Raw genomic sequence first — 55,714 nt, 5'->3', positions numbered from 1 at the left:
GGGTGACGACGTCGGGCTCGACGCCCTGCGCCAGATGCTCGAACCAGTGTCCGGTGCGGCCGATACCTGTCTGGATCTCGTCCAGCGCCAGCAGGGCCCCGGCCGCGCGGGTGATCTCCCGGGCGGCGGCCAGATAGCCCGCCGGGGGCACGACGACGCCGTTCTCGCCCTGGACGGGCTCCAGGACGACCATCGCGGTGTCGCCGGTGACGGCCGCGCGGAGCGCCTCCGTGTCCCCGTACGGCACGTGGGTGACGTCGCCCGGCAGCGGAAGGAAGGGTTCCTGCTTGGCGGGCTGGCCGGTGAGGGCGAGGGCGCCCATGGTGCGGCCGTGGAAGCCGCCCCGGGCGGCCACCATGTGCGTCCGGCCCGTCCGCCGCCCGATCTTGAACGCGGCCTCGACGGCCTCCGCGCCGGAGTTCGCGAAGTAGACCCGCCCGGGGCGGCCGGCCAGCGCCAGCAGCCGCTCGGCGAGCTGGACGGTCGGCTCGGCGGTGAAGAGGTTGGAGACGTGGCCGAGGGTGGCGATCTGGTCCGAGACGGCCCGGACGACGGCCGGATGGGCGTGGCCGAGGGCGTTGACGGCGATGCCGCCGACGAAGTCCAGGTAGCGCTTGCCGTCGGCGTCCCAGACGAACGGGCCCTCACCGCGCACCAGCGGGATCGCGGGCGTGCCGTAGTTGTCCATCAGGGCACCCTGCCAGCGCCGGGTGAGCTCCGCGTTGGTCGTCATGACTCCCCCTCCGGGTCCGGCACGACCATGGTGCCGATGCCCTCGTCCGTGAAGATCTCCAGCAGGATCGAGTGCTGGACACGGCCGTCTATCACCCGCGCCGTGGTGACGCCGTTGCGCACGGCGTACAGACAGCCCTCCATCTTGGGCACCATGCCGCTGGCCAGCTCGGGCAGCAGTCGTTCCAGTTCGCTCGCGGTGAGCCGGCTGATGACCTCGTCGCTGTGCGGCCAGTCCTCGTAGAGGCCCTCGACGTCGGTGAGGACCATCAGCGTCTCGGCGCCGAGCGCCACGGCGAGCGCGGCGGCGGCGGTGTCGGCGTTGACGTTGTAGACGTGGCCGTCGTCGGCGCTGCGGGCGATGGAGGAGACGACGGGGATGCGGCCGTCGTCGAGCAGGGCCTGGACGGCGCCCGGGTCGATCGCGGTGATCTCGCCGACCCGCCCGAGGTCCACCCGCTCGCCGTCTATCTCGGCGTAGTGCTTGGTGGCGGTCATCAGGTGGGCGTCCTCGCCGGTGAGGCCGACGGCGAGCGGGCCGTGCTGGTTGAGGAGGCCGACGAGCTCGCGCTGCACCTGCCCGGCGAGGACCATCCGGACGACGTCCATGGCCTCGGGCGTGGTGACCCGCAGCCCGGCCTTGAACTCCGAGGTGATGCCCATCCGGTCGAGCTGACGGCTGATCTGCGGTCCCCCGCCGTGGACGACGACGGGCTTGAGGCCGGCGTGCCGCAGGAAGACGACGTCCTGGGCGAAGGCGGCCTTGAGCTCCTCGTCGACCATGGCGTTGCCGCCGAACTTCACGACGACGGTCTTGCCGTGATGGCGCGTCAGCCAGGGCAGGGCCTCGACGAGGGTGCGGGCCTTGGGCAGGGCGGTGTGCCTGCGGGTGCCGCCGGCGCCCGAGGCGTCCGTCGCGGGCGCGTCGCCGATGGCCGTGGTGGCGGCCGTCGTGGTGGCGGTTGTGTCGCCGCTGTCCGTGGTCATGAGGAGTACGCGCTGTTCTCGTGGACGTAGTCGGCGGTGAGGTCGTTGGCCCAGATGATCGCGGTGTCGGAGCCCGCGGACAGGTCGGCGGTGATGCGGACCTCCCGGTACCGCATGTCGACGAGGTCGCGGTCGTCGCCGACCGAGCCGTTGCGGCACACCCAGACGTCGTTGATGGCCACGTTGAGCCGGTCGGGGTCGAAGGCGGCGGAGGTGGTGCCGATGGCGGAGAGGACGCGGCCCCAGTTGGGGTCCTCGCCGTGGAGAGCGCACTTGAGGAGGTTGTTGCGGGCGATGGAGCGGCCGACCTCCACGGCGTCGTCCTCGGTGGCGGCGTTGATCACCTCGATGCGGATGTCCTTGCTGGCGCCCTCGGCGTCGCCGATGAGCTGGCGGGCGAGGTCGTCGCAGACGGCCCGTACGGCCTCGGTGAAGGCGTCCTGGCCGGGCGTGACGCCGGCGGCGCCCGAGGCGAGCAGCAACACGGTGTCGTTGGTGGACATGCAGCCGTCGGAGTCGACCCGGTCGAAGGTGGTCCGGGTGGCGGCGCGCAGCGCGGTGTCGAGGCCGGTGGCGTCGACGTCGGCGTCGGTGGTGAGGACGACGAGCATGGTGGCGAGGCCGGGGGCGAGCATGCCCGCGCCCTTGGCCATGCCGCCGACGGTCCAGCCGTCGCCCTGGACGACGGACGTCTTGTGCACGGTGTCCGTGGTCTTGATGGCGATGGCGGCCTTCTCGCCGCCGTGCGCGGAGAGTTCGGCGGCGGCCTTCTCGATGCCGGGCAGCAGCTTGTCCATCGGGAGCCGGACGCCGATCAGGCCGGTGGAGGCGATGGCGATCTCGGCGGCGCTGTGCCCCAGCGCCTGGGCGGCCTTCTCGGCGGTGGCGTGGGTGTCCTGGAAGCCCTCCGGCCCGGTGCAGGCGTTGGCGCCCCCGGAGTTGAGGACGACGGCGGAGACCTGACCGCCCTTGAGGACCTGCTGGGACCAGAGGACGGGGGCGGCCTTGACGCGGTTGGCGGTGAAGACGCCCGCCGCGGCAAGGCGGGGGCCCTGGTTGACCACGAGGGCCAGGTCGGGCTGTCCGCTCTCCTTGATCCCGGCGGCGATGCCCGCCGCCGTGAAGCCCTTCGCCGCTGTGACGCTCACTGCTTCTCCTTGCCGACTGCCGTCGTCTTCTTCGGGTCCTGGTTTCCGGCCCGACGGCCGGACGGGGTTCTGTCGCACGGGGCGCACGGGGCGCAACGGATGCTCGGGGCACCCGAGGCGCACGGTGTGAGCCGGGCGAGCGCGGTGGCGACCGCGCGCCGGATGGTCATGGCGCCACCCCGGTGGCGGGCAGTCCCAGCTCCTCGGGCAGCCCGAGGGCGATGTTCATGCTCTGCACGGCGCCGCCGGCCGTGCCCTTGGCGAGGTTGTCGATGGCGCTGATGGCGACGATCCGGCCCGCCGCCTCGTCGAGGGCGACCTGGACGAGGGCGGTGTTGGAGCCGAGGACGGACGCGGTCGAGGGCCACTGCCCCTCGGGCAGGAGCCGGACGAACGGCTCGCCGGCGAAGGCCTTCTCGTACGCGGCGCGCACGGTGTCCGCCGTGACGCCCGGCCGGGCCTTGGCGCTGCACGTGGCGAGGATGCCGCGGGGCATGGGGGCGAGGGTCGGGGTGAAGGACACCGTGACGGGCTCGCCCGCGGCGGCGGAGAGGTTCTGGACCATCTCGGGGGTGTGCCGGTGGCCGCCGCCGACGCCGTACGGGCTCATGGCGCCCATGACCTCGCTGCCCAGCAGATGCGGCTTGGCGGCCTTGCCGGCGCCGGAGGTGCCGGACGCGGCGACGATCACGGCCTCGGGCCCGGCCAGCCCGGCGGCGTACGCGGGGAAGAGCGCGAGCGAGACGGCCGTGGGGTAGCAGCCCGGCACGGCGATCCGCTTGGCACCGCGCAGCGCGTCCCGCGCGCCGGGCAGTTCCGGCAGCCCGTAGGGCCAGGTGCCCGCGTGCGGGGAGCCGTAGAAGCGCTGCCACGCGGCCGCGTCCTTCAGCCGGAAGTCGGCCCCGCAGTCGACGACCAGGACGTCCTCGCCGAGCTCGGCGGCGACGGCGGCGGACTGCCCGTGCGGCAGGGCCAGGAAGACGACGTCGTGCCCGGCGAGGGCCTCGGTCCCCGTCGGCAGCAGCACCCGGTCCGCGAGCTGCGGCAGATGCGGCTGGAGGCCGCCGAGCCGGGCGCCGGCGTTGGAGTTCCCGGTCAGCGCGCCGATACGGACCTCGGGGTGCCCCAGCAGCAGGCGCAGCACTTCCCCGCCCGCGTATCCGCTCGCTCCGGCCACTGCCGCGTGTATCGCCGCCATCGACGCCTCCTTGGTGATGGCATGACTATACGAAAAGCAGCAGTTTTATGCAATGACTCCGGCTGGACGTGGGTCAGCTCGGCTGCGGTCGCTTCAGCCGGCGAGTGAGTGCTTGAGTTGGCGGATGAGCGTTTCGGCCGGCGGGCGGGGTCGCCGTCACCGCGTCCTCGCCGGGGACGGGCCGGAGGGTTGGGCAGGCAGCGGGAGGGGCCGCCCCGGCGGTATGGAGAACTGGAGCGAGGTCGAGAGGTGGCATGGACCATGCAGGTCGGCATGCATCGGCGCATGGCACTGGCCGTGCTGCTGGTCGCCACGTTCATGGGAATCCTGGACGTACTGATCGTGAACGTCGCCGCTCCGTCCATCCAGCGCGATCTGGGGGCGAGCTTCAGCGATATACAGCTGGTGATCAGCGGTTATGTGCTGGCCTATGCCGTCGCCCTGACGTCGGGCGGCCGGTTGGGTGATTCCCTGGGCAAGAAGCAGGTCTTCCTCGCCGGGGTGCTGGCTTTCGTCGTGTGCAGCGCGGGTTGCGCTTTGGCGCCCTCGGTCGGGGTGCTCATCGGGCTGCGGGTGGCGCAAGGTCTCGCAGCGGCGGTGATGCTGCCTCAGGTGCTCTCGATCATCCAGGACGTCTTCCCGCCCGAGCGTCGGCCGCGTGCTCTGGCGCTGTACGGCGGGACGATCGGGATGGGCGCGGTGGTCGGGCAGATCGTCGGCGGGGCGCTGATCCATGCCGACGTGCTCGGGCTCGGCTGGCGGTCGGTGTTCTGGGTCAACGTGCCGATCGGCCTGGTGACGGCCGCCTGCGTGCCCTTCGTCCTGCCGCGGACCGGGGCGGTGCGGAGGCCGGCGGACGTTCCGGGGCTGATCCTCACCGCGGTGGCGATGACGCTGCTGGTGTATCCGCTGGTACGGGGCAGTGGCGGTGGCTGGTCGTGGTGGGTGTGGCCGGCGTTCGCCGGATCGGTCCTGTCCCTGGTGGGGCTGTGGTGCGTCGAACGGAACCGCGAGAAGGCGGGGCAAGCGCCGCTCATCGCCCCCTCGCTCTTCCGGGATCGTGGATTCACTACCGGGCTGGGCGCGGCGCTGGTGTTCTACTGCGGCAACTACGGCCTGTTTCTGCTGCTGGCCTACGTCTTCCAGGAAGGGCTCCATCTGTCACCATTCGCTTCCGGCGTGGGGTTCCTGCCGCTCGGGCTGGGCTTCGCGGCGGCCTCGCTCGCCGGGCGGCGGTTCGCCGTCCGCCGTGGGAACGCGGTCCTGAAGCTGGGCGCGGTCACGATGGGGACCGGCTACCTGGCCTTGATCGCCACACTGACCCCCCGGCCTTCCGCCTCGCCCGGCACGGAGGCCCTCGTCATGGCACCCGCCCTCCTGATCGCGGGGGTGGGGCAGGGGCTCGTGGCAGCGCCGCTGATCGGCGTCATCCTCCGCACCGTACCTCCGCAGGAGGCGGGAGCGGCCTCCGGAATCGTCCTGACGGTCAACCAACTCGCCGGCTCTCTGGGGGTGGCCGTGCTCGGTGCCCTGTTCGTCGCCCTCCTCGGCGCCGACCCGCAGCAAGGGAGCGCGCACCTGACGGGCCACGACTTCACGGCGGCCCTGAGAGGGTGTGCGTGGGCCCTGTTCGCCCTGGCCGGGGTCACAGGTCTGCTGGCCTGGCGCCTTCCGAGCCGACCGCAGCCTGCCGTCGGCACCTCGCGCTGAGACGGCTGCCACCCGGGCGGCGGCACATGGTGTCCCGGCATGGCGGGAAGACAGGGATGAGTCACCACCCCGATCCTCAACGGTGAGGTGCGACCGTGCCGGCCCAGTCCGCCGAACCAGGGACCGAGATCGCCGACAGACGGCAACGCCGTTGGGTCCTCGTCGCGATGAGCGGCGCGCTTGCCATGACCTTCATCGACGAGACCGGTGTCGGCGTCGCCCTGGCGACGATCCACCGGGAGCTCCACGCCTCCCGCACCGGGACGCACTGGGTGATGAACGCCTACATGCTCACCCTGGCCGCCTTCGTCGCCGTCGGCGGGCGCCTCTCCGACATCCGCGGCCGCCGCCGGACCTTCGCCGTGGGTCTGAGCGTCTTCGGCCTCGGCTCACTGCTGTGCGCCACCGCGCCCGGCCTGCTCTGGCTGATCACCTGGCGGGCGGTTCAGGGAGTCGGTGCGGCCCTGCTGATCCCCACCGCGCTTGCCATCGTCTCCCAGACCTTCCCGCCCGCCGAACGCGGCCGCGCCGTCGGCGCCTACATCGGCGCCGCCAGCGTCTTCTACGTCATCGGCCCACTTCTGACAGGCGCCCTGATCGACCAGATCAGCTGGCGAGCGGTCTTCTGGATCAACGTGCCCATCGCCTGCGCCGTCGCCCTCATCGTCACCGCCGGCGTCCCTTGCGACGTCCGGGCCGGGCGGCGCGAGCGGCTGGACCTGCCCGGCCTGATCACCAACGCCGCCGGACTCGCCGCCCTGGTCGTCGCCCTGATGCAGGCCCCCGCCTGGGGCTGGTACTCACTTGCGGCCGTGCTGCTGTACGCGGTCGCGGTGCTGCTGTTCGCCGCCTTCGCCCTCATCGAGCTCCGCCGCCGGGCACCGCTGTTCGACCTGGGCATCCTGCGCGACCGCGTCTTCTCCAGCGCCGTCGCCATCGTCTTCCTGGTCTACGTGGTCTACCTGGGGCTGATCGTCTTCGCGCCCCTGTTCCTGCAGCACGAAGCCGGGCTGCGGCCACTCGTGGCCGGCCTGGCCCTGGCCGTGGCCCTTGGCCCGATCATCGCGGTCGCCCCGGTCACCGGACGCGTCGTCGACCAGGCGGGACCCCGCCGCCCGGCGCTCGTCACCGCCCTCACCGGGACCGTCGCGTTCACCTGGCTCGCCCTGGCCGCCTCGGCGCACTCCCTGCCGTGGATCATCCCCGCTCTGCTGCTGTACGGAATCTCCATCCCCGCCGTCTACAACTGCGCCGTCACCGCAGCCCAGAACACCGCGGCCGACGAACACCGAGGACAAGCCTCCGGCATCATCACCAGCGCCGCCCAGATGGGCGCGACCATCGGCATCGCCGTCATCGGCGCGGTCATCGCCGCCGTCTCCGGCTCCGCCGACTACACGACCGCCGGCTTCCAAGCAGGCTTCGCCGCCTGCGCCGTCTTCTCCGCCCTCATCGCCCTCCTTGCCCTCGCGCTCCCGCACACACCATCACCATGACCTCAAAATTTTCAGCGGCCTCCCGAGCGCTCTCGGTGCCTGCCCAGCGGACGATGCCCCCGGTGCCCGGTCATCGCCCCCATCACAGTGGCTGAACGCTTCAGTTGGCCAGTTGAAAAAAAGGGGGGCGCGCCCACACCATCCGCCCAGCCGGCCTCACTGTCAGCGCTCTGTGTCACTATTCGCACGCGTCCCAGGAGGGAAAGGGCCGCGGACTACTGATTACCGGGGGTTGGGGATGGGAGCGGGTACGGGGCCGGACGGTTCGTCCAGGTCCGACGAGGAGTGGGAGCGGTTTCTGCGAGAGTCGGTGGCGGGTGCCGCCGACGCGCCCAAGGAGCCGTCGGCGCGGGCCCGCGACGTGGCGAAGCGGCTGCGCGCGGAGCCCGGCCCCGGCCTGGAGGGCTGGCGCGGCTACACGCCCGCGCGGCCCAAGCGGCGCACGGGCTGGTACGTGGTCGGGCTGCCGGCCTCGCTGGTGCTGCTGGCGGTGGCGCTCGCGCCGGGGCGGGTAGTGGACCTGTTCGCCGGTACCGACTCCCCACCCCCGGCGGAGGCGGCCCAGCGCCCCACCATGGACGAGCCGTTCCGCGGCTCGCCGGCGGCGAGCTGGGCGAGCGGAGCGGCGGGGATCACCGTGCCGAAGGCCACGGCGGTGGGGTGGATGAGCACGGCCGAGGTCGAGCGGGCCCTCGACCGCAGCCGGGACTTCCTCGTCGCGTCCGGCCTGGACCGCGGGGTACTGGGCGGCGAGCACCCCGAGAAAGCGATCGCACTGATCAACCCGCGCCAGAAGGACGTCCAAGACCTCCTGAAAACCGCTTTCCGAACGCCGAGCGAGAAGAACGACCCCCTCCTCCTCTTCAGCCGCTTCCAGCCTTCCCGCACCCGCCTGGTCGGCGACGTCGTGAAGACCCGGGGCCGGCTCACCTACCGTGAGGGCGAGCGCGGCGCGCTCCAGGTGACCGCCGACGTCACCTTCGTCTACCCGGTCACCCGCGCGGACGCGGGCGGCAACGACGAGATCGTGCGCACGATCGTCCGGCGCGAGCTGGTCCTGAGCTGGGACGACCCCGACAAGGTGATCACCGAGCCGGGCACGTTCTCGATCGTCTCCTACAAGTACGACATGACCAACGGCGGCTGCGGCGCCCTTACGGGCTACTTCACCCCGCCCTTCGGCACGGACCGCCGGGCAGAGGAGGCCGGCACGGAGGTCGACCCGTACGACCGCAGCGCGCCGGTCGGGCGGGGCGAGTCCTCCGGGGACGGGTGCGGGAGGGCGACACGGTCCTAGCGGGCGTTACTCGGCGGAGGCCACCTCAACCCCGAGGGCGATGACTTCCAGCCGCCGGTCCACTCCCCGCGCCGGCACCGGGCCGGTCGGCCGAGCACCGCGCGCAGCCGGGCGGCGACGTGCATGAGCGGCCGGCCCGGTAGACGACGCCGATCGTGACATCGAGGGCGCCGGGCCGGCCACGTCCCGTACGCAGCACCGGTTGTGCCGGACAGTTCCGCGCTCAACGGCCGGGTGCGATGCTCACTGGCCGACTGGAGCGCCCAGTCACCATTGCCCGCCGGCCGAAACGCTCAGTCACATCAGCGCCGCCAGGTAGTCGTCGAGAAGCTCGGCCTGACGCTGAGGCGGGAACGCCGTGGGGCTGAACAGGGCCTGCACCACCAGGCCGAGTACGAAGGACTGGGCGCCGGCCGCGATGCGCTCCGGGTCCCCGGGGGGCAGTTCGCCGAGCCGCTGGGCCGCGGCGACCAGGTCGCGCAGCTTGTCACGGCTTTGGGCGTACTTCCGTCCGTAGTCGTCGCTCAGGGCGGGGTCGGCGAGCGCGGTGTCCCAGGAGGAGACCCAGATGCGGTTGCTCGCGGTGGCCTCGGCGGTCAGCGGAAGGATGTCGAGCAGGGCGGCCCTCACCGCGGACAGCCCCTCTCCGGCTTCGCGCCGGGGGCGGGAGGCGGTTCGCTCGGCGAGCAGGTCGAGGGCGTACGCGACCAGGTCGCGCTTGGCGGGGAAGTAGTGGGTGAGCAGACCGGTGGTCGCGCCGAGCTCGGCCGCGACGGCGCGCAGGGTCAGCCCGCCGAAGCCGTGCGCGGCCAGCACCCGCCAGACCGCCTCCGAGACTTCGCGGCGCCGGGCTTCATGATCTCCCTTGGTACGTGGCATGCTGCCACCGTACATATCCGTAACGCTTGTTGTGTGAATGGGGTCACCATGTTCTCCCTGCCGCTGCGGGACGACGCCCGCCTCCGCCCGCTGGAGATATGGCACGCCGAGGAGTTCGCGGCCCATCTGGACCGGGCCCGCGAGCACATCCGGCCGTGGGTCGGGCCGGCGTTCGTCACCGACGACCTCGACGGGGCGCGGGGCACGCTGCGCCGGTACGCCGAGCGCCAGGCCGGGGACGGCGCCCGCCTCTACGGCATCTGGCTCGACGGCACGCTCGTCGGCGGCGTGATGTTCACGGACTTCGACGCCGCCATGGGCTCCTGCGAGATCGGCTGCTGGCTGGAGCCGGCCGCCGAGGGGCTGGGCCTGATCACCAAGGCGTGCCACGCCCTGCTGGACTGGGCCTTCACCGACCGGGGAGCGCACCGCGCCGAGTGGCACTGCCGGGCCGACAACGATCGCAGCTCCGCGGTGGCCAGGCGGCTCGGCATGACGCTCGAAGGCGTGCGGCGCCAGTCCTGGCCCTACGCGGGCACCCGCCACGACAAGCAGATCTGGGCGGTCCTCGCCCCCGAGTGGCAAGCCCTTCACCCGGAGGGGCACGACCTCGCGACCATGGAGTAAATCACCGGACCCTACAAATCCCCGGAACCCCACTCCGTGGATCACGGCATCCTCCCCTCCGGAAAACCCCTGGAAGAGTGGCCAGTGAGTTGATCATTCCCCGCTCGCTTCCAGCGCGGGGAGTTGTGTCTCCACTACAAAGGGGGTTGTCCATGAACAGCGATGTCAAGGATGTGGCGGTCACGGGTCTGGGGGCCACGACGCCGCTCGGCGGGGACGTGGCCTCGACCTGGGCCGCGATGCTGGCCGGGGAGTCGGGGATCGGCCCGATCGAGGAGGAGTGGGCTGCGGAGCTGCCCGTGCGGATCGCCGGGCGGCTCAGGTCCGAGCCCACCGAGGTCCTGGACCGGGTGCAGGCCCGCCGGATGGACCGTTGTGAGCAGATCGCGCTCGTCGCCGCCCGGGAGGCGTGGGCCGACGCGGGCCGGCCCGAGGTCGAGCCGGAGCGGCTGGCCGTAGTGATCGGTACGGGCACGGGCGGCGCGCTGACGCTGCTCGGGCAGGACGACGTCCTGGAGGCGTCCGGGGTGCGGCGGGTCTCCCCCCACACCGTCCCCATGCTGATGGCCAACGGGCCCGCCGCCTGGGTCAGCATCGAGCTGGGCGCCCGGGGCGGGGCCCACACCCCGGTCAGCGCCTGCGCGTCCGGCGCCGAGGCCATCGCCATGGGCCTGGACCTGATCCGGCTCGGCAGGGCCGACGTGGTGGTCGCCGGTGGCACGGAGGCCTGCGTCGCCCCGCTGCCCATCGCCGGTTTCGCCCAGGCCAAGGCCCACTCGACCCGCAATGACGCGCCCGCCCTGGCGTCCCGTCCCTTCGACGCCGACCGTGACGGCTTCGTCATCGGCGAGGGCGCCGCCGTGGTCGTCCTGGAGCGCGCGGAGTTCGCCGCCGCCCGCGCGGCCCGCGCCCACGCGCGGCTCGCCGGGGCCGGGGTCACCTCGGACGCGTTCCACATCACCGCCGCGCACCCCGAGGGCCAGATCCGCGCGATGCGCCTGGCGCTGGCCTCGGCGGGACTCTCCCCGCGGGACATCGAGCACGTCCACGCCCACGCGACCTCCACGCCCATGGGCGACCTGGTCGAGGCGCGGTCGGTCACCGAGGCCATCGGGCTCCACCCGTCCGTCACGGCGACCAAGTCGATGACGGGGCACCTCTTCGGCGCGGCCGGGGCGGTCGGGGCGCTCGCCGCGATCCTCTCGGTCCGCGACGGCGTCGTCCCCGCCACCGCGAACCTCGACACCCTCGACCCCGAGGTGAAGCTCGACGTCGTCGCGGGCGGCCCCCGCCGGGGCGCGCTGTCGGCCGCGCTCACGAACTCCTTCGGCTTCGGCGGCCACAACGCCTCGCTCGTCTTCACCGCGGCGTCCTGATCAACCTGTGACTCCGGAGTCCGTATGCACGCACGACCTTTGATCGTCGTGCAAGCATGAGGCCATGCAGCTGCCCGACATGAATCTGCTCCCCGCCCTCGACGCCCTGCTCAGGGAGGGGAGCGTGACGGGCGCCGCCACCCGGATGAACGTCTCGGCCTCGGCGATGAGCCGCACCCTGGGCCGGCTGCGGCGGGTGCTGGACGATCCGCTGCTGGTCCCGGCCGGGCGCGGCCTGACCCTCACCCCCCGGGCGCGGGAGCTGGGGCCGCGGGTCGAGGCGGCCCTCGCCGGGGCGCTGGCCGCGCTGCGGCCCGCGCCGGAGGTCGACATCGCGACCGTGGAGCGGCGGTTCACCCTGCGCACCAACGACGGGGCGGCCGTCGTCCTCGGCCCGCCGCTCACCGCCCGCGTCGCCCGGGAGGCGCCCGGCGTCCAGCTGCGGATCCTGCCCGAGGGCGACGAGGACCCCGCCGATCTGCGCGACCTCGTCGACCTGGACATCGGGCAGCTGCCCGAACTCCCCCACGACGTGCGCAGCCGTCCGCTGCCGCCGCAGGACCACGTCGCGGTCTGCCGCGCCGACGCGCCGCACGCGGCCGGGCCGCTGACCGTCGAGCGGTTCGCCGCGCTCCCCCACATCACGGTCACCCGGCGGGGCAGCTTCCACAGCGTCGTCGACGACCGGCTCGCCGAGCTCGGGCTGGCCCGCCGGATCCTCGCCACGGTGCCGTCGCCCGTGACGGCCTGCTTCCTGGCGCTGCGCTCCGACGCGCTGGCGCTGGTGGGCGAGTCGGTCGCCGCCCATGTCGCCGAGGTCGTGCCGCTGGTGGTCCGGGAGATCCCGCTGTCCCTGCCCCGGGTCGCCCTGGGCATGGCCTGGCACGTCCGTGTGGACACCGATCCGGCCCACCGGTGGCTGCGGGAGGCCGTGGCCGACGCGGCCCGGGCCCTGAGCGCGGAGGCGGGTGGCACCGGCCATTCCTGAGCGCGCCCTATACCGCCGGTCACCTTAGGCTGGGACTATCCGAGAGGCACTTGTCCATCCCGGCGAAAGGGTCACGTCGATGGAAGCGCACAAGGGCGACCGGCTGGTGGTACACGGCCGGGTGGTCGGCAAGCAGGACCACGTGGTGGAGATCGTAGAGGTCCTGGGGCCCAACGGCAGCCCGCCGTACCGGGTCCGGTCCGAGGACGGGCACGAGACGATCATGTCGCCGGGGCCCGACTCCGTCGTGGACCACCGCAAGGCCGGCGAGCAGTTCTAGGCGAGCAGTTCTAGCGCGGTGGGCGCGCGCGGTGGGGGTAGTGGTCCCTCACCACGCGCGCCATCGCCCCGATGCGGTCGGCCACGACGTTCCGCGCCGAGAAGTAGACGTTGCCGCGCACCTCCGGATGACGGCGGCCGAGGGCGATGTGCCGGGAGAGCTCGGCCGGGTCCTGCCAGGGCGCGGGCTGTGTGGGGTCGCCCGCCCGGTAGAGGGCCTCGCCGATGTAGAGCTGGACGTTCGTGCCGCGGACGGCCTCCGCCCACCAGGGCACCAGCGTGGCGTAGTCGGCGGACGCGAAGCCGATGTGCCAGTAGCACTGCGGGACGATGTAGTCGATCCACTGCCGGCGGACCCAGGCGAAGGTGTCGGCGTGGAGGTCGTCGTAGGTCTGCACCCCGGCCTTGGTGTCGGAGCCCCGGGGGTCCGTGGCGCGGTTGCGCCAGACGGCGAACGGGCTGATCCCGAAGCGCACGTGCGGCTTGCGGCGCTTGACGCGCTCGCCCGTCTCCCGCACCAGCCGGTCGATGTTGTCGCGCCGCCAGGCCGCCCGGTCGGGGAAGCCGGCGCCGTACCGCTCGTAGGCGGCCGTGTCGTCGAAGGCCTGCCCGGCCACGGGGTACGGGTAGAAGTAGTCGTCGAAGTGGACGCCGTCGAGGTCGTAGCGCCAGACGGCGTCGAGCAGGGCGTCCTGGACGAACCGGCGGACCTCGGGCAGCCCGGGGTTGTAGTAGAGCTTCCCGCCGTAGGGCACCACCCAATCGGGGTGGATCCGCGCGGGATGGGTGGGGACGAGCCGTCCGGGGTCGGTGTGGTTGGCAACGCGATAGGGATTGAACCAACCGTGCAGCTCCAGACGGCGCTTGTGGGCCTCGCGCACGGCGAAGGCCAGCGGATCCCAGCCGGGCGACCGGCCCTGAATACCGGTCAGATATTCCGACCACGGCTCGAAGCGGGAGGGCCAGAAGGCGTCGGCCGTCGGCCGGATCTGAAGGATCACGGTGTTCAGCCGCCGGGCCACCGCCGTGTCGAACAGGTCCAGCAGCTCGGCCCGTTGCCGCTCCGGGGGCAGCCCGGGACGCGAGGGCCAGTCGACATTGACGACGGTCGCGATCCACATGCCCCGGAACTCCCGCCCCTGGGTCCGGCCCGTCCGCTCGCCCGCCCCCGCGACCTCCACCGCCCCCGCCTCACCCGTCGTGGTGAGCAGCGCCGCCATGGTGCTCGCGGCGGTCATGGTGAACCCTCTTCGCGTCAAACGCCCCATATGCGGATGCTCCTTCTTCCGGTGCTGTCGCGTGAGTCACACCCTTCACGCAGAGCATGCCCGCCCCGACCCCCTCGCCACCGCCTCGCGCGGAGTAACGTCTTTTCCAGGGCGGCAGCCGGATGACCTTCGGCCCTCCGCCGGTCGACCGAAGATCAGCGAAAGGCACGATGTGGTGACCGACATCGAACGCGTCGGAGTGGTGGGCTGCGGCCAGATGGGCGCGGGCATCGCGGAGGTGTGCGCCAGGGCCGGCCTGGACGTCAAGGTCGCGGAGACCACCGGCGAGGCACTGGAGCTGGGCCGCACCCGGCTGACCAACTCCCTCGGCAAGGCCGCCGAACGCGGCAAGATCACCGAAGCGGAGCGCGACGCCACCCTGGGCCGGCTGAGCTTCACCACCGACCTCGGCGAATTCGCCGACCGCGATCTGGTGATCGAGGCCGTGGTGGAGAAGGAGCAGGTCAAGACCGAGATCTTCCAGGTCCTCGACCAGGTGGTGACCCGTCCGGACGCCATCCTGGCCTCCAACACCTCCTCCATCCCACTGGTGAAGCTGGCCGTCGCCACCTCCCGCCCGGACCGGGTCATCGGCATCCACTTCTTCAACCCGGCCCCGGTGCAGAAGCTCGTCGAGCTCATCCCGGCGCTCACCACGAGCGACGACACCATCCACCGCGCCGAGGCGCTCGTGGGCAAGGTGCTCGGCAAGCACGCCATCCGCGCGCAGGACCGCTCCGGCTTCGTGGTCAACGCCCTCCTCATCCCGTATCTCCTCTCCGCCATCCGGATGTTCGAGTCGGGCATGGCCAGCCGCGAGGACATCGACAACGGCATGGAGCTGGGCTGCGCCCACCCCATGGGCCCCCTCCGGCTCTCCGACCTCATCGGCCTGGACACCGTCGCCTCCGTGGCCGACAGCATGTACGAGGAGTACAAGGAGCCCCTGTACGCCGCTCCCCCGCTGCTCCAGCGGATGGTCGACGCGGGCCGGCTGGGCCGCAAGACGGGCTCCGGCTTCTACACCTACTGACCGTGGCCACCGGCGCCCGCCCCGCCTTCACACGGGGTGTGCGCCGGTGACCCGCGAATACCCTCCGCACACGCTCCCGCCCCGCCTGTCCGCGCGATTGACTCGGATCGTCGCACCGACAGCGTCTTCTCGAAAAGGGGTACGGACCGTGACCATCCATCCCGAGCGCATCGCCATCACTCCGGCGGAGCTCGCGGAGCTCCGCCGCAGCCTGGACGTCGGCGTCGTCCGCATCGACGGCCGTCTCGCCCTGCTCGGCCAGCGGAGCGAGCAGGCGGAACGAGACCTCGCCGAAGTCGCCGAGCGGCTACGGGCCCTGGAGCACGGCCGGTGGCCGCTGCCCTCACTCGCCGCGCTCACGGGGGTCGCTGCGCTGGCCTTGGGGGTTTGGCAGGCCGCGGTTGGGCGGTGACGCGCCAGCACCGGGGCGGAACCGCGGTGTGGCGACCGCGGGCCGTCCTGGGCTGGTCGCGCTCACGCGGCGGAGCCGCATATCGAGAACAGCCCCGCGCCCCTTGCGGGGCGCGGGGGCGCCCTCAGCCGAGCCGGATGTGGTGCAGCAGCAGGAGCGCGGCGGCCATATTGGCGGCCGGCACCTCACCGCGCGCGATCAGATCCGGCACCAGCTTGAGCGGCACCCACTCACGGCGGTCCGACTCGAAGCCGTCCTCGGGGTCGCCGATGTACTCGGCCTCGTCCGCCCAGTAGATGTGGTGGCGGGCGTCGGTGAGCCCGTTGGACGGCTCGACGGACATCAGATGCCTGAGCGGGCCCGGCCGCCAGCCGGTCTCCTCCTCCATCTCCCGGGCCGCGGCGGCGGCGATGTCCTCGCCGTCCTCGACGACCCCGGCCGCCAGCTCCCAGCCCCAGTTGTCGGTGATGAAACGGTGCCGCCACAGCAACAGGACCTCATTGGCCGCGTTGACCACGGTGGCCACGGCGACGGGCCGCAACCGGATGAGGAAGTGGTCCAGATGACGGCCGTCGGGCAGTTCGACGTCCGCGAGATTGACCTGGAACCAGCGGTTCTCGTAGACGGTCAGCTCCCTGAGATTCTTCCAACGCAACGTTCTGCCACCTTCCGCCGAGGTGGCCACCTCCCGGGCGCCGTCCTGGCGACCTCTCTCACAACGGCACGCGCAGCGCCCCGTCGATCATCTCGGCGGCCTCGGCCGTGGCCGCGCACCCACTTTCGATCAGGTGCTCGCGCACCGCACGGAGCCGGTCCCGTAAGCGCTGCGATTCCATGCCTCTCGCCTGCTCGGTCATCTCCCGCGCGGTGGCCACCGCCTTGTCCGCGTCTCCCTGACGCAGCTCGATGTGCGTGAGCATGGCGAGCCGGTGGACACGGCCCCGGTCGTGGGCGGGGGTGTCGACGGCCCGGTCCGCGTGCTCACGGGCGGGCCCGAGGTCACCGAGGCTCAGCAGGGCCTCCGCGACCTGTACGTTCACCAGTCCGGGCTGGACATAGCCGGTCTCGGCGGGCTCCAGACCCCGGTGGATGCGCTCGGCCGCCGCCTCGGCGCGCCGGATGCAGCCCAGCGCCCCCTGGCCGTCGCCGAGCCGGGCGTAGGCCTTGGCCTGCATCGCGTAGAGATCGGCGGCGAGCGCCGGCGTGAGGTCCCGGCCGGCGGCCCGCACCGCGGACTCGGCGAAGGCGACGGCCTGCCGGTACTCCCCCATGAAGAGCGACTGGTTGACGAGGAGGGCGATCACATAGGCGCCCAGACCACGGTCGTTGCTGGCCTTGGCGAGCCGCAGGGCCTGGTGGAAGTAGCGCTGGGCCAGGCCGTGGGCGTCGGAGTCGTAGGCACAGATCCCGGCGACCGCCACCAGCCCCCCGGTGGCCCGGTGCAACTGACGGCCCATGGCGTCCGAGTAGCCGCCGCGCAGCAGGGGCGCGGTCTCGGCGTTGAGGAAGCCCACGACCCGGGCGCGGGTCGCCACGCCGCCCGCCTTGCGGTACATCTGCTCGTAGTGCGCACGGGCCGCGCGGAGCATCTCGATGTCCGCCATCGAGACCCGGGTCAGCCCGCGCCGGGAGACGTCGGCGTCCTCGGGCGGGTTCTCCCACTCCCAGACGGGGATGACGGCGGGGGTACCGGTGACGGCGGGGGCCCGGACGACGTGCTCGCGCTGCTGCTCGTCGGAGCGCCACAGGGCGGTGGCGCGATCGACGAACCCGGACAGCGGGGTGCCGGGCGCCCGGGGGGTGCCGGGGGTGCCCAGGCCGATGTCGTCGAGGGTCAGCCCGCGGTGCAGCCGCTCGCCCAGGACCTCGCAGATCAGGTCCGGGACCTGGCCCCGGGGCCGCTGGCCCTTCAGCCAGCGGGCGACGGCGGTGTGTTCGTAACGCAACGCCAGTCCCCGGGCCCGGCCCGCCGCGTTGATGTGCGCGGCCAGGCTCGCGTGGGAGATTCCCGCCTCGTCGAGGATGGCGTCGAGCAGAGTGTTGGGCTCCATCCCGCCCTCCGGTGCGCTCGGTGGGATCAGCGTAGTGGAGATCCGTTCGCACGGGGTGTGAACGGGCCACGGGCGCCGACGCACGTCAGGGGCCCGCGACGAGCGCCCGCGGAGGCCGGGCGGCGGCCTGCGGACCGGGGCCGCGCTCGTTCCGCAGGGCGAGGAGGGCGAAGTCGTCGGCGACCGGCCCGCCTGTGTGGCGCAGCAGCGCGGCCTGCACCCGGGCGACGAGGGTCAGGAGGGCGGGCGGGGTGTCCCGGGCGGCCTCGGCGAGGGCGCGCGCGAGCGGGAAGAACGCGCCCGCGGCGTCACGGGCGTCCTCGACGCCGTCGGTGTGGAGCACCAGGACGTCGCCGGGGAGCAGCCGGGTGAGCGGGAGGGGCGGCAGCTCGGCGGGCAGGGGGAACACCCCGAGCGGGGGCAGCGGGTCGCCGGGCTCCAGGACGGTGGGCCGGGGGCCGCCGACGCCCACGCCTTCGCCTTCGCCGGGCAGCAGGTGCGGCCAGGGGTGGCCGCAGTTGAGCGCCATGACCTCGCCGTCCGCCCGCACCTCCAGCAGGAGCACGGTCGCGAACTCCTCGGCGTCCCAGCGGTCCCGGGCCGCGCCGCCGGTGCCCCGCTCCCGCCGGTCCCGCAGGTGCCGGTGCAGGGCGCGCTCCAGGCGGCGCAGCACGTCCGGCAGTTCCGCCTCGTCGTGCGCCGCGTCGCGGAAACTGCCGAGGAGGGCGGCGGCGGTGCCGAGGGCGGGCAGCCCGTGGCCGCGTACGTCGCCCATGAGGACGCGCACGCCGTACCGGGTGGCGAGCGCCTCATAGAGGTCGCCGCCGACGAGCGCCCCCTCGCCGGCGGACACATGCCGGCTCGCCAGGGCGATCCCGTCGAGCCGGGGCGGCAGGGGGCGCAGCAGTACGGTCTGCGCGGTGACCGCGACCTCCCTGGCGCGCTCCAGCTCGTCGTTGAGCCGGCGGGTGCGGCCGGAGATCAGATAGCTCGCCGCGACGACGGCGAGGACCGCGCCGCACGTGCCCAGCCTGCCGCTCACCCCGGCGCGCCCGGACGGGACGGGCGGGACGAGCGCGAGCAGCGCGCAGACGCCGCCGAGCAGGACGCACTGGCGGCGCCCGGTACCGGCGCAGGCGATCGCGGGTGTGGCGGCGAGGAGTTCGATGAACTGGGTGCCGAGGGGGCTGAGGAGTTCCCAGAGGACGACCGCGAGGACCCACAGCCCGGGCAGCACGAACACGATTCCCCGCCGGAAGCGAGCCGCTCGTGTACGGATCATGCCGTCGGCCCCCTAGCAGCAAAGACGCGCTGATTCTCGCGATCGCGCAAGCGGATGCGGAGGCTTGGGCCGCGTTTTCCACCCGATCGGGGGATACCGGGGGGCCTCCGGCCCGGTCGCGAGGGCCGGTACGCACCAGGGGCGCCCCGGAGATTTCCGGGGCGCCCCTGGGCGTGCGTACGGCGTACCCGCCGGGGTGTGCTTCGCCGGCTGCGCCGGGCGGCTACGGCGGGCGGGACGGCTACGGCGGGTGCCCCGCCAGGCGGGCCACCACAGCGGGCAGAGCTGCCCTGACCGGGCCCTGTCCACCACGGCGGCCGGACGGCGACGGCGAGCGGGGCGGCCACACGGGCCGGACCCGCCACGGCGGGAAGGGTTGCCACGCGAACCGCGCGGCCACAGCAAGCAAGGCTGCCCAGCCGAGTCAAGCGGCCACGGCAGGCGGAGCGGCGCCACGCCGGCCGGGCCGCCTCGGCGGGCAAGGCCGCCGCGCAAGCCGGGGCCGCCCCAGCGGACAGGGCGGGCAGGACCTGCCACGGCAGGAAGAACGGCCAGGCCGGCCGGACGGCCGCGTCAGCCGGGCCGCAGGGCGGACCAAGGCTGCCAAGGCGGCAGCGCTGTCGCGCCAGCCAGGCAGCCACGCCAGGCCACACGGCCACGGCGAGCACACGCCGCCCCGCCCGCACGGCCGGGCCGCGCAGGCGGGCGGCCGGGCCGTCGCGCGGCGGGCACGTGCCGCCCTCGCCGCCCGCCGGGCCGCACAGCGGCTCGGCGGGCGGCGAAACCCGTGGCGCAGGCCCGCCGCCGGGCGCTACGCGCCGCGCAGCACCGCGCCCGTGCGCTCGACCGCGGCCTGGACGGCCGCGTCGCGGGCCGCGGAGGCCTCGTCGGCGGTCAGGGTGCGGTCGGTGGCGCGGAAGCGCAGTGCGTAGGCCAGGGACTTCTTGCCCTCGCCGAGCTGGGCACCGGTGAAGACGTCGAACAGGCGCAGCGACTCCAGCAGCTTGCCGGCGCCGTCCCGCAGGGCGGCCTCGACGTCGGCCGCCGGGACCGAGGAGTCGACGACGAGCGCGACGTCCTGGGTGGCGACCGGGAAGGTGGAGACGTGCGGGCCCTGGACGGCGCCGTCGCCGGCCCGCTCCAGCAGGTCGAGGTCGATCTCCATGGCGCAGGCGCGCTCCGGCAGGCCGAACGCCTTGATGACGCGCGGGTGGAGCTCACCGGCGTTGCCGACGGGCACCTCCTGGCCGTCGATCAGGACGGCCAGCGCGGCACAGCGGCCCGGGTGGTAGGGCGCCTGCTGGTCCTGACGGATGATCAGCTCGGCACCGGCCTCACGGGCCACGGTGCGGCCCGCCTCGACGGCGTCGGCCCAGCCGGCCGGACGGCCCTGCTGGCCCCACCAGCCGGCCCGCTCGCGGGCACCGGCGAGGACGACGGCGGCACGGCGCGGCTGCCGGGGCAGCGCGGCGTTCAGGCCGGCGATCTCCTCGTCGGTGGGACGGCGGTCGACGGGCAGCCGCGCCGGGACGCCCTCGTCGCCCGTCGGCTCGAAGACCAGGCCGGTCTCGAAGAGCGCCAGGTCGTGCTCGCCGCGGCTGTCGTTGCGGCGCAGGGCGGCGAAGAGCCCCGGCAGCATGGTGGTGCGCAGCGCCGGCTCCGCCTCGGAGAGCGGGTTGGCCAGGCGCACCGTGGTGCGGCGCGGGTCGCCGGCGGCCAGGCCCAGGTGGTCCAGGGCCCAGTCCCCGATGAAGGGGTAGTTGAGCACCTCGACATAGCCGGCCCCGGCCAGCGCACGGCCGACGCGGCGGTGCAGTCGCTGCCGGTGGGTCAGGCCACGGCCGGCGGGCGGCGCGGGCAGCGCCGAGGGCACGTTGGCGTAGCCCTCCAGCCGGATGACCTCCTCGGCGAGGTCGTTGGGGTCGGTGAGGTCGGGCCGCCAGCTGGGGACGGTGACGATCAGCTCGTCCTGCCCGTAGACGTCGCAGCCGACCTCCTGGAGGCGGCGCACGACGGTCTCGCGGCCGTACTCGACGCCCGCGACGCGGTCCGGGTGGTCCGCGCTGATGGAGATGGTGCGCGGCCCGCTGGGGGCGACGACCTCGGTGACGCCGGCCTCGGCGGTGCCGCCGCCGAGCAGCACCAGCAGGTCGACCGTGCGCTGGGCGGCGGCCGAGGCGGCCTGCGGGTCGACGCCGCGCTCGAAGCGCTTGGACGCCTCGGTGGTCAGCTTGTGACGGCGGGCGGCGCGGGCGATGGCGACCGCGTCGAAGTGGGCGGCCTCGATGACGACGTCGGTGGAGCCCTCGCCGGCCGCGAGGTCGGCGATCTCCGTCTCGGCGCCGCCCATCACACCGGCGAGCCCGATGGGGCCGCGGTTGTCGGCGATGACCAGGTCCTCGGCGTCCAGGACGCGCTTGGTGCCGTCGAGGGTGGTGAGCTTCTCGCCGGGCTGGGCGCGGCGCACGCCGATCGTCCCGTCCAGGCGGGCGCGGTCGTAGGCGTGCAGCGGCTGGCCCAGCTCGAGCATCACGTAGTTGGTGATGTCGACGGTCAGCGAGATCGGGCGCATGCCGGCCTTCTGGAGGCGGCGGCGCAGCCAGATCGGCGACTGGGCCTCGGGGTCGATGCCGACGACCGTGCGGGCGGTGAAGCGGCCGCAGCCGGCGGGGTCGGCGACGGCGACCGGGTAGCCGTAGCTGTTGGGCGCGGGCACGTCCAGCAGGGCCGGGTCGCGCAGCGGCAGACCGTAGGCGGTGGCGGCCTCGCGGGCGATGCCGCGCATCGACAGGCAGTAGCCGCGGTCGGGGGTGACGGCGATGTCGAGGACCTCGTCGGCGAGCTGGAGGAGCTCGACGGCGTCGGTGCCGACCTCGTGCTCGTTGGAGAGCACGATGATGCCGTGGGTGCCGTCGTCGCCCATGCCCAGCTCGTCGCCGGAGCAGATCATGCCGCGCGAGACCTTGCCGTAGGTCTTGCGCTCGGCGATGGCGAAGTCGCCGGGGAGCACGGCGCCGGGCAGCGCGACGACGACCTTGTCGCCGACGGTGAAGTTACGGGCGCCGCAGACGATCTCCTGCGGCTCACCGGTGCCGTTGGCCGTGCCGACGTCGACGGTGCAGAAACGGATCGGCTTGCGGAAGCCCTCGAGCTCCTCGATGGTGAGGACCTTGCCGACGACGAGGGGGCCGGTCAGGTCGCCACCGAGCTGCTCGACGCGCTCGACCTCAAGGCCGGCGTCGATCAGCTTGGCCTGCACGTCACGGCCGGTCTCGCCGGCCGGCAGGTCGACGTATTCCCGCAGCCAGGAAAGCGGGGCGCGCATCAGATCTCCATCCCGAACGGCCTGGTGAAGCGCACGTCACCCTCGACCATGTCTCGCATGTCCTCGACGTTGTGGCGGAACATCAGCATTCGCTCGATGCCGAACCCGAAGGCGAAGCCGCTGTACTTCTCCGGGTCGATGCCCGCGGCGATCAGCACCCGGGGGTTGACCATGCCGCAGCCGCCCAGCTCGATCCAGCCCTCGCTGGAGCAGGTGCGGCACGCCTTGTCGGGGTTGCCCACCGACTCGCCGCGGCAGGCGAAGCACACCATGTCCATCTCGGCGGACGGCTCGGTGAACGGGAAGTACGACGGGCGCAGCCGCGTCCGCATGTCCTCGCCGAACAGCACCCGCACCATGTGGTCGAGGGTGCCCTTGAGGTCCGCCATGGTCAGGCCCTCGTCGATGGCGAGGAGCTCGACCTGGTGGAAGACGGGGGTGTGGGTGGCGTCCAGCTCGTCGGTGCGGTAGACGCGGCCCGGGCAGATGACGTAGACCGGCGGCTCGCGGTCGAGCATCGAGCGGATCTGCACCGGGGAGGTGTGGGTGCGCAGCACGACGCCGGAGTCGGCGTCCTTCTTGGCCCCCCGCACGAAGAAGGTGTCCTGCATGGAGCGGGCGGGGTGGTCCGGCGCGAGGTTCAGCGCGTCGAAGTTGAACCACTCGGCCTCGACCTCGGGGCCCTCGGCGACCTCGTAGCCCATGGCCACGAAGACGTCCTCGATGCGCTCGCCGATCGTGGTCAGCGGGTGACGGGCTCCGGCGGGCACCCGGTCGTACGGCAGGGTGACGTCCACCGCCTCCTCGACCAGGACGCGGGCGTCGCGCTCGGCCTCCAGCTCCGTCTGACGGGCGGCGAGGGCCTTGTTCACGGCGCCGCGGGCCATGCCCACGCGCTTGCCGGCCTCGGCCTTGGCCTGCGGCGGCAGGGCGCCGATCTCGCGGTTGGCCAGGGCCAGCGGGGAGCGGTCGCCCATGTGGGCGGCCTTCGCCTCGCGGAGGGCCTCGAGGTCGGCGGCCGCGGCGAGGGCGGCGAGCGCCTCGTCCCGCATCCGCTCGATCTCTTCCGGTTTCAGTGCCTCGACCTCGACAGGGTCGTAGGACTTATTGGGTGCCGACATCTCTTCCCGTGCTTCCGATTGGGGTGGCTTCGCTTCGCTGCGCGACTTCGCCCGACGACGTTGGCCAAAGGTGGTGCCAAAGGTGCCAAAGGTCGAGTCTAAGGGGCGCGTGTGGTCGGATGAGCCCGTGGGCCGCGCTCAGGCCTGGGTGAGAAAGGCCGGGGCACCCACGGGCAGGGTAAATCGGAACTGGGCGCCGCCGTGGACGGCCCGCCCCACCGTGATCGTCCCGCCGTGGGCGTCGACGATGCCCTTGACGATGTACAGCCCCAGGCCGGTGCCACCGCGCTTGCTCCCCCGCCAGAAGCGGGTGAAGACGCGGGCCATCGACTCCTCCGGGATACCGGGGCCCTCATCGCTCACGGTGACCGCCGTCCCCTCCGCGTGGGCCTTCATCAGTGCTGGTGTCACTTCTATGGTGACGACTCCCTCGCCGTGGCGCACGGCGTTTTCCAGGAGGTTGCCCAGCACCTGGTCGACCTTGTCGGGATCCGCCCAGAGCGCGGGCAGCGAATCGGCGACCTTGACCTCGAAACGCTCGGGCCGCATCCCGGCCCGGGTGTAGCTCGCCACGTGCCGGCGGACGGCGGCGGCCATGTCGACCGGCTGCCGGCGCACCTCCAGGCGGCCGGAGTCGATCCGTGAGATGTCCAGCAGCTCGGCGATCAGCCGGGTGACCCGGTCCGCGTCGGCGTCGACCGTCTCCAGCATCAGCCGCTTCTGGTCGTCGGTGAACCGCTCCCACTTGGCCAGCAGCGTGGCCGTGAAGCCCTTGACGGAGGTCAGCGGGGAGCGCAGCTCATGGGCGACGGTGGCGATCAGCTCGGCGTGGCTGCGCTCGGTGCGCCGGCGCGCCTCGGTGCCGCGCAGCTGGACCACCACGCGCACCACCGGCCCGCCCGCCCGCTCCCGGACGTAGCGGGCGGATACCAGCACCTGGCGGCCGCCGGGCAGCAGCAGATTCCGCTCGGGCTGGCCGGTGCGGGTGGCGAGCCCGCCGTAGGGGTCGGTCACGGCCCACCAGCGGCGGCCGTCCAGATCCTCCAGCGGCAGGGCGCTGTCCAGCTGCCGGCCGAGGGCGTCGCCCGGGCGCACGGCGGCGATCCGGGCCGCGGCGGCGTTGAAGCAGGTGATCCGGCCGGTGGCGTCGGCGACGACCAGCCCGTCGGGCAGGTCGTCGGCGTGGAGGCCGGTGGCCGTTCCCTGGGAGCCCATGGAGGCGGCCGGGCATGTGCCGACCACCGCGCTCCCGGACGTCCTGACGTTCCTCAAACCCGCACCCCCTCCCGACCCCCGGAGCGCCACCCTACTAGCTGGAGGTCACGGAGCGGCACCCTCCGGACGCGCGCTGCGCACGGGCGGAGGCGTAGAGGCACACCGCGGCGGCCGTGGCGAGGTTGAGGCTCTCGGCCTTTCCGTGGATCGGGACGCGCACCACGGCGTCGGCGAGCGCCCGGGTCTCCTCCGGCAGGCCCCAGGCCTCGTTGCCGAAGATCCAGGCGCTGGGCCCGCCCATGGCGCCCTGGTCGAGCTCCTCGTCCAGGTCCTTGTCACCGGCGCCGTCGGCGGCCAGGATCCGCGCCCCGGCGGCCTTCAGGCCCGCGACGGCCTGCTCGACGGGGACGCCCACGGCCACCGGCAGGTGGAAGAGGGAGCCCACGGAGGCCCGTACCGACTTGGGGTTGTAGAGGTCCACCGAGGCGTCGGTCAGCACGACGGCGTCGGCGCCCGCGGCGTCCGCGCAGCGCAGGACCGTACCGGCGTTGCCGGGGTCGCGGACGTGCGCGAGGACGGCCACCAGCCGGGGGCGGCCGGCCAGGATCTCCTCGAAGGGCGAGTCCAGGAAGCGGCACAGGCCGACGATGCCCTGCGGGGTGACGGTGTCGGACATCTCCGCGATGACCTCGTCCGTCGCGGTGAGCACGGGCACCCCGGCGGCGAGGGCGGCGGCGACGATGTCGGCGTGGCGCTCGGCGGCGTCCGGCGTCACGTACACCTCGATGAGGTGGTCGACGGCCTCACGGACGGACTGCGGGCCCTCCGCGATGAAGCGGCGTTCCTTGCTGCGGAAGCTGCGCTTGGCGAGACGGCGGGCCGCGATGACACGGGGCGATCGCAGGGAGGTCAGCTCGGGGGCCGCCATGGGCTCACTTTCGGTAGCGGAGGTGCGGTGCGTGCTCGGTGAGCGTCCCGGCACCGTGGGTGCCGGGGGCCGGACGCGAGCGGACCCGCAGGCCGGGGGGCCTGCGGGTCCGGACGGTGCCTTGCGGCGCCTGGATCAGGCGGCGGCCTTCGGCGCGTTGACGTCGGCCGGCAGGGCCTTCTGCGCGACCTCGACGAGCGCGGCGAACGCGTTCATGTCGTTGACCGCGAGCTCGGCCAGCATCTTGCGGTCCACCTCGATGTTGGCGGCCTTCAGACCCTGGATGAGGCGGTTGTACGTCATGCCGTTCTGGCGGGCAGCGGCGTTGATGCGCTGGATCCACAGCTGACGGAAGTCGCCCTTGCGCTTCTTGCGGTCGTTGTAGTTGTAGACCAGGGAGTGGGTGACCTGCTCCTTGGCCTTGCGGTACAGACGCGACCGCTGACCGCGGTAGCCGCTGGCCTGCTCGAGGATCGCCCGGCGCTTCTTGTGCGCATTGACTGCGCGCTTGACGCGTGCCACTTGTTAACTCCTTGTAGCGGGGCCGTGGTGGGTTCTCACACGACCCGAAAACGATTGGGTCCCGGTGTTGACATTCGGCGCGAGGCCGAATGTCACATGCCGAGAAGCTTCTTGATCTTCTTGGCGTCGGCCGGGGCCATCTCGGCGTTGCCGGTGAGGCGACGCGTCAGGCGGGACGACTTGTGCTCGAGCAGGTGGCGCTTGCCAGCGCGCTCACGCAGGACCTTGCCGGAGCCGGTGACCTTGAAGCGCTTCTTGGCACCGCTGTGCGACTTGTTCTTCGGCATAGCGCCGTTCTCTCCTCGTCGGTGGCACTCCACGGCCCTGTGGGGGGCGCGGTGAAGCGTCAACTGTTGATTGCTGTCCGGAGCGGGGGACGCCCCGGAGTGAGCACCAGGGCCGCGAGGCCCCGGGATCACGCCTCTGCGGGCTCCTCGGGGGCGTCCGCAGGGGCGTCCGCGGTGGTTCCACCCTGGCGCTCCGCCTTGCGGGCGGCCTGGGCCTCGCGGGCTTCGGCCATCGCCTCGGTCTTCTTCTTGTGCGGACCGAGAACCATGATCATGTTTCGGCCGTCCTGCTTGGGGTTCGACTCGACGAAACCCAGGTCCTGGACGTCCTCCGCGAGGCGCTGAAGCAGTCGGTAGCCCAGCTCGGGGCGGGACTGCTCACGGCCACGGAACATGATCGTGATCTTGACCTTGTCGCCCTGCTTGAGGAACCGGACGACGTGACCCTTCTTGGTGTCATAGTCGTGCGGGTCGATCTTCGGCCGGAGCTTCATCTCCTTGATGACCGTGTGCGCCTGGTTCTTGCGCGCCTCACGGGCCTTCATGGCCGACTCGTACTTGAACTTCCCGTAGTCCATGAGCTTGCAGACCGGCGGGCGTGCGTTCGCCGCCACCTCGACCAGGTCGAGGTCGTACTCCTGCGCAAGCTCCAGGGCCTTGGCAAGCGGCACGATGCCTACCTGCTCGCCGCTGGGACCGACAAGTCGCACCTCGGGGACACGGATCCGGTCGTTGATGCGGGGCTCGGCGCTGATGGGGCCTCCTCGGTAGCACCACGCGACGCCCTCGTGGGCCGTCGCGCAACGTCTTTTCGTAAAGACCAACCGCGCCGGCACATGAAAAATGCCCCGACGGGCACAGGCGGGGCTCCATACCGGAACACCGCCACGGCGAGCCGCGGGGCGCTATTCGGGCAGCTCCATCGTCCGTACGGAACGATGGCTACCGCCTGACCGGAGACCTGCCGACCCATGGTCGACAAGGTGGGAGAACGGAGCTCCACTTGTGGGCCGGGCACACGGATGCGCTCAGCCGGTCGTTTACCGACGATAGCAGGTGGGGAGCAGACGTGCTAACCGGGCGTACCGGCCGGTGGCGGACCCGTCCGGCACCGGGACGTATCGTGTGCGCCATGAGCGACGCGACCCCCATCAGCGGGGAGAACCCCACCCCCGACTTCGACACCATGACCCGCGACATCGCGGACGTCCCCGCCGTCGAGGTGATCACCACGGTCGCGGTGCACCTGATGAGCGCGGCGGCGGTCAACCTCGGCCTCGCCGAGGACGGCGAGCGGCACAAGGACCTCGACGAGGCCCGCAAGCTGATCACCGCGCTCGCCGGCCTGGTCACCGCGAGCGCCACCGAGGTCAGCAACTTCCACGCGGCCCCGCTGCGCGACGGCCTGAAGTCGCTCCAGCTGGCCTTCCGCGAGGCGTCCGTCGTCCCGGACGAGCCGGGCCAGGGGCCCGGTGAGAAGTTCACCGGGCCCGTGTACGCGTAGGGCTTTCCAGGCCCTCCAGACTTTCCGGGGGCCGGTCAGGCCGGGCCGCCGTAGTGCGGCCGGTCGGGCCGGCCCTCACCCGTACCCGCCAGCGGCTCGGGCGCCGCGAGCTCGTCCGCGAGCATGGCGACGCCGTGCGGCGGGTGGGTGACCCGGTGGGCGTACGAGGCGAGGGCGCCGCCGACCAGCGGGGCGACGATGAACAGCCACAGCTGGGAGAGGGCCGCGCCGCCCGCGAAGAGCGCCGGGCCGATGCTGCGCGCGGGGTTGACCGAGGTGCCGGTCAGCGGGACGCCGATCAGGTGGTCCACCGCCAGCGCCAGGCCGATGGCCAGCCCGCCGAAGCCCACGACGGCGACCCGGTGGGTCACCGCGAGCACCACGAACACCAGCAGGAAGGTCAGGACGACCTCGGCGAGGAACGCGCCGCCGGTGTTGATGTGCACGGCCGAGCGTTCCGCGTAGCCGTTGCTGCCGAACGTCCCGTCGGTCTTGATCCCGGGCACCTGCTTGGCGATCAGGAAGAGGATCGCCGAACCGACGATGCCGCCCACCAGCTGGGCGATCCAGTACTCGATGGCCGTGTGGATCGTGATGCGGCGCTCCAGCAGCAGGCCGAGCGTCACCGCCGGGTTGAGGTGACAGCCCGACACCGGCCCCAGGGCGTACACCAGGGCCAGAAGAGTGAAGCCGAATGTCAGGGCGATGCCGACCACGCCGATGTAGTCGGCCGCGAGGACGACGGACCCCACGGCGAACAGCACCAGCAGCAGGGTTCCGAGGAACTCGGAAGCGGCGGTCCTGGTCTTCACCGGGTCCAGATTGGCCAGGGCCGGCTTCACGTTCTTCAGGGCGTCCATGGCGACCTCCTGAGGATCTCGTGGACCGTCCTCGTGAAATTGTCGGACGGTCTCCGCGGGATCGCCTGTCGGGCGCGGCTGCGGCCGGGCCCCCGCGGCCGCCGCCGCGGCGGCCGGTGGCCCGGCTAGCGGCTGAAGAGCGCCTCTCCCGGGACGTGCGCCGCCGCCGGCAGCAGAGCGAGGTCCAGGCCCCGGACCAGCCGGGCCCGCAGCACCTCGGCGGCGGCCAGCCCCTCGGCGACCCGGCGCACCACGTCACCGGCCACCGCGTCCTCGGCGAGGACCAGCGCCAGCGTGCCGTCGGCCTCGCCGGACGGGACGAGGTGCGCCCGCAGTACCCCGGGCTCGGCCGCGAGGACGGTCCGCAGGGCGCCGGTGACAGCGGGGTCGGCCAGCGGGTCCGCGCTGTCGCGCCCCTCGGCCAGCGCCAGCAGGGCGGAGCCGGTCAGCGGGTAGGTCACGGGACCGGCCAGGTCCAGCACGATGGTGTCCGCCTTCTCGTGCGCGGCGGCCTGGAGCGCCTGGTGCAGCGGCACGGCCACGGGCCGGGCGTCCGCGCGCCAGCGGGCGAGGGCCTCGGTCGAGGTGAACGCGGGCAGCGCGCGGCGCCCGTCCGGCGCCTGGAGCGTCGGTACGGCCATGTCACTGCTCTTCTCGCGCTTGAGCCCGTCGGGCCCGGTCTCCACCTCGCCGAGCACGGCCACCACGGGCACGAGCAACCGAGTGCCCGGCAGGGCGGCCAGCACCCGCCTCTCGGCCTCGGCCGACCGGTCCACCGCCCAGGCGGCGAGCGCCTCGGTGAGAGCGGGGTCGGCGGAGCCGTCGTCGTCGGAGAACTGGGAGTCCGGGATGTTCTTGAGCGCCACGGCTTGAGCGTATCGGGTGGGGTTTCCCCGCCGGGGGCCCGGGGCTCCGCCCCTGGACCCCGGTTACGGGAAGGGGCGGGACCGCGGAAGACCACCCTCCGGCCGCCGACGCCGCAACACCGCCGACACCACGAGCAGCAGCACCCCCACCCCGCCCGCGACGAGCGCGGACAGGCTCGGCCCGCCCCCGGGGGCGTCCCCCGGCGCGGCCCCCGGCCCGCCGCCGAAATAGCGCGGCACCGCCGGCGCCACCCGCCGCCCCGCCGTCTCCCGCCCCGCCTTCTCGATCGCCGCCGCCGGGTCCACCATCCCCGCGCCGACCTCGTCGTCGCGCCCGCCCTCCGGCCGGTCCCGCGCGGTCTCGGTCAGCAGCTCGCGGACCCGCGCCGGGCTCAGGCCCGGCCGGGCGGCGCGCAGGAGCGCCACGGCCCCGGAGACGAAGGCGGAGGCCGCGCTGGTCCCCCAGCCCTCGTAGTAGCGCCGGTCGGGGTCGGCGATGACCACGTCGACGCCGGGCGCGCTGACGGTGGCGTACCAGCGGCGGGTGGAGAAGGAGGCGCGGCCGCCGTAGCGGTCGACGGCCGTCACGGCGATCACGCCCGGGTAGGCCGCCGGGTAGGAGACGTGGTCGCCGTGCTCGCCGCCATTGCCGGCGGAGGCGACGACGACGGCGCCCTTGCCGAGCGCGTACTGCACGGCCGCGTCCTCGCGCGGCTCGGGGTGCGCGGTGTCGCTGTCGTCGCCCAGGGACAGGTTGATCACGTCGGCGCCGTGGTCGGCGGCCCAGCGGATGCCGTCCGCGAGGGCGCTGCCGCGCGCTCCCCGGGCCTTGGCGCGGGCGGGGTCGCTGTCCTCGAGGATCACCCGCACCGGGAGGATCCTCGCCTCGGGGGCGACGCCGGTGATCCCGTCGGCGTCGTCGCCGCCGTGCCCGCGGCCGGCGATGATCCCGGCCATGGCGGTGCCGTGCCGGGCCCAGGCGCGGTCGCCCGGCCCGGCGCCGAAGCCGATCAGGTCCTTGCCCGGCAGGACCCGTCCCCGCAGGTCCGGGTGGCCGTCGTCGACGCCGGTGTCGAGCACGGCGACGGTGATCCCGGCGCCCTTGGTCGTCCGCCAGACGTCCTGGACGTGGAGGGCGTCGAGCGCCCACTCCTGCGCCCTTATGGCGTCCGCCCGGGCCGGGGCGGCGACGAGCACGGCGAGGGCGGTCCCGGCGGCCAGCGCAGCCAGGGCCCGGCGCGGACGGCTCATCGGCCGGCCTCCCGGCCCGCCGGCCGGTGCGCGGCGTCGCGGTAGGCGCGCTCCACTTCCTCCGCGAGGGTCGTCGCGTCGTGGCCGAGGCCCGCCTCCGCCGGGGCCTCGGTGGCGCCGGGGACGACCGCCCGTGCGGCGGGCAGCGGCGGGGTACCCGTACGGCCGTCGGCGAAGCCGGTGACGGCGTAGACGACGATGGGCACGTCCGTCATGACGGTGATGTGCCAGCTGGCGCGCTGCGCGTCGCCGAAGCGCGCGGCGGGCGTGTCCCGGAGCGCGAGGGGGCGGGGCATCAGGTCGGCGCGCTCGTCGAGGTGTTCGTCGGCGAAGCGGCGGCGCAGGGCGCGCATGCCGGCGGCGTCCGCGTCCGTGACGAGCAGGCCGACGGTCGTCACATGGGAGGACGTGGCGTCCGCGTAGGTGGCGCGCAGCAGCCGGGCGCAGCCGACGGGGGCCAGGGCGGTGGCGAGGAGGGGGTCGAAGGCGTCGGCGCAGCCGCTGTCGGGGGCGACGCCCAGCCGGATCCAGTCGCGCGGGGCGCCGCCGGGTCCGGCAGCGTCCCGGTGGACGGCGTCCGGGAAGATCCGGTCGACGGGGAGGCCGCGCCAGAGCGTGGCGCCGCGCGTGTAGGCGGCCTCGGCGGCCGAGCCGTCGCCCGGGCCCGCGGCCAGGCAACTCCCGGTCACGGCCCCGGCTATGAGGCCGAGTCCGAGGACCAGGCTGACGGCCGCCGCGGCGGCGCGTCCGGCGCCCCGCGCGGGCGGACCCGGTACGGGAACGGGGGGCGGGAGCGGGGGCGGCGGGGGTACCCAGTGAGGGGCAGGAGGCGGCGGCATGGGTTCCGCTTCGGTGCTCAACCTGCGCTCCCCCTCGCGAGCCGGCCGGTCGTACCGCCGTATGTCGGACTTCCGCCACATCCGCCGCCGGCCCGAAGGCCGTGGTGTGCGCGCCACTTTACGGTGCGCGACGCGACGGGTGCCATTCGCCCGGGCCCGAACCCTGGTCAGCGGATTCCGGCTCTGGCAGGCTGCCCGCCATGTCGTCCGACAGAGCGCGTTACGACCGGGCCACCGCCCATCTGGACGCTCCCCTCGCGGTGGTCGATACCGGGGCGTTCGATGCCAATGCCGCCGATCTGGTGCGGCGGGCGCGGGGCAAACCGGTACGGGTGGCGAGCAAGTCCGTACGCTGCCGGGCGCTGCTGGAACGGGTCCTGGCGCGCGAGGGCTTCGCGGGCGTCCTGGCCTACACCCTCGCGGAGGCACTGTGGCTGGCGCGTTCGGGGATTCCGGACGTGCTGGTGGCGTACCCGTCCGTGGACCGGGCGGGCTTCGCGGAACTGACCTCGGACCCCAAGCTCGCCGCCGCCGTGACGGTGATGGTGGACGACCCGGCGCAACTGGCGGTCGTGGACGCGGCGCGGACGGGCCGTGAGGAGGTGCGGGTCTGCCTGGAGTTGGATGTCTCGCTGCGGCTGCTGAATGGCCGTTTACGAATCGGGACATTGCGGTCTCCAGTGAGCGATCCGATCGAACTGGCGGAGCTGGCGCGGGCCGTCGACCGCCGTCCGGGGTTCCGGTTGGTGGGCCTGATGGCCTACGAGGCGCATGTGGCGGGCGTGGGTGACACGGTGGCCGGGCGGCCGCTGCGGTCCCGGGCGGTCCGGCTGATGCAGTCCGTGGCCCGGGAGCGGGTGGCGGCCCTGCGCGCGGAGGCCGTGCGGGCCGTACGGGACGTGGTGGAGCTGGAGTTCGTCAACGGAGGCGGAACGGGCAGTGTGCAGCACACGGCGGCCGAGGACGCGGTGACGGAGATCGCCGCCGGGTCGGGTCTGTACGCGCCGCGCCTGTTCGACGGCTACTCGTCCTTCACCGCCCGTCCCGCCGCGCTGTTCGCGCTGCCCGTGGTGCGCCGGCCCGGGGTGGGCGTGGTGACGGTCCTGGGCGGGGGCTACCCCGCGTCGGGCGCGCCCGGACGGGACCGGCTGCCGGTCCCGTACCTCCCGGCGGGGCTACGGCTGGCGAGCCAGGAGGGCGTCGGCGAGGTGCAGACCCCCCTCCTGGGCCACCCGGCGGACGATCTGCTGATCGGCGACAGGGTGTGGTTCCGGCACGCCAAGGCGGGCGAGCTGTGCGAGCGCTTCGCGGAGCTTCACCTTGTGGAGGGCGACAGGGTGGTGGACACGGCGCCCACGTACCGGGGGGAGGGCCGTACGTTCCTCTGAGGCCGGGGCGCCTCCCGCGCGGGGTTCCGTGGATTTCCGGCTGCCCGCCGGTGGGGGTTTTCCGCGCCTTCGGCGCGGTTTCGCCCACCCTCCCCCAGCTACCGCTGGGAGGTTCCCCCAGCCCGATTGCCCGGCCCGGATTGCCCGGGTAGGGGGCTGGCCGACAAGGGCCGGCCCGGCTGGGGTGACGTGAGGGGGCGGGGTGGGGTGGACGGGCCCTGGTAGGGGCGTGAAGAGCTCTTCGCCGCTAGTGCCAAGTGTGGGGGAACCAACACAGCGATAGCAGGCACCGCGAAGAGCTCAGCCCCGTAAGGGCCCGTCCACCCCGCCCCGCCCCCGACCCACCACACACCCCACGACGCACCTACGGCAGCAGGATCAGCCGGATCGGGTCCCCGTCCTTCTTCCGCAGCCGTTCGATGCCGGTCGCCGCCTCCGCCAGGGGCAGGGTGCCGCTGATGGACCGTCCGAGGTCCAGCCGCCCCAGGCGGGCGAGCGCGACGAGCTCGTCGACGTGCGCGGGCGCCGACCCGTAGTGCCCGAGGACCTGCTGCTCGCGGAAGATAAGAGCCGCGCTGTCGCTCAGGGTCAGCGGGCCCGGGGCGATGCCGACGAGCACAAGCCGCCCGCCCCGCCCCAGACAGCGCACGGCCTGGTCCCGAACGGCCGGCACGCCCGCCGTGTCGAGGGCGAGGTCGAGCCCCAGTCCTCCGGTGGCCTCCAGGATCCGCTCGCGGACGTCCGGCGCGCCGGCGTCCAGGGCGAGGTCGGCGCCGAAGTCCAGGGCCCGCCGCCGGGCGCTCTCCAGCGGGTCGACGGCGACGACCGGCGCCGCCCCGGCCAGCCGCAGCAACTGCACCGCGTGCGCGCCGAGCCCACCGACGCCCCAGACACCGGCCGGGCGGGCGGGACGCACGCGCCCGGTGGTGGTGACGGCCGCCCAGGGGGTGGAGACGGCATCCGGGATGATGGCGGCCTGCTCGAAGGAAAGTCCCTCGGGAACCGGGACGAGCGTGTGGTGGTTGGCGAGGGCGTACTCGGCCCACCCGCCGTCGTAGTCGACGCCGCGCGTACGGACGGCCCGGCACGGCTCGTAACGCACGCACCCGGCGCACTCCCCGCAGCGCTCCCCCGCCTGGAGCAGGACGCGTTGTCCCTCGGCCCAGGGCGCGGGGACGTCCGGGCCGAGGGCGTCGATCACCCCGGCGGTCTCATGGCCGAGCGTGACCTTCCCGGTGCGGGCGAACGCGGGCTTGAGCTCGCCGTCGACGAGATGGACGTCGGACAGGCAGATGCCCGCCGCCCGTACCCTGACCCGGACCTGGCCGGGGCCGGGCTCGGGGACGGGGACCTCCTCGACGGCGAAACGGCCCGACCGCAGGTCGAGCCGTCCGGCGAGCATCGTCTCGGGCATGTCCGGAACCTCCGTAGGACAGGGCCGCGGGGGCCGAGGACCGGCGGCCTGTCCGGCCCCCGACCCCCGCGGCGAAAATCACCCTGGCGCCGGAACCTGCCCGAGCAAACGTTCCTTCAATCCGTCAGAACGCCTTGTCGACCTGGTCCGGGATCACACTGCCGTCAGCCCGGCGCACCGGCGTCCTGGAGCCGTCGGCGGCCGTGGCGCCCGTGGTCGAGCACGGGTACGTACCGGACTTGCGCGGCATCGGGTCGATGAACATCGGGTTGGCCACCCAGCGTCCGTCGGCGTCGTCGAACGCGCGGCACATCAGCTCGGACTTGTTGCGGTTGATGGCGACGTGCGCACCGGTCGCGTCGTTCACGAACGTCACATCGGTGTCGGCGTCGCCCGCGCCGAGGGCGATGCGGTGGGCCGGGTCCTGCTGCTTCCAGGCGGCGGCGCCCTTGATCTTGAAGATCTCCTGGTTGATCATGCAGCGCTTGCCGTCCATGTACGGCAGGGCGTCGCCGCGGCCGGTCTCGACGCCGCCGCAGCCCTTGATGGCGGTGGTCAGACGGCCGTGCTTGGTGACGTTGCGGATGCCGATGGTGTGCTTCGCGTCGAGGCCCACACCGCTCGACCACGCCTCGGCGATCGGCTCGGAGGAGGCGGAGACGATGTAGACGTCGAAACCCGCCGCCTTGAGCGTACGGATGAGGTCCTTCTGCTGGTCGTAGTAGCGCACGTACCCGGCGAGGGTGTGGGTGCCGGCCTTCTGCGTCGCGCCGACGGGCGCGGCGAGCTGCTCGGCGCGGGCCTGCCGGGCGAAGGAGGTGAGCGCGGCCGGGGTGTGGCCGGCGAACAGCTGCGGGATCCAGGCGTAGCCGGGGACCGTGCGGCGGTGGTTCCAGTCGCCGGCGAAGGCGGACTCACCGGCCATCGTCTGCGACTTCTCGCGGATCTCGAAGATCTCGTCGGCGCAGGCGGTGTTCTTCGAGGTGGGCAGCGGGCGGCCGGCGGGGACGGCGGTGCCGCAGGCCTTGGTGAGGGCCTTGTCCGCGGCGGGGGTCAGGAAGGCGTTGGTGTCCGTCCAGTGCTTGGGCCGCAGGATCTTGTCGTGCTTCAGGGCCCAGGCGAGGGTCGCGTCCGTGATGTCGTTCTTGACGACGGTGTTGTCCCAGTCGAAGGCGGCGACCGGGCGCGGGCCGCGCTTGCCGGAGCAGGTGCCGCGCTCGTCGATCATCTTCTGGAGCCTGGCGCGGTTGTCACCGAACCAGGGGAGCCCGGGGTCGAGCCGGGGACAGTTCGCGCGGGGCGCGCGGTCGTGGGCGGTGGCCGCGCCGGCGGGGAGGGGCGCGGCGGCGAGGGCGGCGGCGGTGGCAAGGCCGACGACAATGGCGGACGTGGTGCGCATGTGCTCTCTTTGGTGCGTGTGACGGACGGGGACAGAAACCAGGACCGGACGACGAAGAAGACGAAGACGACGAAGACGACGACGAAGACACCGCTGACCGGTCCCAGCTTTTGATCATGGACCCTACAGCGGGGTCACATAGGCCCCCGCGATGCCTCCGTCCACGAGGAACTCGGCGGCGTTCACGAAGGACGAGTCGTCGCTGGCCAGGAAGGCGACGGCGGCCGCGATCTCCTCCGGCTCGGCGAACCGCCCCACCGGCACGTGCACCAGCCGACGGGCCGCGCGCTCCGGGTCCTTGGCGAACAGTTCCTTGAGCAACGGGGTGTTCACGGGCCCCGGGCAGAGCGCGTTGACGCGGATGCCCTCGCGGGCGAACTGCACCCCGAGCTCGCGGGACATCGCCAGCACACCGCCCTTGGAGGCGGTGTAGCTGATCTGCGAGGTGGCGGCGCCCATCACGGCGACGAAGGAGGCGGTGTTGATGATGGAGCCCCTGCCCTGCCGCCGCATATGGGGCAGCGCGGCCTTGCAGCAGAGGTAGACGGAGGTGAGGTTGACCTCCTGGACCCGCCTCCAGGCGTCGAGGCCGGTGGTGAGGATGGAGTCGTCCTCGGGCGGGGAGATCCCGGCGTTGTTGAAGGCGATGTCGACGGACCCGTAGGTGTCGTGGGCGGCCTGGAACAGCGCCTCGACCTGGACGGAATCAGTCACATCGGTACGGACGAAAAGCCCGCCGACCGCGTCGGCCGCGGCCTTGCCGGCGTTCTCGTCGATGTCGGCGCAGACGACGTGGGCGCCTTCGGAGGCGAGCCGCCGGGCGCTGGCCAGGCCGATGCCGCTGCCGGCTCCGGTGACGACGGCCGTGCGGCCGACGAGGCGGCGGCAGACAGCTTGCTGGTCGGTCACTTGCTCTCCTCCAGGGGATCGATGGCGACGAACACGTTCTTGGTCTCGGTGAAGGCGGTGAGCGCGCCGGGGCCCAGCTCCCGGCCGAGGCCGGACCGCTTGAAACCGCCGAAGGGGGTCCAGTAGCGGACGCTGCTGTGGGAGTTGACGGAGAGGTTGCCGGCGGCGACGGCCCGGGAGACCCGCAGGGCGCGGGAGACGTCCCGGGTCCACACCGAGCCGGACAGCCCGTAGTCGGTGGCGTTGGCGAGCCGTACCGCCTCGGCCTCGTCCTCGAAGGGAATGACGACGGCGACGGGCCCGAAGACCTCCTCCACGGCCACCCGGTCGCCGGGGGCCGCTTCGAGCACGGTCGCGGGGTACCAGTAGCCCTTGCCGGAGGGCACTTCGCCACGGATGAGGGCGGGGGCGCTCTCGGGGACGTACGACCGTACGCGCTCGCGGTGCGCGGCGGAGATCAGCGGGCCCATCCGCGTCGCGGGGTCGGTGGGGTCGCCGACGGTGAAGGACTTCACGGCCGGTTCCAGCAGCTCCAGGAAGCGGTCGTGGACGGACCGCTGGACGAGGACGCGGCTTCGGGCGCAGCAGTCCTGGCCGGTGTTGTCGAGGAAGGCGTCGGGGGCGGCGGCCGCGGCGCGCTCGATGTCGGCGTCGGCGAAGACGATGTTGGGGCTCTTGCCGCCGAGTTCGAGCGTCACCCGCTTCACCCGCTCCGCGCAGGTGGCCATGATGCTCCGGCCGACGGCGGTGGAGCCGGTGAAGACGACCTTGGCGACGCCGGGGTGGCGGACGAGCGCGTCCCCGGCCACCGGGCCCGCGCCGGGGAGCACCTGGAACAGCCCTTCCGGTAGCCCCGCTTCCAGGGCGAGGGCGGCGAGGCGGAGCGCGGTGAGCGGGGTGGTCTCGGCGGGCTTGAGGACGACGGCGTTCCCGGCGGCCAGCGCGGGGGCCAGGCCCCAGGCGGCGATGGGCATCGGGAAGTTCCACGGGGCGATGACGGCGACGACGCCGAGCGGTTCGTGGAAGGTGACGTCGAGCCCGCCGGGTACGGGGATCTGAGCGCCGGTCAGCCGTTCCACTCCCCCGGCGGCGTACTCCAGCAGGTCGCGGACGTTCCCGGCCTCCCAGCGGGCGTTCCCGACGGGGTGGCCCGCCTCGCGGACCTCCAGTTGGGCGAGCTCCTCCAGGTGCGCGTCGACCGCGTCGGCGAAGCGGCGCAGCTGCCGGGCCCGGTCGCCGGGGGCGAGGGCGGCCCAGCGGTGCTGGGCGGCGGCGGCGCGCCGTACGGCCGCGTCCACGTCCTCGGGCGTGGCCGCCGGGACGGTGGCGACCAGTTCCTCGGTCGCCGGGTTCACGATGTCGTGGGTCTCCTGCATGGGTGCGGGTCCTCACATCCGCTCGAAGGAGCGGTACCGCTCCCAGTCCGTCACGGCCGTGTCGTACGCCTCCTGCTCGACGCGCGCCATGTTCAGGTAGTGCTCCACGACCTCGTCGCCGAACGCGGCCCGGGCCATGGGGCTCGTCTCCCACAGGGCTGCCGCCTCCCTCAGGGTCGCGGGGACGTGCGCGGCGTCGCCCCGGTAGGCGTTGCCCGTACAGACCTCCGGCGGCTCCAGCTCCTGCTCCATCCCGTACAGCCCGGCGGCGATCATGCCGGCGACGGCCAGATAGGGGTTGACGTCGCCGCCGGGCAGCCGGTTCTCGAAGCGGAGGGAGTGGCCGTGGCCGACGACCCGCAGGGAGCAGGTGCGGTTGTCGGGGCCCCAGGCGACGGCGGTGGGGGCGAAGGAGCCGGGGCGGAAGCGCTTGTAGGAATTGATGTTCGGCGCGTAGAGGAGGGTGAACTCCCGCAGGGCGGCGAGCTGTCCGGCGAGGAAGTGCCGCATGGTCCGCGACATGCCGTACGGGCCGTCGTCTTCGCCGGCGCCGGCGAAGACGGGGCGCCCGGCCTCGTCGCGCAGCGAGAGGTGGATGTGACAGGAATTGCCCTCGCGCTCGTCGTACTTGGCCATGAAGGTGAGCGCCATGCCCTCCTGGGCGGCGATCTCCTTGGCCCCGGTCTTGTAGACGGCGTGCTGGTCGCAGGTGGTGAGCGCCTCGTCGTAGCGGAAGGCGATCTCGTGCTGGCCGAGGTTGCACTCCCCCTTGGCGGACTCCACGGTCATGCCGGCCGCGCCCATCTCGTTGCGGATCCGGCGCAGCAGGGGCTCGACGCGGCCGGTGCCGAGGACGGAGTAGTCGGCGTTGTACTGGTTGGCGGGGGTCATGTCGCGGTAGCCGCGGTTCCAGGCGCCCTCGTAGCTGTCCTTGAAGACGATGAACTCCAGCTCCGTGCCCACGTGCGCGCTCCAGCCGTGCTCGGCGAGCCGGTCCAGCTGGCGGCGCAGTATCTGGCGCGGGGAGGCGAGGACGGGTGAGCCGTCGTGCCAGGCGAGGTCGGCGGTGACGAGGGCGGTGCCGGGATTCCAGGGGGTGCGGCGCAGGGTGGTGAGGTCGGGGCGCATGGCGAAGTCGCCGTAGCCGCGCTCCCAGGACGACATGGCGTAGCCGCCGACGGTGTTGAGGTCGACGTCCACGGCGAGGAGGTAGTTGCAGCCCTCCGTGCCGTGCTCCAGGACCTCGTCGAGGAAGAACCGGGCGGCGAACCGCTTTCCCTGGAGCCGTCCCTGCATGTCCGTGAAGGCGAGGACGACGGTGTCGATCTCCCCGGAATCCACGAGCCGGCGCAGCTCGTCGACCGTGAGCGGGGGCGTGCGGTCGGCCACGGTGTGCCTCCTGTCGGTGCGTCCGGGGGTCTTAAGGTAGGGCGGTAGACCATTGATTGGGAAGGGGGCCGATGAACGGAACGACGAACGAGCCGATGAACAGGCCGACGCACGGGCCGACGCACGGGCTTGGAAGCGTGACGGACCGGCTGTCGCCGGTGCTGCGCCCGGTCCGCGCGGGCAACGGCTTCGAGGAGACGCTGGAGCAGATACTCCAGATCATCCGGCTGGGCCTGGTGGCGGAGGGCGAACGGCTTCCGGCCGAGCGGGAGTTGGCCGAGCGGCTGCGGGTCAGCCGGGTGACGCTGCGCGAGGTGCTGAAGGTCCTCCAGGACCAGGGCCTGGTGGAGAGCCGGCGCGGCCGCTACGGCGGTACGTTCGTGCTGCCCCGCCCGGCGACGGCCGGCGAGGACGAGCTGCGCCGCAGGCTGGCGGGGGTGGACGTCGAGGACGCGCTGCGCTTCCGCGAGGTGCTGGAGGTGGGGGCGGCGGGGCTGTGCGCCGCGCACGGGACGACCGATGAGGGGGCCGCCCGGCTGCGAGCCGCGCTGGCCGCGACGCACGACGCGCCGCTGGCCGACTACCGCCGCCGGGACACCCTGTTCCACCTGACCGTGGCCGAGCTGTCCGGCTCCCCCACGCTCGCCGCCCAGTACGCTGCCGTGCGGGCCACGGTCAACGACCTGCTGGACTGCATCCCGCTGCTGGTGCGCAATCTGGAGCACTCCCAGCGGCAGCACACCGCGCTGGTGGAGGCGATGCTGGACGGGGACGCGGACGGGGCGCGCGAGGTGATGCGGGAGCACTGCCACGGCACCGCGGCGCTGCTGCGGGGCTTCCTGGCGTGAGGAGCCCCGGCTCCGTAACCACGGTTTAACGCGCAGGGGTTGCGCGGCGCCCGTCGGGACCACAAAGGTATGGCGCAAAACCTTTGCCCGGCACCCTGTCGTCAGGAGCGCTCATGGCCGAACGCACGGTTTCCTCCGGCTCCTCCGGTTCCTCCGGCTATCTGGAGAAGCGCTCCCTGCGCCGGGGCAGCGCGGGTCCGCTGCTCCTCACCGGCCTGGGCGTGGCCTATGTCGTCTCCGGCGACTACTCCGGCTGGAACTTCGGCCTCGCACACGGCGGTTTCGGCGGGCTCGCCGTCGCCGCCGCGCTGATGGGCCTGATGTACACGTGCATGGTCTTCGCCCTCGCCGAGCTCGCCGCGATCCTCCCCACGGCGGGCGGCGGCTACGGCTTCGCGCGCCGCGCCCTGGGCCCCTGGGGCGGGTTCCTCACGGGAACGGCCATCCTCATCGAGTACGTCCTGGCCCCCGCGGCCATCTCCATCTTCATCGGCGACTACGTGGAATCCCTGCGTCTGTTCGGCCTCACATCGAGCTGGCCGGTATACCTGTCCTGCTTCGCCATCTTCATAGGCATCCACCTGTGGGGCGTGGGCGAGGCCCTGCGCTTCAGCTTCCTGGTGACGGGCGTGGCGGTGGCGGCCCTGCTCGTCTTCGCGGCGGGCGCCTTCACGGACTTCGACGCCACCCGCCTCAACGACGTCCCGGCCGACCCGCACGCCTTCGGCTCGTCCTCCTGGCTGCCGTTCGGCCTGCTGGGCATCTGGGCGGCGTTCCCGTTCGGAATGTGGTTCTTCCTCGGCGTCGAGGGCGTGCCGCTGGCCGCCGAGGAGACCCGCGACCCGGCCCGTACGCTGCCGAGGGCCATGGCCACGTCCATGGGCATCCTGCTGCTCCTGGCCCTGCTCACCTTCCTGGCCGCCACGGGCGCGGGCGGCGCGAACGCCCTCCAGGAGGCCGGCAACCCCCTGGTCGCCGCCCTGGACTCCGACGGCAAGGGCCGCGTCCTCGCCAGGGTCGTCAACTACGCGGGCCTGGCGGGCCTGATCGCGTCCTTCTTCTCCCTCATCTACGCCGGCTCCCGCCAGCTCTTCGCCCTCTCCCGCGCCGGCTACCTCCCCCGTGTCCTCTCCCTCACCAGCCGCCGCAAGGCCCCCTGGCTCGGGCTGCTCGTCCCGGGCACGATCGGCTTCGCCCTGGCCGCGGCCACGGGCGACGGGGCGCGGATGCTCAACGTGGCCGTCTTCGGCGCCACCATCTCCTACGCGCTGATGTCCCTCTCCCACATCGTCCTGCGCCGCCGCGAACCGGACCTGCCCCGCCCCTACCGCACCCCGGGCGGCGTGGCCACCTCGACCACGGCCTTCGTCCTGGCCTGCGCGGCACTGGTGGCGACCTTCCTGGTCGACGTCACGGCCGCGCTCATCGCCCTGGCCGTCTACGCGGTCGCCGCCGGCTACTTCGCCCTCTACAGCCGGCACCGGCTGGTGGCGAGCGCGCCCGAGGAGGAGTTCGCCGCCCTCGCCGCGGCGGAGGCGGAGCTGACCCGGGAATGACCGCACGAGGAACGGAAGGAATGAGCATGCCGCTCATCGGCGTCACCACCTACCTCACCCGGGCCCGCTGGGGAGCTGCCTGGAACCTGCCGGCCGCGCTGCTCCCGGCCGCGTACCCGGCGCACGTCCAACGGGCGGGCGGCCTCGCGGTGATGCTGCCCCCGGACGACCCCTCCACCGCCCCCGCCGTACTGGCCCGCCTGGACGCCCTCGTCCTGGCGGGCGGCGACGACCTCGACCCCACCCTCTACGCCGCCTGCCCCCACCCCCGCTCGGGCGCCCCCGTACCCGAGCGCGACCACTGGGAGCTGGCCCTGCTGGACGCCGCCCTGACCGGTGGCGTCCCGGTACTCGGCATCTGCCGCGGCATGCAGCTGATGAACGTCCACGCGGGCGGCACGCTCTGCCAGCACCTCCCGGACGAGGTGGGCCACGACGGCCACAACCCGGCCCCGGGCACCTTCGCCGACCACCCGGTCAAACCGGTCCCGGGCACCCTGACGGCCACCCTCCTGGCCGACGCCCCACTGGACGTGGCCACCCACCACCACCAGTCGGTGGCCCGTCTGGGCGCCGGCCTCATCGCCTCGGCCCACGCGGAGGACGGCACGGTGGAGGCGGTGGAATACGCGGGCCGCTCGGGCTTCGCGCTGGGGGTGCAGTGGCACCCGGAGGTACGGGACGACTTGCGGCTGATGGCGGAGCTGGTGCGGGCGGCGTCGGAGGGAGGTGGTTCGTGACCTGGGAGTGGGCCCTCGGCTCGCCGCGACAGCGCGTCCGTTGGAGTATGTGGCGCCTTCCTCGGGATACGCGCTGGATGGCGGCAACGGCTTCAACGGCAAGGTCCTCCCGGTACAACGCCGGGCGTACAACTCGCCTAGGCCTGAGTCCGCGTCAGCCCCAGCAGATCCCGGGCCGGCCCCGCGGGCCGGTGGCCCGTGGGCCAGACCGCGCGGAGGTCGCGGATCAGGGAGAGGTCGCGTACCGGGATCTCGACCAGTCGGTGGGACGCCAGTTCCTCGCCGATCGCGAGCTCGCTCAGGACGGAGGGGCCCGCGCCGCTGACCGCGGCCGCCTTCGCGGCGGTCGTGGAGGCGAGTTCGAGCAGGGGGTCGGACAGGCCGCCGTGGGTGGCCAGGGCCGCGTCGAGGACCTGGCGGGTGCCCGAGCCGCGTTCGCGGAGGATCAGTGGGGTGGCCGCCAGTTCGGGTGCCTCCAGGGGGGTGCGGCGGCGGGCCCAGGGGTGGCCGGGGGCGGTGACGACGACGAGGCGGTCGTGGCCGACCACGGTGCCGGTCAGGCCGGCCGGTACGTCCAGGCCCTCGACGAAGCCGAGGTCCGCCTCGCCCGCGAGCAGGCGTTCCGCCACGGCCGCCGAGTTCCCCGTGCTCAGCGAGACGGCCGTGCCAGGCCGCTCCGTGCGCAGCGCGATCAGCCAGCCCGGCAGCAGATACTCCGCGATGGTCATGCTGGCGGCGACCTTCAGCCGCGAGTCGCGCCGTCCCCGTAGCGCCTGGGCGCCCGCGTCGAGGGCCTCGGCGGCCTCGACGACCCGGCGTGCCCAGTCGGTGACGAGCACCCCGGCGTCCGTGAGGCGCGAGCCGCGCGGTGAGCGCTCGACCAGGGCGACGCCGAGAAGGCGTTCCATGGCCCGTACGCGTCCGCTCGCGGCGGGCTGGGTGATGCCCAGCTCCCGGGCCGCCCGGCCGAGGCTGCCCAGCCGGGCGACGGCGAGCAGCAGCTCCAGGGCGCCGAGGTCGGGGACCCGGTGGGCCAGGGGGACGGGGAGGGGGCCGGAATCACCGCTCATAACTCCAGCTTATGCCCTCATAGGGACAAAGGTCCTGGTGAGCGGGGTACGTCCGCGCGATCGTGGGCTCATGAGCACCCACACCCCCCTCCGCCACCTCGGCCCCAACTGGTACGCCACCGTCATGGGAACCGCGATCGTCGCCTCCGCCGGAGCGACCCTGCCGGTGAGCGTGCCGGGGCTGCGCGGGGCGTGCGAGGCGGTGTGGGCGCTGGCGGCGCTGATGCTGCTCACCCTGCTCACCGCCCGCGCCCTCCACTGGACCCACCACCCCGACCAGGCCCGGCGGCATCTCGGCGACCCCGCCGTCGCCCCCTTCTACGGCTGTCTGGCGATGGCCCTGCTGGCCGTCGGCGGCAGCACGCTCTCCGTGGGCACGGGCGTGATCGGCGAGAGCGCGGCCGTCAAGGTCGACGCCGTGCTGTGGACCGCCGGCACCGTCGTCGGACTGGGCGCGGCGGCCGCCATCCCGTACCTGATGGTGACCCGGCACAAGATAGCCCCCGGTGACGCCTCGCCCGTGTGGCTGCTGCCGGTCGTGGCGCCCATGGTCTCCGCCGCGCTCGGCCCCGCGCTCGTGCCGCACCTGCCCGCCGGGCAGTGGCGGGAGGCGCTGCTGCTGGGCTGCTACGGACTGTTCGGGATGAGCCTGCTGGCCACGCTGCTGATCCTGCCGGTGGTCTTCTCCCGGCTCGTCCACCACGGGCCACTGCCGCTCGCGCTGACGCCGGCCCTGTTCCTGGTCCTCGGCCCGCTGGGCCAGTCCACGACGGCCGTCAACGCCGTCGCGGGCGCCGCGCCGGGCGTCGTCGCGGAGCCCTACGCCCGGGCCATGGCCGGATTCGCCGTCCTCTACGGCATGCCCGTCATCGGCTTCGCCCTGCTCTGGCTGGCGCTGGCCGCCGCCATGGTGATCCGCGCCGCCCGCCGGGGCATGGGCTTCGCGATGACGTGGTGGGCCTTCACCTTCCCCATCGGCACCTGCGTCACCGGCGCCGCCGCCCTGGCCCACCGCACGGGGCTGACCGCCCTGACCTGGCTGGCGGTGGGGCTGTACGCGCTGCTGGTGACCGCCTGGGCGGTCGCCGGGGCCCGTACCGCCGTCGGGCTGGTCAGCGGCCGGCTGCTCGCAGCGCCGCGCCCAGCACCTGTGGCGCCGCTGCGAGAGATGGCCCGTACCACGTGAGGTGACGGCCGCTGACGAGCGCCGACGGCAGCCCGGGGAAGCACTCCGGGCCGTCGTCGGCGCCGAAGCGGTACGGCTCGTCGGGCAGGACGACCAGCTCGGCGCCGCAGGCGTTGAGCCGGTCGAGGGGGACGCGCGGATAGCGCTCGGGGTGCCCGGCGTGGACGTTGGCGACGCCGAGCCGGGCGAGGACGTCCCCGGCGAAGGTGTCCCGGCCCAGCACCATCCAGGGGCGGCGCCAGACGGGGACGACGGCCGGAATCAGCGGCCCCGCGGACCGCACGTCCCGCCAGGCGTCGCGGGCGTCGTCCAGCCAGCCGGGCCGGGGCAGCCGGCAGCCGCGCACCAGGACCCGTTCCAGCTCGGTGAACGCCTGCTCCAGCGTGCGGACTTCCGTGACGAGCACGTCCAGCCCGGCGGCGCGCAGCGCGCCCAGGTCCGGGGCGCGGTTCTCCTCCTCGTTGGCGAGGACGAGGTCGGGCGCGAGGGCGGCGATCCGTGCCACATCGGGGTTCTTGGTGCCGCCGATCCGGACGACGTCGAGCCCGGCCGGGTGGTCGCACCAGTCGGTGGCGCCCACCAGCAGGCCGGGCCCGGTCCCGGCCACGGCCTCGGTGAGCGAGGGGACCAGGGAGACGACTCGGCGTACGGCGGGGCGGCCGCCCATCGGGCTCACCGCCCCACCGTACGCCCGCCGTACACCGGTTCGTCAGGCGCCGGCAGGAGCTTCGTCAGGCGCCGACGGGCGCCAGCTTGTCGACGAGGCCCGGGTGGGCGTCGAGCCAGCGCCGGGCCGACTCCTTCTCCTTGCCCTTGCCCCCGTTCTGGATCTCCGCCTCCAGGGAGGAGAGGTCCTTCTCGGACATCTTGAAGTTCTTCACCCACTCCGCGATCTTCGGGAAGTCCTTGGCGAAGTCCTTCTTGCCGACGGCGTGGATCTGCTCGCCCGCGCCCCAGGCGCCCTTGGGGTCCTTGAGCTTCTTCAGGTCGTACTTCCCGTACGCCCAGTGCGGCGACCAGAGCGTGGTGACGATGGGCTCCTTCTTCTTCAGGGCCCGGTCGAGCTCGGCGAGCATCGTGGAGGTGGAGGACGAGACGACCTTGTACTCGCCGTCCAGACCGTACTCCTTGAGCACCTTGTCGTTGAGCTTGCCCATCATGCCGGCGCTGGACTCGATGCCGACGATCTTCCCGCCGAACATCGAGGACTTGCCCTTGAGGTCGGCGAGCGAGTCGACGCCCTTGACGTAGGAGGGCACGGTCAGCTCCAGGGACGTCGGCCCGTACCAGGAGCCGAGGTCGGTGAGCTTGTCGCGGTAGCGGTCCATGTACTGCTGGTGGGTGGTGGGCAGCCAGGAGTCGAACTGGACGTCCATCTGGCCCTGGGCCAGCGCCGTGTACAGCGGGCCGGGGTCGAGCTGCTTGACCTCGGGCTTGTAGCCGCGCTCCTCCAGGATGTTCTGCCAGAGGTAGGTGGAGGCGACGGCCTCGTCCCAGGGGAAGTAGCCGAGCTTCACCGTACGGCCCTGGCCGACGCTCCCGCCCGCGGCGGCGGTCTGCCGTCCGTCGCCGTCGGCCAGCCGCATGCCGCCCGCGACGAGCGCGAGGACGACGACGCCGACGGCGGCGACAGCCGTGCCCGGCCGGTACCGCAGCACCTTGGCGGCTACGGCGGTACCCGCCGCGGCGTCGGCCTTGGCGGCGGCACGGCGGCCCAGCGGGGAGACCCGCCGGCCCAGCGCACCGGTCATCCGGTCCAGGTACATGGCGAGGACGACGACCGCGAGGCCGCTCTCCACACCGCCGCCGATGTCGACCTGGGTGACGGCCGCGTAGACCGACTCGCCCAGACCGCCCGCGCCCGCCATGCCGGCGATGACGACCATGGACAGCGCCAGCATGATCACCTGGTTGACGCCCGCCATGATGGTGGGCAGCGCCAGCGGAAGCTGGACGCGGACGAGGATGTCGCGCGGGGTCGTGCCGAAGGCCCGGGCGGCCTCGACGAGTTCGCCGTCGACCTGGCGGATGCCGAGCTCGGTCATGCGCACACCGGGCGGCATCGAGAAGACGATGGTGGCGATCAGGCCGGGGATGGGCCCGATCGAGAAGAACATCACGCCGGGGATCAGGTAGACGAAGGCGGGCATCGTCTGCATCAGGTCGAGGACCGGCCGCAGCGCCCCGCTCACCCGGCGGTCCCGGGCCGCCCAGATGCCCAGCGGCACGGCGAACAGCAGCGTGATGAGGCTGGCGACCAGGACGAGCGACAGCGTCGCCATCGCCCGGTCCCACAGCCCGAAGGAGTCGATCAGCGCGAGCCCGGCGAAGGCGAGGACCGCGGCGGGCAGGCCGCGCAGCCACCAGGCGACGACGGCGAGGATGCCGGCCATCAGCAGCGCCCCGGGCGCGCCGAGGGCGGCGTGGACGCCGTCGTACATGCCGTTCAGGACGGTGCTGACGACGTCGAAGAGCCAGGAGAGGTGGGACTGGAGCCAGCCGACGGCGGATTCCGCCCAGCCACCGAGGTTGATCTCAGGCATGGGTGATCACCTCCGGCCCGGACGCCGGGGCAAGGGGGGCGGGGACTTCTTCCGGCTCTCCGGCTTCCGGCTTGCCGTCCCGCTGCTCGACGTCCGGCTGCTCGACGTCCGGCTGATCCGCCAGGGCCGCCAGCAGGCCGTCCCGGGTGACGACGCCGGTCACCTCACCGCTGTCGTCGGTGACGGCGACGGGGGAATCGCTGCGGGAGAACGTGGAGAACAGCTCGGCCACGGGCGTCTCCGCGCTGACGGTCGTGGTGCCGTCCGGCACGGCGACCGGCGCCGCGCCCGCCGCCGGCTCGGCCATGATCGAGCCGGCCGTGAGCACCCGGGAGCGGTCCACGTCCTGGATGAAGGAGGCCACGTAGTCGTTGGCGGGCCGGACGAGGATGTCCTCGGCGGTGCCGTTCTGCACGATGCGGCCGTCGCGCATGACGGCGATGCGGTCGCCCAGGCGCATGGCCTCGTTGAGGTCGTGGGTGATGAAGACGATCGTCTTCTTGAGCCGCTTCTGGAGGTCCAGCAGCTGGTCCTGCATGTCGCGGCGGATCAGCGGGTCCAGCGCGCTGAAGGACTCGTCCATCAGCAGCAGGTCGGCGTCGGTGGCGAGCGCGCGGGCGAGGCCGACGCGCTGCTGCATACCGCCGGACAGCTCGTCGGGCCAGGACGACTCCCAGCCCTTGAGCCCGGCCAGCTCCAGCGCCTCGGCGGCGCGCTCCAGCCGTTCGGCGCGCGGCACGCCGCGCACCTCCAGGCCGTAGGCGGCGTTCTCCAGCACGCTGCGGTGCGGGAAGAGGGCGAAGTGCTGGAAGACCATGCTGATGTTGTGCGAGCGCACCTCGCGCAGCTCGGCCGGGGACAGCCCGGTCAGGTCCCGGCCGTCGTAGAGGACGCTCCCGGACGTCGGCTCCAGGAGCCCGTTGAGCATGCGCAGCAAGGTGGACTTCCCGGAGCCCGAGAGGCCCATCACCACGAAGATCTGGCCGGCCTCGACCTCGAACGACGCGTCGATCACCGCCGCGGTGGTGCCGTCCGCGCGCAGCTCGTCGCGGCTCGCGCCGTCTTCGAGTCGCCGGACGGCGGCTTCGGGTCGTCTGCCGAACACCTTGTACAGATGCTCGGCCTTCAGCCTGGACACATAAACCTCTCGGGTTGTACCTCGGCCACGCCCGTCCCCCTGGCAGGGCGGAGCCACTCCGGCGTCGCGCCTGCCCAGGGGCATTCGGCGCAAACGGAACAGTGATCCGGTTCACACGCGGGGTGGGGCGCGGTCACCACGTGGACGCGGTGCGTGAACGCGGGCGAAGGGGTGACTGTCGGTGGGGTGCGGCATGATCGAGCCGTGACGCGACGCCTGATGCTCCTCGACACCGCCTCCCTCTACTTCCGCGCCTATTTCGGGGTGCCGGAGTCGGTGAAGGCCCCGGACGGCACGCCCGTGAACGCGGTGCGCGGCCTGCTGGACTTCATCGCCCGCCTGGTCCAGGACCACGAGCCCGACGATCTGGTCGCCTGCATGGACTTCGACTGGCGCCCGCAGTGGCGCGTCGACCTCATCCCGACCTACAAGGCGCACCGGGTGGCGGAGGAGGTCGAGGGCGGCCCCGACGAGGAGGAGACGCCCGACACCCTCTCCCCGCAGGTGCCCGTGATCGAGAGCGTGCTGGACGCGATCGGCATCGCCCGCGTCGGCGCCGTCGGCTACGAGGCCGACGACGTGATCGGCACGCTGACGGGCCGCGCGGCGGGCCCGGTGGACATCGTCACCGGCGACCGCGACCTCTTCCAGCTCGTCGACGACGCGCGTGGCGTGCGCGTGCTGTATCCGGTCAAGGGCATGGGCTCGCTCCAGGCCGTGGACGAGGCCGCGCTCCGCGAGAAGTACGGGGTGGACGGCCCCGGCTACGCGGATCTGGCCCTGCTGCGCGGCGACCCCAGCGACGGGCTGCCGGGCGTGCCGGGCATCGGCGAGAAGACGGCGGCGAAGCTGCTGACCTCCTTCGGCGACCTGGCCGGGATCCTGGCGGCGGTCGAGGACCCGGCGGCGAAGATCAGCCCGGCGCAGCGCAAGCGGCTGGCCGAGGCGGGGCCGTATCTGGCGGTGGCACCGAAGGTGGTCCGGGTGGCCGGGGACGTGCCGCTGGCCCCCTTCGACGCGGCGCTGCCGAGGGAGCCCCTGGACCCCGAGGTGCTGGAATCGCTGGCGGAGCGCTGGGGGCTGGGCGGCTCGTTGCAGCGGCTGCTGAGCGCTCTGGGCGGATGAACTGTTAGGTTAGGCAGACCTAACTTTCACGACCTGGGGATCAGGGGAGACAGCCATGGCAGACCGTCCCGTCCGCAAAGCGCCTCGGCTCACCCGCGCGCACGTGCTGCGCACGGAGCGACTGACGCCGCACATGGTGCGTGTGGTCCTGGGTGGCGAGGAGCTCGCGGAGTTCGGCGCCGGGGAGTGCACGGACCACTATGTGAAGCTGCTCTTCCCCGTCGAGGGCGTGGCCTACCCCGAGCCCTTCGACATGGAGGTCATCCGCCGGGACCTGCCGCGCGACCAGTGGCCCCGGACCCGTACGTACACCGTGCGCTCCTTCGACCGGGCCGCCCGGGAGCTGGTGATCGACTTCGTGGTGCACGGGGACGAGGGCCTGGCCGGCCCCTGGGCCGCGACGGCGGAGCCGGGCGCGGAGATCCGCATGCTCGGCCCCGGCGGCGCCTACGCCCCGGACCCCGCCGCCGACTGGCATCTGCTGGCCGGTGACGAGAGCGCGCTGCCCGCCATCGCCGCTTCCCTGGAGCGAATGCCGGAGGGCGCTGTCGTCCACGCGTTCGTCGAGGTCCCGGGCGAGGACGACAAGCAGAAGCTGGAGCTGCCGGACGGCGTCGAGGTCACCTGGCTGACGCGCGACGGCGCCCCGGTCGGCGAGGCCCTGGTCGAGGCCGTGCGGTCGCTCGCGTTCCCGGCGGGGGACGCCCATGTCTTCGTCCACGGCGAGGCGGGCTTCGTCAAGGAGCTGCGCCGCCATCTGCGCGTGGAGCGCGAGGTGCCGCGCGAGCGGCTGTCGATCTCCGGCTACTGGCGCCGGGGTCATGACGAGGACGGCTGGCAGGCCGCGAAGCGCGAGTGGAACCAGCAGGTCGAGGCCGAGCAGGAGGGCGGCGGGGCGGCCGGGGCCGCGGCCTGAGCCCTCCCCTGACGGGAGGTCATGGATATCCTCCCCGCATGAAACGTGCCCGGACAGCCCTGGCGTCGCTCACGCCCCTCGCCGCGGCGGCCCTCGTCCTGACGGCCGCCGCGCCGGGTTCCGCGCTTCCCCCGGATTCCTCGAACTCCGCCGAATCCACTGATCCCGGCGATTCCGCCGATTCCGCGAATTCCTCGGATTCCGAGTCGTCCATAGCCGCCGCCGGGCCCACCCAGCGCGGCCGCGAGGTGGTCTTCACGGTCACCACAGGCCAGACCACGCTGGACGCCCACGAGGGCCATCTCACGGTCGAGTCACCCGCGTTCGTCAAGAAGCTGACCCTCAAGGAGAAGCGCTTCCGGGAGGGCAAGAACGGCCGGTTGTACACCAGGGTCGCGGGCATGGTCCCCTGCGACCTCGCCCCCGGCACCTACCCCGTCGACCTCAAGGACGGCGGCGAGGAGGATCCGGCCGAGTCCGTCGAACTGACCGTCGTCCCCGAAATGGACCCGGGCAACCGCGAGTTCTGCGACGGACCGAGGGGCTACGACGAGATCGTCGACCGGACGAGCGAGACGGCACCGGACGAGGACGACGACGGCACCGAGGGCGTTTCCCTCGGCGAACTCGCCGCCGCCATCGCCGGCACGGCGACCCTGGCCGCGGTCCTGGCCTCGACGGCGACCTACCTGCTGACCCGGAAACGGAACCGGAAGCGGAACCGCCACGACGAGGGCGGACAGGAACCCGGGCCGGAGGACACGGCGCGTTGAGGGACGCTTCAGGGGGCGCGTCAGAGGCCCTCTCAGGGGCGGGTGCAGATCGCCTGGGCGTACACGTCCACGGTCCGTGAGCTGACGTTCTGCCCATAGGCCACCCAGGCCCTGGAGCCGCTCTGGTAGGACGAGCTGAGCCGCAGGGCGTACGGGTCGCTCGCGTACCCACCGCCGCCGGTGACGACTTCACCGGCGGGACAGTCGACGATGCCGCCGAACGTCCCGTTCGGGCCGATGTGCAGGACGTCGCCGTTGACGGGATGAGGAGCGACGGCGACCGCGGCGGCCCTGCCCGCCGCGTCGGACGGCGCGGCGACGAGCACCGAAGCGCTCCCGGCGACGAGGCCCACGAGCCCGGCGCCGATCGCGAGGGGGATGCTCCGGCTCAGCGGCGTTCTCTTCATGCGTGCACCTTCCCGAACAGCGGACTCCGGTCTTCCGGTGTGCTCAGGCTGTCCATCGCACGGCACGCGTAATCCAGGGCCTCGTCCAGGGCCGCGTATGCCCGGCACGCGCGGTCCCGGGCCGCCGGGATCAGCCATGGCCGATCCCGGCGGGCGGTGGCCTCACCCCACCGACGAGTACGCCACAACCCCCCGCAGCAGCCCTTCGACCGCCTTGCGGGCGTTGCGGGTGACCGGGCTGCCCGCCGGGGCCGCCACCGCGATCTGGCCCAGGACGTCGATGAGCTGCTTCGTCCAGCGGACGAAGTCGCCCGCGGGCATCTCGATCTCCCGCAGCACCTCGTCCAGGCCACTGCCGGAGGCCCACTGGTAGGCGGGCCAGGCGAAGCCGAGGTCGGGTTCGCGCTGGCCGACGCCCTCCGCCTGGTTGATCTTGTGCTGTTCCTCCAGGGCGTCGAGGCGGCCCCAGATGCGGACCATCTCGCCGAGGGCGTTCTTCGCGGGCCCGGTGGGCAGCTTCGGCGGGGCGGCGTCGTCCGCGACGCGGGCCTCGTAGACCAGGGCGGAGGCGCAGGCGGCCAGTTCGGCGGGCTTGAGGCCGTCCCAGACGCCTTCGCGGAGGCACTCGGAGGCGAGCAGGTCGAGCTCGCCGTAGAGACGGGCGAGGCGGCGGCCGTCCTCGGTGACCTCGTCGCCGTGGAGGTAGTCGAGGTCGGTCAGGAGGGCGCAGATGCGGTCGAAGGTGCGGGCGATGGTGTTCGTCCGGCCCTCGATGCGCCGCTCCAGCTGGCGGGTGTCGCGCAGCAGGCGGTGGTAGCGCTCGGCCCAGCGGGCGTGGTCCTCGCGGTCGGAGCAGCCGTGGCAGGGGTGGGAGCGGATGGCCGCGCGCAGCTCGGAGATCTCGCGGTCGTCGGCGGCGGGGGCCCGGCCCTTGCGGTGGCGGTCGGGGACTATGTGCCCGGCCTTGGTGCGCAGCGCGGAGGCGAGGTCGCGGCGGGACTGGGGGCTGCGCGGGTTGAAGGAGCGGGGGATGCGCATCCGCTCCAGCGGCTCGACCGGCACCGGGAAGTCGATCGCGGCGAGCCGCTTGACCTGCCGCTCGGCGGTCAGGACCAGCGGACGGGGGCCGTCCTGGTGGTCGAAGCCGCGGTGGCGGTCGGAGCGGCCGGGCGGCAGGCCCGGGTCGAGGATCAGGGCCAGGCCGGCGAACTTGCCGGTGGGGACGTGGATGACGTCACCGGGCTTGAGCCGCTCCAGGGCGGCCGCGGCGGCGGCCCGGCGCTGGGTGGCGCCCTGCTTGGCCAGCTCGGTCTCACGGTCCTTCAGCTCGCGGCGCAGCCGCGCGTACTCCTCGAAGTCGCCGAGGTGGCAGTCGATGGCCTCGCGGTAGCCGGCGAGGCCCTCCTCGTTCTTCTGGACCTGGCGGGAGATGCCGACGACGGACTTGTCCGCCTGGAACTGGGCGAAGGAGGTCTCCAGCAGCTCGCGGGAGCGGTGCCGGCCGAACTGCGAGACCAGGTTGACCGCCATGTTGTACGACGGCTTGAAGCTGGAGCGCAGCGGGTACGTGCGGGTGCCGGCCAGGCCGGCGAGGGCGGCGGGGTCCATGCCGCGCTGCCACAGGACCACGGCGTGGCCCTCGACGTCGATGCCGCGGCGGCCGGCACGGCCGGTGAGCTGGGTGTACTCGCCGGGGGTGATGTCGGCGTGCTGCTCGCCGTTCCACTTGACCAGCTTCTCCAGCACGACCGAGCGGGCGGGCATGTTGATGCCGAGCGCGAGGGTCTCGGTGGCGAAGACGGCCTTGACGTAACCCTTGACGAAGAGCTCCTCGACGACCTCCTTGAAGGTCGGCAGCATGCCCGCGTGGTGGGCGGCGATGCCGCGCTCAAGGCCCTCGAGCCAGTCGAAGTAGCCCAGGACGTGGAGGTCCTCGTCGGGGATGGCGGCGGTGCGCTCCTCGACGATGGCGCGGACCTCGGCGCGCGCCTCGTCGTCGTTGAGCCGCAGGCCGGCGTAGAGGCACTGCTGGACGGCGGCCTCGCAGCCGGCGCGGCTGAAGATGAAGGTGATGGCGGGCAGCAGGCCCTCGGCGTCGAGCCGCTCGATGACCTCGGGGCGGCCGGGGGTCCAGATGCGGCTGCGCTGGCGGCGCTCGCGCTCGCGGTCGGCCTCGCGGACCATCTTGCCGCGGCGGCGCTCGCGCGGGTTGTAGACGCGGCTGTTCTCCATGCGGGCCATGCGCAGCAGGTCGGGGTTGACCTCGCGGCGGGCGGCGCCGCGGCCGCCGTGGTCGGTCTCCTCCTCGAAGAGGTCGTACATCCGGCGGCCGGCGAGCACGTGCTGCCAGAGCGGGACGGGACGCTCCTCGGAGACGATCACTTCGGTGTCGCCGCGGACGGTGTCCAGCCAGTCGCCGAACTCCTCGGCGTTGGAGACGGTGGCCGAGAGGGAGACCAGGGTCACGGACTCGGGGAGGTGGATGATCACCTCTTCCCAGACGGCGCCGCGGAAGCGGTCGGAGAGGTAGTGCACCTCGTCCATGACCACATGGCCGAGGCCGATCAGCTCCTGCGAGCCGGCGTAGAGCATGTTGCGCAGGACCTCGGTGGTCATCACGACCACGGGGGCGGTGGCGTTGACGCTGTTGTCGCCGGTGAGCAGGCCGACCTTGTCGGCGCCGTAGCGCTTGACGAGATCGCCGTACTTCTGGTTGGAGAGCGCCTTGATGGGCGTGGTGTAGAAGCATTTGCGGCCCTGGGTGAGGGCCAGGTGGACGGCGAACTCGCCCACGATGGTCTTTCCGGAGCCGGTCGGCGCGGCGACCAGCACCCCCTTGCCCGCCTCCAGGGCCTTGCAGGCCTCTATCTGGAAGGGGTCCAGCTCGAAGTCGTACATCTCGCGGAAGGGGGCGAGCGCGGTGGCCTGCTCGGCGGCGCGCTGCCGTGCCAGGGCGTAGCGCTCAGCAGGGGACATGTCGTCGGTCATCTTGTCTACGAGCCTACCGGGGACCTCCGACAGTCACCTGATCTTTATCGAGCTCCCAGGAGCCGTACCGCCGCCGGGACGGTCTCGGCCGTCAGCGGCAGCGCTCCCAGGGGTTCCCCGTCGGCATAGCCGGTGATCCCGTCCGCTTCGATGGTCACGGTGGCGGCCCGGTGGGTGGTCACCGCGGGGTGGGTGAGGTGGGTGCCCCGGTAGACCCGGGGGAAGACGCGCAGGAGGGTCGTGCGGTGGCAGGGGCCGACGACGGTGACGTCGAAGAGGCCGTCGTCGAGCCGGGCGTCCGCGCACACGCGCATGCCGCCGCCGTAGGAGCGGCCGTTGCCGACGGCGACGAGCGTGGCCTCGATGTGCTGCTCGGGGCCGTCGTCGAAGCGCAGCCGGTACGGGATGGGGCGCAGCGCGGCGAGCTCGGCGAGGAGGGCGGCGTCGTAGCGGAGCCGTCCGGTGGGGAAGCGCATCCGGTTGCCGCGGTCGTTGACGCGCGAGTCGAAGCCGGAGGCGAGGACGGTGCCGAACCAGGTGTCGCCGACCCGGCCGAGGTCGACGGGGCGGCCGCCGTCGCCCTTGAGCGAGCGGGCCGCGATCGCGGCGGCCGCGGCGGGGTCGCGGACGGGCAGGCCGGCGGTGCGGGCGAAGTCGTTGCCGGTGCCGGCGGCGATCACCCCGAGCGGGGTGGGGGTGCCGGCGACGGCGCGCAGGGCGAGCGAGACCATGCCGTCGCCGCCCACGGCGATCAGCGCTCCGGTGCCGCCGGCGACGGCCTCGCGGGCGCGGCGCAGCGCGTCGGGGGCGTCGTGGCCGAGGACGGTACGGACGGAGAAACCGGCGGCGCGCAGGACCGCCGCCGCGGGCCGGGCGGCGCGGGCGCCGCGGCCGCGGCCCGCGGCGGGGTTGACGAATAACGTGATGTCGCTGGTCACGCGGGGACACTACCGGGTGACCGACGGTCATGAACACGGCGGGGGGGGGGGGGGGCGGGGGGGGGGGCCCCCCCCCGGGGGGGGGGGCCGCCGGGGGGGGGGGGGGGGTGAGGACTCCGCGGTGTAACAC

General features: G+C 73.2%; 51 protein-coding genes (1 of these 51 cut by a window edge). 18 read left to right on the top strand and 33 right to left on the bottom strand.

The window, feature by feature from the left end; translation table 11 throughout:
* The 5 genes in view from AB0E98_RS28585 to argC are tightly spaced (each overlapping or abutting the next) and all read right to left on the bottom strand, a layout consistent with a single transcriptional unit that may run on beyond the window.
* Nucleotides 1-733: the 5' portion of an acetylornithine transaminase gene (locus AB0E98_RS28585; RefSeq protein WP_361708072.1), read on the bottom strand. It extends 476 nt beyond the left edge of the window; 733 of the gene's 1,209 nt are visible here — the first part of the coding sequence; its start codon is at nucleotides 731-733; the stop codon falls past the left edge of the window.
* Nucleotides 730-1,719 carry an acetylglutamate kinase gene (argB, locus tag AB0E98_RS28580; protein WP_361708070.1) on the bottom strand — a complete coding sequence of 330 codons (990 nt, stop codon included), beginning with the start codon at nucleotides 1,717-1,719 and terminating at the stop codon, nucleotides 730-732. Before argB ends, AB0E98_RS28585 begins: the two co-directional genes overlap by 4 nt.
* Complete coding sequence (gene argJ / locus AB0E98_RS28575) at nucleotides 1,716-2,867, bottom strand: bifunctional glutamate N-acetyltransferase/amino-acid acetyltransferase ArgJ (RefSeq protein WP_361708067.1); 1,152 nt, start codon at nucleotides 2,865-2,867, stop codon at nucleotides 1,716-1,718. The genes argB and argJ overlap by 4 nt, the downstream gene beginning before the upstream one ends.
* Nucleotides 2,864-3,037, bottom strand: a complete 174-nt coding sequence (locus AB0E98_RS28570; RefSeq protein ID WP_361708064.1) for a hypothetical protein — start codon at nucleotides 3,035-3,037, stop codon at nucleotides 2,864-2,866. The genes argJ and AB0E98_RS28570 overlap by 4 nt, the downstream gene beginning before the upstream one ends.
* Nucleotides 3,034-4,065, bottom strand: a complete 1,032-nt coding sequence (argC, locus tag AB0E98_RS28565) for an N-acetyl-gamma-glutamyl-phosphate reductase (RefSeq protein WP_361708061.1) — start codon at nucleotides 4,063-4,065, stop codon at nucleotides 3,034-3,036. Before argC ends, AB0E98_RS28570 begins: the two co-directional genes overlap by 4 nt.
* 285 nt (nucleotides 4,066-4,350) lie before the next feature.
* On the opposite strand from argC, the gene AB0E98_RS28560 reads away from it, so the two are divergent.
* The 3 genes from AB0E98_RS28560 (at nucleotide 4,351) to AB0E98_RS28550 (ending at nucleotide 8,568) form a co-directional block, all read left to right on the top strand.
* Nucleotides 4,351-5,775 carry an MFS transporter gene (locus AB0E98_RS28560; RefSeq protein ID WP_361708060.1) on the top strand — a complete coding sequence of 475 codons (1,425 nt, stop codon included), beginning with the start codon at nucleotides 4,351-4,353 and terminating at the stop codon, nucleotides 5,773-5,775.
* A gap of 95 nt (nucleotides 5,776-5,870) precedes the next feature.
* A complete protein-coding gene (locus tag AB0E98_RS28555; RefSeq protein WP_361708057.1) occupies nucleotides 5,871-7,271 on the top strand; it encodes an MFS transporter in 1,401 nt (466 codons plus the stop codon).
* A 238-nt stretch (nucleotides 7,272-7,509) separates the two neighbouring features.
* Nucleotides 7,510-8,568, top strand: a complete 1,059-nt coding sequence (locus AB0E98_RS28550; RefSeq protein ID WP_361708054.1) for a hypothetical protein — start codon at nucleotides 7,510-7,512, stop codon at nucleotides 8,566-8,568.
* A gap of 297 nt (nucleotides 8,569-8,865) precedes the next feature.
* Here AB0E98_RS28550 and AB0E98_RS28545 read toward each other — a convergent pair whose 3' ends face one another.
* A complete protein-coding gene (locus AB0E98_RS28545; RefSeq protein WP_361708051.1) occupies nucleotides 8,866-9,447 on the bottom strand; it encodes a TetR/AcrR family transcriptional regulator in 582 nt (193 codons plus the stop codon).
* A gap of 48 nt (nucleotides 9,448-9,495) precedes the next feature.
* Between AB0E98_RS28545 and AB0E98_RS28540 the strand changes: the two genes are divergently transcribed.
* The 4 genes from AB0E98_RS28540 (at nucleotide 9,496) to AB0E98_RS28525 (ending at nucleotide 12,718) form a co-directional block, all read left to right on the top strand.
* Nucleotides 9,496-10,074, top strand: coding sequence for a GNAT family protein (locus AB0E98_RS28540; RefSeq protein WP_361708226.1), 579 nt, complete (start codon nucleotides 9,496-9,498; stop codon nucleotides 10,072-10,074).
* 152 nt (nucleotides 10,075-10,226) lie between these two features.
* Complete coding sequence (locus AB0E98_RS28535) at nucleotides 10,227-11,450, top strand: beta-ketoacyl-ACP synthase II (RefSeq protein WP_361708049.1); 1,224 nt, start codon at nucleotides 10,227-10,229, stop codon at nucleotides 11,448-11,450.
* Between the two features lie 64 nt (nucleotides 11,451-11,514).
* Nucleotides 11,515-12,438 carry a LysR family transcriptional regulator gene (locus AB0E98_RS28530; RefSeq protein WP_361708047.1) on the top strand — a complete coding sequence of 308 codons (924 nt, stop codon included), beginning with the start codon at nucleotides 11,515-11,517 and terminating at the stop codon, nucleotides 12,436-12,438.
* Between the two features lie 79 nt (nucleotides 12,439-12,517).
* The gene (locus tag AB0E98_RS28525) at nucleotides 12,518-12,718 is read left to right on the top strand and encodes a DUF1918 domain-containing protein (protein ID WP_361708046.1); all 201 of its coding nucleotides are present in this window, start codon (nucleotides 12,518-12,520) and stop codon (nucleotides 12,716-12,718) included.
* Nucleotides 12,719-12,728: 10 nt separating this feature from the next.
* Here AB0E98_RS28525 and AB0E98_RS28520 read toward each other — a convergent pair whose 3' ends face one another.
* A complete protein-coding gene (locus AB0E98_RS28520) occupies nucleotides 12,729-13,955 on the bottom strand; it encodes a family 10 glycosylhydrolase (protein ID WP_361708044.1) in 1,227 nt (408 codons plus the stop codon).
* Between the two features lie 205 nt (nucleotides 13,956-14,160).
* On the opposite strand from AB0E98_RS28520, the gene AB0E98_RS28515 reads away from it, so the two are divergent.
* Together AB0E98_RS28515 and AB0E98_RS28510 are read left to right on the top strand one after the other, a co-directional pair.
* Nucleotides 14,161-15,018: a 3-hydroxybutyryl-CoA dehydrogenase gene (locus AB0E98_RS28515; protein ID WP_311610282.1), complete on the top strand. Its 858-nt coding sequence runs from the start codon at nucleotides 14,161-14,163 to the stop codon at nucleotides 15,016-15,018.
* A 148-nt stretch (nucleotides 15,019-15,166) separates the two neighbouring features.
* A complete protein-coding gene (locus AB0E98_RS28510) occupies nucleotides 15,167-15,430 on the top strand; it encodes a hypothetical protein (protein WP_361708042.1) in 264 nt (87 codons plus the stop codon).
* Between the two features lie 124 nt (nucleotides 15,431-15,554).
* Here AB0E98_RS28510 and AB0E98_RS28505 read toward each other — a convergent pair whose 3' ends face one another.
* The 10 genes from AB0E98_RS28505 to infC form a co-directional block, all read right to left on the bottom strand.
* Nucleotides 15,555-16,085, bottom strand: coding sequence for an NUDIX domain-containing protein (locus AB0E98_RS28505; protein ID WP_361708040.1), 531 nt, complete (start codon nucleotides 16,083-16,085; stop codon nucleotides 15,555-15,557).
* A gap of 58 nt (nucleotides 16,086-16,143) precedes the next feature.
* Entirely contained in the window at nucleotides 16,144-17,481 is a 1,338-nt protein-coding gene (locus AB0E98_RS28500) for a transcriptional regulator (RefSeq protein WP_361708039.1), read from the bottom strand.
* A gap of 85 nt (nucleotides 17,482-17,566) precedes the next feature.
* Entirely contained in the window at nucleotides 17,567-18,763 is a 1,197-nt protein-coding gene (locus AB0E98_RS28495; protein WP_361708036.1) for a PP2C family protein-serine/threonine phosphatase, read from the bottom strand.
* An 811-nt stretch (nucleotides 18,764-19,574) separates the two neighbouring features.
* The gene (pheT, locus tag AB0E98_RS28490; protein ID WP_361708034.1) at nucleotides 19,575-22,088 is read right to left on the bottom strand and encodes a phenylalanine--tRNA ligase subunit beta; all 2,514 of its coding nucleotides are present in this window, start codon (nucleotides 22,086-22,088) and stop codon (nucleotides 19,575-19,577) included.
* Nucleotides 22,088-23,209, bottom strand: coding sequence for a phenylalanine--tRNA ligase subunit alpha (gene pheS, locus AB0E98_RS28485; RefSeq protein ID WP_361708033.1), 1,122 nt, complete (start codon nucleotides 23,207-23,209; stop codon nucleotides 22,088-22,090). The genes pheT and pheS overlap by 1 nt, the downstream gene beginning before the upstream one ends.
* 138 nt (nucleotides 23,210-23,347) lie before the next feature.
* A complete protein-coding gene (locus AB0E98_RS28480; protein ID WP_361708224.1) occupies nucleotides 23,348-24,424 on the bottom strand; it encodes an ATP-binding protein in 1,077 nt (358 codons plus the stop codon).
* 94 nt (nucleotides 24,425-24,518) lie between these two features.
* Entirely contained in the window at nucleotides 24,519-25,352 is an 834-nt protein-coding gene (locus AB0E98_RS28475; RefSeq protein ID WP_311610271.1) for an RNA methyltransferase, read from the bottom strand.
* 135 nt (nucleotides 25,353-25,487) lie between these two features.
* A complete protein-coding gene (rplT, locus tag AB0E98_RS28470; protein ID WP_229356600.1) occupies nucleotides 25,488-25,874 on the bottom strand; it encodes a 50S ribosomal protein L20 in 387 nt (128 codons plus the stop codon).
* A 92-nt stretch (nucleotides 25,875-25,966) separates the two neighbouring features.
* Nucleotides 25,967-26,161, bottom strand: coding sequence for a 50S ribosomal protein L35 (gene rpmI / locus AB0E98_RS28465; RefSeq protein WP_126913401.1), 195 nt, complete (start codon nucleotides 26,159-26,161; stop codon nucleotides 25,967-25,969).
* A gap of 128 nt (nucleotides 26,162-26,289) precedes the next feature.
* Complete coding sequence (gene infC / locus AB0E98_RS28460) at nucleotides 26,290-26,916, bottom strand: translation initiation factor IF-3 (protein WP_361708222.1); 627 nt, start codon at nucleotides 26,914-26,916, stop codon at nucleotides 26,290-26,292.
* Between the two features lie 377 nt (nucleotides 26,917-27,293).
* Between infC and AB0E98_RS28455 the strand changes: the two genes are divergently transcribed.
* A complete protein-coding gene (locus tag AB0E98_RS28455) occupies nucleotides 27,294-27,665 on the top strand; it encodes a DUF1844 domain-containing protein (protein ID WP_361708030.1) in 372 nt (123 codons plus the stop codon).
* 35 nt (nucleotides 27,666-27,700) lie between these two features.
* Here AB0E98_RS28455 and AB0E98_RS28450 read toward each other — a convergent pair whose 3' ends face one another.
* From AB0E98_RS28450 to AB0E98_RS28435, 4 genes are all read right to left on the bottom strand, one after another.
* Nucleotides 27,701-28,525, bottom strand: a complete 825-nt coding sequence (locus tag AB0E98_RS28450) for an MIP family channel protein (protein WP_361708028.1) — start codon at nucleotides 28,523-28,525, stop codon at nucleotides 27,701-27,703.
* Between the two features lie 125 nt (nucleotides 28,526-28,650).
* Complete coding sequence (locus tag AB0E98_RS28445; protein ID WP_361708025.1) at nucleotides 28,651-29,391, bottom strand: SseB family protein; 741 nt, start codon at nucleotides 29,389-29,391, stop codon at nucleotides 28,651-28,653.
* Between the two features lie 63 nt (nucleotides 29,392-29,454).
* Nucleotides 29,455-30,642 (bottom strand): type VII secretion-associated serine protease mycosin, encoded by a 1,188-nt coding sequence (mycP, locus tag AB0E98_RS28440; RefSeq protein WP_361708023.1) that lies wholly within the window; start codon nucleotides 30,640-30,642, stop codon nucleotides 29,455-29,457.
* Nucleotides 30,639-31,331: a hypothetical protein gene (locus AB0E98_RS28435; protein WP_361708017.1), complete on the bottom strand. Its 693-nt coding sequence runs from the start codon at nucleotides 31,329-31,331 to the stop codon at nucleotides 30,639-30,641. The genes mycP and AB0E98_RS28435 overlap by 4 nt, the downstream gene beginning before the upstream one ends.
* A 341-nt stretch (nucleotides 31,332-31,672) precedes the next feature.
* Here AB0E98_RS28435 and AB0E98_RS28430 point away from each other — a divergent pair, with 341 nt between their 5' ends.
* Nucleotides 31,673-32,869 (top strand): amino acid deaminase/aldolase, encoded by a 1,197-nt coding sequence (locus tag AB0E98_RS28430; protein WP_361708221.1) that lies wholly within the window; start codon nucleotides 31,673-31,675, stop codon nucleotides 32,867-32,869.
* A 364-nt stretch (nucleotides 32,870-33,233) separates the two neighbouring features.
* On the opposite strand, the gene AB0E98_RS28425 is transcribed toward AB0E98_RS28430, so the two are convergent.
* The 5 genes from AB0E98_RS28425 to AB0E98_RS28405 form a co-directional block, all read right to left on the bottom strand.
* Nucleotides 33,234-34,283: a zinc-binding dehydrogenase gene (locus AB0E98_RS28425; RefSeq protein WP_361708014.1), complete on the bottom strand. Its 1,050-nt coding sequence runs from the start codon at nucleotides 34,281-34,283 to the stop codon at nucleotides 33,234-33,236.
* Nucleotides 34,284-34,407: 124 nt separating this feature from the next.
* On the bottom strand, nucleotides 34,408-35,682 hold the full coding sequence (locus AB0E98_RS28420) for a haloacid dehalogenase-like hydrolase (RefSeq protein WP_361708012.1): 1,275 nt from the start codon (nucleotides 35,680-35,682) through the stop codon (nucleotides 34,408-34,410).
* 123 nt (nucleotides 35,683-35,805) lie between these two features.
* Entirely contained in the window at nucleotides 35,806-36,591 is a 786-nt protein-coding gene (locus AB0E98_RS28415; RefSeq protein ID WP_311612703.1) for a 3-oxoacyl-ACP reductase, read from the bottom strand.
* Entirely contained in the window at nucleotides 36,588-37,967 is a 1,380-nt protein-coding gene (locus AB0E98_RS28410; protein WP_361708009.1) for an aldehyde dehydrogenase family protein, read from the bottom strand. Before AB0E98_RS28410 ends, AB0E98_RS28415 begins: the two co-directional genes overlap by 4 nt.
* 12 nt (nucleotides 37,968-37,979) lie before the next feature.
* Nucleotides 37,980-39,356, bottom strand: a complete 1,377-nt coding sequence (locus tag AB0E98_RS28405; RefSeq protein WP_361708006.1) for a glutamine synthetase family protein — start codon at nucleotides 39,354-39,356, stop codon at nucleotides 37,980-37,982.
* 95 nt (nucleotides 39,357-39,451) lie between these two features.
* Here AB0E98_RS28405 and AB0E98_RS28400 point away from each other — a divergent pair, with 95 nt between their 5' ends.
* The 3 genes from AB0E98_RS28400 (at nucleotide 39,452) to AB0E98_RS28390 (ending at nucleotide 42,500) form a co-directional block, all read left to right on the top strand.
* On the top strand, nucleotides 39,452-40,204 hold the full coding sequence (locus AB0E98_RS28400; RefSeq protein ID WP_361708218.1) for an FCD domain-containing protein: 753 nt from the start codon (nucleotides 39,452-39,454) through the stop codon (nucleotides 40,202-40,204).
* A gap of 113 nt (nucleotides 40,205-40,317) precedes the next feature.
* Nucleotides 40,318-41,760, top strand: a complete 1,443-nt coding sequence (gene eat / locus AB0E98_RS28395; protein ID WP_361708003.1) for an ethanolamine permease — start codon at nucleotides 40,318-40,320, stop codon at nucleotides 41,758-41,760.
* 20 nt (nucleotides 41,761-41,780) lie between these two features.
* Complete coding sequence (locus tag AB0E98_RS28390; RefSeq protein ID WP_361708001.1) at nucleotides 41,781-42,500, top strand: gamma-glutamyl-gamma-aminobutyrate hydrolase family protein; 720 nt, start codon at nucleotides 41,781-41,783, stop codon at nucleotides 42,498-42,500.
* A 137-nt stretch (nucleotides 42,501-42,637) separates the two neighbouring features.
* On the opposite strand, the gene AB0E98_RS28385 is transcribed toward AB0E98_RS28390, so the two are convergent.
* Entirely contained in the window at nucleotides 42,638-43,570 is a 933-nt protein-coding gene (locus AB0E98_RS28385; protein WP_361707998.1) for a LysR family transcriptional regulator, read from the bottom strand.
* 70 nt (nucleotides 43,571-43,640) lie between these two features.
* Here AB0E98_RS28385 and AB0E98_RS28380 point away from each other — a divergent pair, with 70 nt between their 5' ends.
* Nucleotides 43,641-44,756: a TDT family transporter gene (locus tag AB0E98_RS28380; protein WP_361707996.1), complete on the top strand. Its 1,116-nt coding sequence runs from the start codon at nucleotides 43,641-43,643 to the stop codon at nucleotides 44,754-44,756.
* Here the strand turns inward: AB0E98_RS28380 and AB0E98_RS28375 are convergent.
* The 3 genes from AB0E98_RS28375 to AB0E98_RS28365 all read right to left on the bottom strand — a co-directional run bounded on the left by AB0E98_RS28375 (nucleotide 44,683) and on the right by AB0E98_RS28365 (nucleotide 48,437).
* Complete coding sequence (locus AB0E98_RS28375) at nucleotides 44,683-45,423, bottom strand: helical backbone metal receptor (RefSeq protein WP_361708215.1); 741 nt, start codon at nucleotides 45,421-45,423, stop codon at nucleotides 44,683-44,685. The two genes, AB0E98_RS28380 and AB0E98_RS28375, sit on opposite strands and share 74 nt — an antisense overlap.
* Before the next feature lie 64 nt (nucleotides 45,424-45,487).
* A complete protein-coding gene (locus AB0E98_RS28370) occupies nucleotides 45,488-47,299 on the bottom strand; it encodes an ABC transporter permease/substrate binding protein (RefSeq protein WP_361707995.1) in 1,812 nt (603 codons plus the stop codon).
* Nucleotides 47,292-48,437 carry a glycine betaine/L-proline ABC transporter ATP-binding protein gene (locus AB0E98_RS28365; RefSeq protein WP_361707993.1) on the bottom strand — a complete coding sequence of 382 codons (1,146 nt, stop codon included), beginning with the start codon at nucleotides 48,435-48,437 and terminating at the stop codon, nucleotides 47,292-47,294. The genes AB0E98_RS28370 and AB0E98_RS28365 overlap by 8 nt, the downstream gene beginning before the upstream one ends.
* Nucleotides 48,438-48,656: 219 nt before the next feature.
* On the opposite strand from AB0E98_RS28365, the gene AB0E98_RS28360 reads away from it, so the two are divergent.
* The 3 genes from AB0E98_RS28360 to AB0E98_RS28350 are packed head-to-tail and all read left to right on the top strand — an operon-like array spanning nucleotide 48,657 to nucleotide 51,251.
* Entirely contained in the window at nucleotides 48,657-49,562 is a 906-nt protein-coding gene (locus AB0E98_RS28360; RefSeq protein WP_361708213.1) for a 5'-3' exonuclease, read from the top strand.
* 55 nt (nucleotides 49,563-49,617) lie between these two features.
* Nucleotides 49,618-50,478, top strand: a complete 861-nt coding sequence (locus AB0E98_RS28355) for a siderophore-interacting protein (RefSeq protein ID WP_361707991.1) — start codon at nucleotides 49,618-49,620, stop codon at nucleotides 50,476-50,478.
* Between the two features lie 38 nt (nucleotides 50,479-50,516).
* The gene (locus AB0E98_RS28350; RefSeq protein WP_361707988.1) at nucleotides 50,517-51,251 is read left to right on the top strand and encodes a hypothetical protein; all 735 of its coding nucleotides are present in this window, start codon (nucleotides 50,517-50,519) and stop codon (nucleotides 51,249-51,251) included.
* A gap of 32 nt (nucleotides 51,252-51,283) precedes the next feature.
* Here the strand turns inward: AB0E98_RS28350 and AB0E98_RS28345 are convergent, their stop codons facing one another.
* From AB0E98_RS28345 to AB0E98_RS28335, 3 genes are all read right to left on the bottom strand, one after another.
* Complete coding sequence (locus tag AB0E98_RS28345; RefSeq protein ID WP_361707985.1) at nucleotides 51,284-51,658, bottom strand: hypothetical protein; 375 nt, start codon at nucleotides 51,656-51,658, stop codon at nucleotides 51,284-51,286.
* Between the two features lie 162 nt (nucleotides 51,659-51,820).
* On the bottom strand, nucleotides 51,821-54,646 hold the full coding sequence (locus AB0E98_RS28340) for a DEAD/DEAH box helicase (RefSeq protein ID WP_361707982.1): 2,826 nt from the start codon (nucleotides 54,644-54,646) through the stop codon (nucleotides 51,821-51,823).
* Nucleotides 54,647-54,690: 44 nt separating this feature from the next.
* Nucleotides 54,691-55,584 (bottom strand): diacylglycerol kinase, encoded by an 894-nt coding sequence (locus AB0E98_RS28335; RefSeq protein WP_361707979.1) that lies wholly within the window; start codon nucleotides 55,582-55,584, stop codon nucleotides 54,691-54,693.
* Nucleotides 55,585-55,714: the final 130 nt, after the last annotated feature.

The organism is Streptomyces sp. NPDC037389 (assembly GCF_040636475.1).
Classification (GTDB): domain Bacteria; phylum Actinomycetota; class Actinomycetes; order Streptomycetales; family Streptomycetaceae; genus Streptomyces; species Streptomyces hesseae.
Note: the sequence above shows the minus strand (reverse complement) of the source record. Positions and strands in the feature narration are given on the sequence as shown.

Coding starts and splice junctions, on each gene's coding strand:
- argB (WP_361708070.1), bottom strand. CDS start 1,719: ATGACCACGGACAGCGGCGACACAACCGCCACCACGACGGCCGCCACC.
- AB0E98_RS28570 (WP_361708064.1), bottom strand. CDS start 3,037: ATGACCATCCGGCGCGCGGTCGCCACCGCGCTCGCCCGGCTCACACCG.
- argC (WP_361708061.1), bottom strand. CDS start 4,065: ATGGCGGCGATACACGCGGCAGTGGCCGGAGCGAGCGGATACGCGGGC.
- AB0E98_RS28560 (WP_361708060.1), top strand. CDS start 4,351: ATGGCACTGGCCGTGCTGCTGGTCGCCACGTTCATGGGAATCCTGGAC.
- AB0E98_RS28550 (WP_361708054.1), top strand. CDS start 7,510: ATGGGAGCGGGTACGGGGCCGGACGGTTCGTCCAGGTCCGACGAGGAG.
- AB0E98_RS28545 (WP_361708051.1), bottom strand. CDS start 9,447: ATGCCACGTACCAAGGGAGATCATGAAGCCCGGCGCCGCGAAGTCTCG.
- AB0E98_RS28540 (WP_361708226.1), top strand. CDS start 9,496: ATGTTCTCCCTGCCGCTGCGGGACGACGCCCGCCTCCGCCCGCTGGAG.
- AB0E98_RS28535 (WP_361708049.1), top strand. CDS start 10,227: ATGAACAGCGATGTCAAGGATGTGGCGGTCACGGGTCTGGGGGCCACG.
- AB0E98_RS28530 (WP_361708047.1), top strand. CDS start 11,515: ATGCAGCTGCCCGACATGAATCTGCTCCCCGCCCTCGACGCCCTGCTC.
- AB0E98_RS28525 (WP_361708046.1), top strand. CDS start 12,518: ATGGAAGCGCACAAGGGCGACCGGCTGGTGGTACACGGCCGGGTGGTC.
- AB0E98_RS28520 (WP_361708044.1), bottom strand. CDS start 13,955: ATGACCGCCGCGAGCACCATGGCGGCGCTGCTCACCACGACGGGTGAG.
- AB0E98_RS28500 (WP_361708039.1), bottom strand. CDS start 17,481: ATGGAGCCCAACACTCTGCTCGACGCCATCCTCGACGAGGCGGGAATC.
- AB0E98_RS28495 (WP_361708036.1), bottom strand. CDS start 18,763: ATGATCCGTACACGAGCGGCTCGCTTCCGGCGGGGAATCGTGTTCGTG.
- pheT (WP_361708034.1), bottom strand. CDS start 22,088: ATGCGCGCCCCGCTTTCCTGGCTGCGGGAATACGTCGACCTGCCGGCC.
- pheS (WP_361708033.1), bottom strand. CDS start 23,209: ATGTCGGCACCCAATAAGTCCTACGACCCTGTCGAGGTCGAGGCACTG.
- AB0E98_RS28480 (WP_361708224.1), bottom strand. CDS start 24,424: ATGGGCTCCCAGGGAACGGCCACCGGCCTCCACGCCGACGACCTGCCC.
- AB0E98_RS28475 (WP_311610271.1), bottom strand. CDS start 25,352: ATGGCGGCCCCCGAGCTGACCTCCCTGCGATCGCCCCGTGTCATCGCG.
- rpmI (WP_126913401.1), bottom strand. CDS start 26,161: ATGCCGAAGAACAAGTCGCACAGCGGTGCCAAGAAGCGCTTCAAGGTC.
- AB0E98_RS28455 (WP_361708030.1), top strand. CDS start 27,294: ATGAGCGACGCGACCCCCATCAGCGGGGAGAACCCCACCCCCGACTTC.
- AB0E98_RS28450 (WP_361708028.1), bottom strand. CDS start 28,525: ATGGACGCCCTGAAGAACGTGAAGCCGGCCCTGGCCAATCTGGACCCG.
- mycP (WP_361708023.1), bottom strand. CDS start 30,642: ATGAGCCGTCCGCGCCGGGCCCTGGCTGCGCTGGCCGCCGGGACCGCC.
- AB0E98_RS28425 (WP_361708014.1), bottom strand. CDS start 34,283: ATGCCCGAGACGATGCTCGCCGGACGGCTCGACCTGCGGTCGGGCCGT.
- AB0E98_RS28420 (WP_361708012.1), bottom strand. CDS start 35,682: ATGCGCACCACGTCCGCCATTGTCGTCGGCCTTGCCACCGCCGCCGCC.
- AB0E98_RS28410 (WP_361708009.1), bottom strand. CDS start 37,967: ATGCAGGAGACCCACGACATCGTGAACCCGGCGACCGAGGAACTGGTC.
- AB0E98_RS28400 (WP_361708218.1), top strand. CDS start 39,452: ATGAACAGGCCGACGCACGGGCCGACGCACGGGCTTGGAAGCGTGACG.
- eat (WP_361708003.1), top strand. CDS start 40,318: ATGGCCGAACGCACGGTTTCCTCCGGCTCCTCCGGTTCCTCCGGCTAT.
- AB0E98_RS28390 (WP_361708001.1), top strand. CDS start 41,781: ATGAGCATGCCGCTCATCGGCGTCACCACCTACCTCACCCGGGCCCGC.
- AB0E98_RS28385 (WP_361707998.1), bottom strand. CDS start 43,570: ATGAGCGGTGATTCCGGCCCCCTCCCCGTCCCCCTGGCCCACCGGGTC.
- AB0E98_RS28380 (WP_361707996.1), top strand. CDS start 43,641: ATGAGCACCCACACCCCCCTCCGCCACCTCGGCCCCAACTGGTACGCC.
- AB0E98_RS28375 (WP_361708215.1), bottom strand. CDS start 45,423: ATGGGCGGCCGCCCCGCCGTACGCCGAGTCGTCTCCCTGGTCCCCTCG.
- AB0E98_RS28370 (WP_361707995.1), bottom strand. CDS start 47,299: ATGCCTGAGATCAACCTCGGTGGCTGGGCGGAATCCGCCGTCGGCTGG.
- AB0E98_RS28360 (WP_361708213.1), top strand. CDS start 48,657: ATGCTCCTCGACACCGCCTCCCTCTACTTCCGCGCCTATTTCGGGGTG.
- AB0E98_RS28355 (WP_361707991.1), top strand. CDS start 49,618: ATGGCAGACCGTCCCGTCCGCAAAGCGCCTCGGCTCACCCGCGCGCAC.
- AB0E98_RS28350 (WP_361707988.1), top strand. CDS start 50,517: ATGAAACGTGCCCGGACAGCCCTGGCGTCGCTCACGCCCCTCGCCGCG.
- AB0E98_RS28345 (WP_361707985.1), bottom strand. CDS start 51,658: ATGAAGAGAACGCCGCTGAGCCGGAGCATCCCCCTCGCGATCGGCGCC.
- AB0E98_RS28340 (WP_361707982.1), bottom strand. CDS start 54,646: ATGACCGACGACATGTCCCCTGCTGAGCGCTACGCCCTGGCACGGCAG.